Origin of the sequence: Sodaliphilus sp. (assembly GCF_045598405.1) — a bacterium.
GTDB lineage: Bacteria > Bacteroidota > Bacteroidia > Bacteroidales > Muribaculaceae > Sodaliphilus > Sodaliphilus limicaballi.
In genome coordinates, this window is sequence record NZ_JAZLLZ010000049.1 from 1 (window position 1) to 44,980 (window position 44,980).

General features: G+C 53.9%; 47 protein-coding genes. 37 read left to right on the forward strand and 10 right to left on the reverse strand.

Features of this window, described 5'->3' with window-relative positions; translation table 11 throughout:
- Positions 1–129 precede the first annotated feature (129 nt).
- The 3 genes from ACKI3C_RS04345 (at position 130) to ACKI3C_RS04355 (ending at position 2,724) form a co-directional block, all read left to right on the forward strand.
- Positions 130–1,104 (forward strand): hypothetical protein, encoded by a 975-nt coding sequence (locus ACKI3C_RS04345; protein ID WP_407402419.1) that lies wholly within the window; start codon positions 130–132, stop codon positions 1,102–1,104.
- Positions 1,105–1,799: 695 nt separating this feature from the next.
- Complete coding sequence (locus ACKI3C_RS04350; protein ID WP_407402421.1) at positions 1,800–2,159, forward strand: hypothetical protein; 360 nt, start codon at positions 1,800–1,802, stop codon at positions 2,157–2,159.
- 340 nt (positions 2,160–2,499) lie between these two features.
- Complete coding sequence (locus ACKI3C_RS04355) at positions 2,500–2,724, forward strand: hypothetical protein (RefSeq protein WP_407402423.1); 225 nt, start codon at positions 2,500–2,502, stop codon at positions 2,722–2,724.
- Between the two features lie 435 nt (positions 2,725–3,159).
- Here the strand turns inward: ACKI3C_RS04355 and ACKI3C_RS04360 are convergent, their stop codons facing one another.
- Positions 3,160–3,552 carry a hypothetical protein gene (locus ACKI3C_RS04360; RefSeq protein WP_407402425.1) on the reverse strand — a complete coding sequence of 131 codons (393 nt, stop codon included), beginning with the start codon at positions 3,550–3,552 and terminating at the stop codon, positions 3,160–3,162.
- 142 nt (positions 3,553–3,694) lie between these two features.
- Between ACKI3C_RS04360 and ACKI3C_RS04365 the strand changes: the two genes are divergently transcribed.
- The 19 genes from ACKI3C_RS04365 to ACKI3C_RS04455 all read left to right on the forward strand — a co-directional run bounded on the left by ACKI3C_RS04365 (position 3,695) and on the right by ACKI3C_RS04455 (position 15,841).
- Positions 3,695–3,943: a hypothetical protein gene (locus tag ACKI3C_RS04365; protein ID WP_407402427.1), complete on the forward strand. Its 249-nt coding sequence runs from the start codon at positions 3,695–3,697 to the stop codon at positions 3,941–3,943.
- Complete coding sequence (locus ACKI3C_RS04370) at positions 3,936–4,313, forward strand: hypothetical protein (RefSeq protein ID WP_407402429.1); 378 nt, start codon at positions 3,936–3,938, stop codon at positions 4,311–4,313. The genes ACKI3C_RS04365 and ACKI3C_RS04370 overlap by 8 nt, the downstream gene beginning before the upstream one ends.
- Position 4,314: 1 nt before the next feature.
- Positions 4,315–6,429 carry a hypothetical protein gene (locus ACKI3C_RS04375; protein ID WP_407402431.1) on the forward strand — a complete coding sequence of 705 codons (2,115 nt, stop codon included), beginning with the start codon at positions 4,315–4,317 and terminating at the stop codon, positions 6,427–6,429.
- A 37-nt stretch (positions 6,430–6,466) separates the two neighbouring features.
- Positions 6,467–7,348 carry an AAA family ATPase gene (locus tag ACKI3C_RS04380; RefSeq protein WP_407402433.1) on the forward strand — a complete coding sequence of 294 codons (882 nt, stop codon included), beginning with the start codon at positions 6,467–6,469 and terminating at the stop codon, positions 7,346–7,348.
- The gene (locus ACKI3C_RS04385; protein ID WP_407402435.1) at positions 7,345–8,034 is read left to right on the forward strand and encodes a hypothetical protein; all 690 of its coding nucleotides are present in this window, start codon (positions 7,345–7,347) and stop codon (positions 8,032–8,034) included. The genes ACKI3C_RS04380 and ACKI3C_RS04385 overlap by 4 nt, the downstream gene beginning before the upstream one ends.
- A complete protein-coding gene (locus ACKI3C_RS04390) occupies positions 8,009–8,257 on the forward strand; it encodes a hypothetical protein (RefSeq protein WP_407402437.1) in 249 nt (82 codons plus the stop codon). Before ACKI3C_RS04385 ends, ACKI3C_RS04390 begins: the two co-directional genes overlap by 26 nt.
- Before the next feature lie 152 nt (positions 8,258–8,409).
- Positions 8,410–8,676: a hypothetical protein gene (locus ACKI3C_RS04395; RefSeq protein ID WP_407402439.1), complete on the forward strand. Its 267-nt coding sequence runs from the start codon at positions 8,410–8,412 to the stop codon at positions 8,674–8,676.
- Entirely contained in the window at positions 8,673–9,080 is a 408-nt protein-coding gene (locus ACKI3C_RS04400; protein ID WP_407402441.1) for a hypothetical protein, read from the forward strand. The genes ACKI3C_RS04395 and ACKI3C_RS04400 overlap by 4 nt, the downstream gene beginning before the upstream one ends.
- Positions 9,081–9,097: 17 nt before the next feature.
- Complete coding sequence (locus ACKI3C_RS04405; protein WP_407402443.1) at positions 9,098–9,256, forward strand: hypothetical protein; 159 nt, start codon at positions 9,098–9,100, stop codon at positions 9,254–9,256.
- A gap of 24 nt (positions 9,257–9,280) precedes the next feature.
- Entirely contained in the window at positions 9,281–9,799 is a 519-nt protein-coding gene (locus tag ACKI3C_RS04410) for a host-nuclease inhibitor Gam family protein (RefSeq protein ID WP_407402445.1), read from the forward strand.
- 99 nt (positions 9,800–9,898) lie between these two features.
- Complete coding sequence (locus tag ACKI3C_RS04415; protein WP_407402447.1) at positions 9,899–10,123, forward strand: hypothetical protein; 225 nt, start codon at positions 9,899–9,901, stop codon at positions 10,121–10,123.
- 2 nt (positions 10,124–10,125) lie between these two features.
- The gene (locus tag ACKI3C_RS04420; RefSeq protein ID WP_407402449.1) at positions 10,126–10,677 is read left to right on the forward strand and encodes a phage virion morphogenesis protein; all 552 of its coding nucleotides are present in this window, start codon (positions 10,126–10,128) and stop codon (positions 10,675–10,677) included.
- Positions 10,674–11,093 carry a hypothetical protein gene (locus ACKI3C_RS04425; protein ID WP_407402451.1) on the forward strand — a complete coding sequence of 140 codons (420 nt, stop codon included), beginning with the start codon at positions 10,674–10,676 and terminating at the stop codon, positions 11,091–11,093. The genes ACKI3C_RS04420 and ACKI3C_RS04425 overlap by 4 nt, the downstream gene beginning before the upstream one ends.
- A 248-nt stretch (positions 11,094–11,341) precedes the next feature.
- Complete coding sequence (locus ACKI3C_RS04430; protein ID WP_407402453.1) at positions 11,342–11,617, forward strand: hypothetical protein; 276 nt, start codon at positions 11,342–11,344, stop codon at positions 11,615–11,617.
- A 27-nt stretch (positions 11,618–11,644) separates the two neighbouring features.
- Positions 11,645–13,276, forward strand: coding sequence for a reverse transcriptase domain-containing protein (locus ACKI3C_RS04435; protein WP_407402455.1), 1,632 nt, complete (start codon positions 11,645–11,647; stop codon positions 13,274–13,276).
- The gene (locus ACKI3C_RS04440; protein ID WP_407402457.1) at positions 13,248–13,880 is read left to right on the forward strand and encodes a hypothetical protein; all 633 of its coding nucleotides are present in this window, start codon (positions 13,248–13,250) and stop codon (positions 13,878–13,880) included. Before ACKI3C_RS04435 ends, ACKI3C_RS04440 begins: the two co-directional genes overlap by 29 nt.
- Before the next feature lie 167 nt (positions 13,881–14,047).
- Positions 14,048–14,290: a hypothetical protein gene (locus tag ACKI3C_RS04445; RefSeq protein WP_407402459.1), complete on the forward strand. Its 243-nt coding sequence runs from the start codon at positions 14,048–14,050 to the stop codon at positions 14,288–14,290.
- Between the two features lie 50 nt (positions 14,291–14,340).
- Positions 14,341–15,177 carry a DNA adenine methylase gene (locus ACKI3C_RS04450; protein WP_407402461.1) on the forward strand — a complete coding sequence of 279 codons (837 nt, stop codon included), beginning with the start codon at positions 14,341–14,343 and terminating at the stop codon, positions 15,175–15,177.
- A 25-nt stretch (positions 15,178–15,202) separates the two neighbouring features.
- On the forward strand, positions 15,203–15,841 hold the full coding sequence (locus ACKI3C_RS04455) for a thymidylate synthase (RefSeq protein ID WP_407402463.1): 639 nt from the start codon (positions 15,203–15,205) through the stop codon (positions 15,839–15,841).
- Positions 15,842–15,843: 2 nt separating this feature from the next.
- Here ACKI3C_RS04455 and ACKI3C_RS04460 read toward each other — a convergent pair whose 3' ends face one another.
- From ACKI3C_RS04460 to ACKI3C_RS04495, 8 genes are all read right to left on the reverse strand, one after another.
- Complete coding sequence (locus ACKI3C_RS04460) at positions 15,844–16,581, reverse strand: chromosome partitioning protein ParB (RefSeq protein ID WP_407402465.1); 738 nt, start codon at positions 16,579–16,581, stop codon at positions 15,844–15,846.
- Positions 16,582–16,606: 25 nt separating this feature from the next.
- Entirely contained in the window at positions 16,607–16,813 is a 207-nt protein-coding gene (locus tag ACKI3C_RS04465) for a hypothetical protein (RefSeq protein ID WP_407402467.1), read from the reverse strand.
- Positions 16,814–17,109: 296 nt separating this feature from the next.
- Positions 17,110–18,345: a phage minor head protein gene (locus ACKI3C_RS04470; protein ID WP_407402511.1), complete on the reverse strand. Its 1,236-nt coding sequence runs from the start codon at positions 18,343–18,345 to the stop codon at positions 17,110–17,112.
- Positions 18,346–18,470: 125 nt separating this feature from the next.
- Positions 18,471–19,802, reverse strand: coding sequence for a DUF935 family protein (locus ACKI3C_RS04475; protein WP_407402469.1), 1,332 nt, complete (start codon positions 19,800–19,802; stop codon positions 18,471–18,473).
- A gap of 4 nt (positions 19,803–19,806) precedes the next feature.
- Positions 19,807–20,226 (reverse strand): phage protein Gp36 family protein, encoded by a 420-nt coding sequence (locus ACKI3C_RS04480; RefSeq protein WP_407402471.1) that lies wholly within the window; start codon positions 20,224–20,226, stop codon positions 19,807–19,809.
- Between the two features lie 12 nt (positions 20,227–20,238).
- Complete coding sequence (locus ACKI3C_RS04485; protein WP_407402473.1) at positions 20,239–20,469, reverse strand: hypothetical protein; 231 nt, start codon at positions 20,467–20,469, stop codon at positions 20,239–20,241.
- 1 nt (position 20,470) lies between these two features.
- Positions 20,471–22,036: a hypothetical protein gene (locus ACKI3C_RS04490; RefSeq protein ID WP_407402475.1), complete on the reverse strand. Its 1,566-nt coding sequence runs from the start codon at positions 22,034–22,036 to the stop codon at positions 20,471–20,473.
- Positions 22,037–22,039: 3 nt separating this feature from the next.
- On the reverse strand, positions 22,040–22,522 hold the full coding sequence (locus ACKI3C_RS04495) for a terminase gpP N-terminus-related DNA-binding protein (protein ID WP_407402477.1): 483 nt from the start codon (positions 22,520–22,522) through the stop codon (positions 22,040–22,042).
- Between the two features lie 210 nt (positions 22,523–22,732).
- Between ACKI3C_RS04495 and ACKI3C_RS04500 the strand changes: the two genes are divergently transcribed.
- From ACKI3C_RS04500 to ACKI3C_RS04570, 15 genes are all read left to right on the forward strand, one after another.
- On the forward strand, positions 22,733–23,677 hold the full coding sequence (locus ACKI3C_RS04500; RefSeq protein ID WP_407402479.1) for an HK97 family phage prohead protease: 945 nt from the start codon (positions 22,733–22,735) through the stop codon (positions 23,675–23,677).
- Positions 23,678–23,705: 28 nt separating this feature from the next.
- Positions 23,706–24,773 (forward strand): hypothetical protein, encoded by a 1,068-nt coding sequence (locus ACKI3C_RS04505; RefSeq protein ID WP_407402481.1) that lies wholly within the window; start codon positions 23,706–23,708, stop codon positions 24,771–24,773.
- Between the two features lie 2 nt (positions 24,774–24,775).
- Positions 24,776–25,249: an N-acetylmuramoyl-L-alanine amidase gene (locus ACKI3C_RS04510; RefSeq protein ID WP_407402483.1), complete on the forward strand. Its 474-nt coding sequence runs from the start codon at positions 24,776–24,778 to the stop codon at positions 25,247–25,249.
- A 300-nt stretch (positions 25,250–25,549) separates the two neighbouring features.
- Positions 25,550–26,119 (forward strand): hypothetical protein, encoded by a 570-nt coding sequence (locus ACKI3C_RS04515; protein WP_407402485.1) that lies wholly within the window; start codon positions 25,550–25,552, stop codon positions 26,117–26,119.
- A 6-nt stretch (positions 26,120–26,125) separates the two neighbouring features.
- Positions 26,126–26,572, forward strand: a complete 447-nt coding sequence (locus tag ACKI3C_RS04520) for a phage tail tube protein (protein WP_407402487.1) — start codon at positions 26,126–26,128, stop codon at positions 26,570–26,572.
- Between the two features lie 5 nt (positions 26,573–26,577).
- Complete coding sequence (locus tag ACKI3C_RS04525) at positions 26,578–26,877, forward strand: hypothetical protein (protein ID WP_407402489.1); 300 nt, start codon at positions 26,578–26,580, stop codon at positions 26,875–26,877.
- Between the two features lie 44 nt (positions 26,878–26,921).
- The gene (locus ACKI3C_RS04530; protein WP_407402491.1) at positions 26,922–27,203 is read left to right on the forward strand and encodes a hypothetical protein; all 282 of its coding nucleotides are present in this window, start codon (positions 26,922–26,924) and stop codon (positions 27,201–27,203) included.
- 179 nt (positions 27,204–27,382) lie between these two features.
- A complete protein-coding gene (locus ACKI3C_RS04535; RefSeq protein ID WP_407402493.1) occupies positions 27,383–31,207 on the forward strand; it encodes a phage tail tape measure protein in 3,825 nt (1,274 codons plus the stop codon).
- A gap of 30 nt (positions 31,208–31,237) precedes the next feature.
- Positions 31,238–33,367, forward strand: coding sequence for a hypothetical protein (locus ACKI3C_RS04540; RefSeq protein ID WP_407402495.1), 2,130 nt, complete (start codon positions 31,238–31,240; stop codon positions 33,365–33,367).
- Between the two features lie 12 nt (positions 33,368–33,379).
- The gene (locus ACKI3C_RS04545; RefSeq protein ID WP_407402497.1) at positions 33,380–35,890 is read left to right on the forward strand and encodes a hypothetical protein; all 2,511 of its coding nucleotides are present in this window, start codon (positions 33,380–33,382) and stop codon (positions 35,888–35,890) included.
- A complete protein-coding gene (locus tag ACKI3C_RS04550; protein WP_407402499.1) occupies positions 35,887–36,093 on the forward strand; it encodes a hypothetical protein in 207 nt (68 codons plus the stop codon). The genes ACKI3C_RS04545 and ACKI3C_RS04550 overlap by 4 nt, the downstream gene beginning before the upstream one ends.
- Positions 36,094–36,097: 4 nt before the next feature.
- A complete protein-coding gene (locus ACKI3C_RS04555) occupies positions 36,098–36,463 on the forward strand; it encodes a hypothetical protein (RefSeq protein WP_407402501.1) in 366 nt (121 codons plus the stop codon).
- Between the two features lie 32 nt (positions 36,464–36,495).
- Positions 36,496–42,108, forward strand: a complete 5,613-nt coding sequence (locus ACKI3C_RS04560; protein WP_407402503.1) for a hypothetical protein — start codon at positions 36,496–36,498, stop codon at positions 42,106–42,108.
- A gap of 290 nt (positions 42,109–42,398) precedes the next feature.
- A complete protein-coding gene (locus ACKI3C_RS04565; RefSeq protein ID WP_407402505.1) occupies positions 42,399–43,601 on the forward strand; it encodes a hypothetical protein in 1,203 nt (400 codons plus the stop codon).
- A gap of 157 nt (positions 43,602–43,758) precedes the next feature.
- Positions 43,759–44,508 carry a hypothetical protein gene (locus ACKI3C_RS04570; protein ID WP_407402507.1) on the forward strand — a complete coding sequence of 250 codons (750 nt, stop codon included), beginning with the start codon at positions 43,759–43,761 and terminating at the stop codon, positions 44,506–44,508.
- 280 nt (positions 44,509–44,788) lie between these two features.
- On the opposite strand, the gene ACKI3C_RS04575 is transcribed toward ACKI3C_RS04570, so the two are convergent.
- The coding region (locus ACKI3C_RS04575) for a hypothetical protein (RefSeq protein WP_407402509.1) at positions 44,789–44,980 on the reverse strand (192 nt) is incomplete at its 5' end.

Genomic DNA, 44,980 nt, shown 5'->3' on the forward strand with positions numbered 1-44,980 from the left:
TAATAGATCCCCACCTTTAATAATCACAAAACTTGGACTGCCAGCCGATAAAGGTTTGGCAGTCTTGTTTTTTTTATTTATCTTTGCAAGCGATAAGTAATAGTTTGACACACTAAAATTTATAAACCTATGCTTACGGTAGCCAATCCCATATATGATGCAGTGTTCAAGTACCTGCTTGAAGACGAGCGTGTTGCCCGCACACTGCTGTCGGCACTCCTTCAGCGCGAAGTGGTTGAGGTGCATGTGCGCAAGCACGAATACACCAATGGCACACGCGACAAGATTTCTATGTTCCGCATTGACTTTGGCGCGCAGGTGAGGCAAGACGACGGCTCGCTGAAGCTCATTCTCATAGAGTTGCAGAAGACGTGGCTTGAGACCGAGACACTACGCTTCCGCCAGTACCTTGGGACACAGTATGCCGACCCCGACAACATCATAAAGGAAGAGAATCCAGAAGGATATGGCCTGCCGATGATAACCGTTTACCTCCTGGGGCACCGGGTGGGTGACATCGAGGAGTCAGTGATCTATGTGCGCCACAAGTCTTATGACTACAATGGCCAGGAGGTTACAAAGGGCATCCCCGACCCATTTGTTGAAAGCCTTGTGCATGATAGCATTATCGTCCAGATACCATTGCTGCGCGGTCGTGTCAACAATAGGTTGGAGCAAGTTTTGAGTGTGTTTGACCAGACCCGCAAAGACAAAAAGAATCGTCAGGTGTTGAATCTTGACGAGACAACTTATGCAGGCGATGAGGAAATGAATCGCATCCTCACACGACTTCTTTCAGCTGCCTCCGACGCCAAGGTGCGTCAAGACATGAACGTGGAGGAGGAATATTTCCAAGCGATAGAGAATCGTGACACAGCCATCATGATGCGCGATGAGAAAATCAAAGAGCAGGATTCAATGATTGCCGAGCAGAGCAACCAAATCGCCGAGCAAAGCAACCAGATTGCCGAACAAAGCAACCAGATTGCCGAGCAGAAGAATGCTCTACTGCTTACTGCCAAAGCATTGAAAAGTGCAGGTTTCTCAATCGAGACTCTTTCATCCATGACAGGTCTGCCTATTGAAGAAATCAAAGAATTATAACCAAAATGCTAGCAAAAACGACTCTATACAGACTCGTTTTGCTCATTTGCGCCATAGCGGCGGGACTTAATGCTTGGAGCGACAATAGTTTTCTCTTCGGAGATTTAGCTACCACGCCCCCACAGGACTTAACAAGGTTTATTTTGTGCATAGAGAAAAGATAGAGTAGCGCTACGATTACGATCAGGCAGTCATCGAAAACTGCCTTGAACGCTCCGCCACAAGCATATTGAAATTCCCCGTCATCAACACGCAAATAAAAGATTATAGTACAAAACAGTTTGATTTGTGTTCGCGGGACTTGTTCTCGTGGATGATTTTTGTTATTGTCTCATTGTCTAGACAAAGTCTATAAATATTGTGATGTGTGGCGAATTTTTGGGGAGTGACGCAAAAGAAATTTTAATAATCATTTTCTTTGTATTATATGAATTGTTTTATTAATTTTGCAGTTGTAATCAAAAACAAATGATATAAGAATAAATTTAGATATATAACATAACATAGGAAAGAAGCGTTTGCTTTTTGTTGGAATTCTCGAAATCGCCAAAATTATCAGGAATCATTACCAACAGCAAGAGCGAATGCTCACACCACTTTTGGTGTGGGCTCACTTGTTGGTAATGAAGGTGTTTGGCGATACCCGAGAATCCAAGTAGAGACTCGCACCTTTTTTATGTGCCATAAACACAATTATGATGAACAATAGTTTAAAACAATTGTTGCTAGGCCTATACAAAATGGCTTTATGCGACAATCAGTTTGCCGCTGAGGAAATGGCAATGCTTTATCAAGTGGGCAGAGAGTATGGTGTAAGCGATGAAGAAGTTAACCAGGCTGTTATGGACGATACGTTTACGCTATATCTGCCAGAAACGATTGAAGGAAAGGTGCAACTGTTGTACCGTTTCACACAAATGGCTTGGGCCGATGGTGTGATTGTTGACGAAGAAAAAGAATTGCTTAAACAGACTGCGATTCGTTATGGTTTCTTAAAGGAGAATACCGATGCAATAGTGGAATTTTTAATTGAAAAAGTTAAAAACAAAATATAAGGGGCGTAAAACGAAATGGGTTTGAGGGTGGAGCCACGTCGAGGGCTTAATTTGTTTGTTGGTCAGCGAGTTAGAGGGGTGGGGGGAGAAGTGAGTCAGAAAAACGAAACGGTTTACATCGGCTTACGTTTGCTTTACGTTTGGGGCATCCTATGGGCTTGGAAGTTTACGTTTAACTAACATGGGACCGCTCGGATCTTTACGCGGTGAGGTAGGGGAGAAGTGGTGCTCCATCAGCGGCAACGTGCCGCATTTTTTTGGCAGCAACAAAATTATAATATCGCTGAAACATTCCATATAATAATTATTTAGTATATTTGCACCATAAAATGACACGACTATGGCAAAAGTTATCCATGTACATTTGATTGGCAAGCGCCGCGACTTCTATTTTTCCAGTATTACAGCCGTTTACACACGCTTAACGGCTGAGCAAGTTGGTGCAACTAAGAACTATCTGCTGCATGCCGGCTTGAGCGGAAACGGCACAGTAATAACGCGTAAGGCCATCATAAAGCAGTCTACGCTTATATCAAGTCCGAGGCGTGGCCGAGGTTTAGAATGAGGATATAACGCCGTTAGAAGGTGATTCTGGCGGCGTTGTTTTGAATGTCGTTCGGGGAGGTCGAGAGGCTTCCCCATTTTTGTGCCCAAATGGGTCGATTTTCGGAGAGGGGTTACACTTGGGGTTACAGAGAGGGGTTACATTTTTGGCGAGAGAGGGGTTACACTTGGGGTTACATTTTCAAGATTTTGAGACCGCTTAAAAAATAGGAAACAAGCCGAGCAACCCCCGAAATATTGCGATTTTGCGATTTTCAAGGGTGGAAAATACCACCAAATAACCGCCTTACACCTTATATATAATATGCGCGAGTCGCCCTATTTTCAGCGTTTTGCGTCGGTTCTGCCCAGCGAAACCGGTCAAAAAGTGTGCGTGTGGCTGTTGTGCGTGCCGGTGCGGGTTACGGGTGCGTCCGTGTGGTGCGCATTTCCGGCATCACCCTGCATGGGCAGAACGAGCGGAGTCCACATCGTGCGCACTTGAGCCACCGGCAGCCTTTTCCCTTTCAAGTTGGGCGATCCGCTCCTTCAGTTGTCCTATTTCTTCCGCTTGCTCTCGAATTATATCAATGAGTTCACTATTGCCTTTTACAACAACACCATTCTCATTAATTGGTCGTAGCATATCTCCCTTGTCAAGGAGCAACCAATCAGGTGATAATTCGGGGTACATGGTCAAAACTATGACCACCTGGGCAACATTGAGGTCACGACTATAGAGAGCCTCACCTTTGAAGTTCGAAGGTGCGACATTGGCTTCTCTATAAAATTGGGCTTTTGGAATGCCCTTAAATTCGAGAAATTGAAGAATTTTTTGCTTTGTGGTCATAAAAATGTCTTATAAAATTTTTGTAGGTCAGAAAAATGACCTATCTTTGCAGCGTCTTAACAATGTTAATGACTGCCAAAGGTACGAAAATTTGGCGAGATAAGCGAAAATTGGCAAATAAAAGTAACTAAATAACGAGAATATGAGCGAGAAGAAGATTATCAGCTTCCTTGACAAGGAGACCCTTGCTGCGCAGGGGTTGAAGATGACGGCCTCCATTCAGGCGGCTCGTCATGAGATTGAACAGTACCTTGACATCGCTGACGTGGTATTGAACGACTACGATGCGACTGTTGACCCTTACTACACCGGTGCGTGTGTGCTGCTTGCCCGCATCGACGCCCTTCAAGACAAGATTATCAACCAACCAAAAGACGAGAACAATGGATAAGCGAATTTATGTGACCGAGGATGCCAAGAAGCACTTGTGCGAGCTGTTCAAGTGCAGCCGTGTGACCGTTTGGAACGCATTGACGTTCAAGTTCAACAGTGACCGTGCCCGCAAGATCCGTTATGTTGCCTTGACCCAGTTGCACGGTGTAGCCAACTGGCAGGGAGACGAAATGGAGACCACCCATGAGACTTCAGACGGCACCATGACTCAGACCTTCGGCAAGCGTGTGAAGCTGGTGGTGAGTCTCCATGGCGGTCTTGCTACGGTGTATGTTGACGGTGCTCAGCACACCCAGGAGCGAGTTAACACTATTCCCGACCTCATGCGTCTGCAGTCGCGTGTGAGCAGCATGGCAATGAGTTTGTGACATGGAGTATTACGGCAAGATATTGTGTATATCGGTCAATGACCTGACCTATGACGACCGTCCGGTTGTCGTGGACGGTGTCGCCGACTGGAGTCACAGTCGCGTGCTGAATGGCCGTGCCCCCCAGGACTTGCCGGTTGAGACCCTCGCACCTATTATGAGTGTACCCAATTACAAACAGTTGAGCGCGCGCAAGAAGATCAACGTCGTGCGCCGTGGCGGCGGCATGGGCGAGTATGCCCTTATCGAGGTCGCCACCTTACCCCGCCGCTTCCGTGAGCGCGTCACCGCCAAGTATGGTGAGATGGAGCAGAACGTGCTGCGTGACTGGTTTGAGCGTCACTACCGAGTTGATGCCGAGGCTAGGTCATGGTTCACCCGGTTTCGTTTTGCCGACGGCAGCCCTTTGCCACCCGACAAGATCAACGAGTACACCGTCAATGCCTCGGTGCTGCAGGCTGTGGTGGCTGTGATGGCCGACACCAACATCATGCGCAAGGCCATGCAGGGCGCCACCAACAACTGGGGTGAGATGACGGGTGTTATCAGTTACTTCCAGGCCGAGTTCGGCCACACGTTGCCCCTGTCGCCTCACCGTTTCCGTGAACGTGTCACCACATTCCAAAAACAGGGCTACGAGTCTCTCATCAGCAAGAAGTTCAAGAACCAGAGCGCGCGCAAGGTCAACTATGGCATTGAGCGGCTGATCCTGAGCCTTGACAGTCGGCCTGAGCGTCCCTATAACACGACGGTCGCCGAGATGTACAACATGTTTGTGCGCGGTGAGCTCACCGTCGCCGACCCTGAGACCGGCGAGTGGTATGACCCCGCCAATTACACCGACAAGAACGGTGACCCGCTGGTGCTGAGTGAGGCCACCATCGCCAACTATCTCAACACCGCCAAGAACAAAGCACTGCGCAGCAAGTTGCACGACACCCAGTGGGACTTCAACAACCGCTACCGTCCCTACCATGTGCGCCGCAATGGCGTGTATGCCCTCAGCAAGATCTCGCTTGACGACCGTGACCTGCCTCGCCCCATGAGCAACGGCCAGCGCGTGAAGGCTTACTATGCCTATGATGTGGTGAGTGGCTGCGTGGTAGGTCGCGCATACAGCCGGCTCAAGACCACCGACCTATTCCTGGACTGCATGCGTGACATGTTCCAGACCCTTGACCGCAACGGCTGGTATATGCCCGCCGAGCTCGAGGTCGAGCACCACCTGGTGCAGAACTTCGCCGACGGCCTTATGAAAGCCGGTGTGGTGTTCCCCCTGATCAGATGGTGCAACCCCGGCAACTCGCGCGAGAAACGTGCCGAGCACCTGAACCGCGCCAAAAAATACGGTGTGGAGAAAAGGATGCAGGTGGGCATAGGCCGGTGGTACGCCTCGCTGGAGGCCAACCGCCCCAAGGTCGAGAAGGTGTATGACGAACTTAACAACACCTACAAGGAGGCCACCTATACCTTTGAGCAACTCGTTGCCGACGATCTCGCCGCCATTGATGCCTTCAACCATCAGTTGCACCCCAACCAGAAGATGTACCCCGGCATGAGCCGCTGGGACGTGCTGGCCAGCCGCCAGAACCCCGACCTGAAGCCTTGGGACAAGCCCTACCTGTACCGCTATATTGGCAACTGCACGGCCACGACCATCAAGCAAAACATGTTCTGCACTGTGCAATACCAGCAGTTCCGCTTGCCCAGTCCCCGCGACATTGAGAAACTTGAGCCGAGGAACAACAAGGTAGAGGCCTACTGGCTTGCCGATGCCGCCGGCAATATCGGCGAGGTGTACCTGTGGCAGGGTGAAAAGTATATCGCCACCTGCAAATTGCTGGAGCGCTACAACGAGGCCACAGCCGAGCAGACACAGGCCGACCGTGATGCCTACACCGAGCAGTCGAAGTATGTCAGCCAGTTCGACAAGATGATGCGCGAGGAGAAGATTGACCGTGTGGCAGTGCTGCCCTCTGAGACCACCGCTGCCATCGCCCAGGCCGCCGCGAATGCCATGGCCGTGCCAATGACCATCGAGCAGCCCGAAGACGAGGACTACAGCGAATACATGAACACCGCCGCCGTGGCGCAAGCCGCTGTGGCCAGCGTATAGAACGAAATTATAACGACATTCAAAACAGATTAGAACAATGGAGATAACCGTAGAAATCAAAAGCCGTATAGCGTCGGCCATAGCCGCCGACCGCGAGAATTACCCCAGCGACGCGAAGCATGCCGTCGCCCTGGGCATTGCCCCCAGCGTTTACAACGCCATCAAGAAGGGCAACTACGAGAGACAAGTGAGTGACGCCAACTGGGTGGGCATAGCCCGCCGCCTCGGTGTGGTGCTGCGTCAGGAAATGGCGTGGGCCGCCGCACAGACCCCTACCTGGGTATTCATCACCACCCAACTCGAGACCTGCCAGCAGGGAAGCCTGAGCGCGATCATGTGCGACATTCCCAACATCGGCAAGACCTTCACCGCCCGCGCATACGTCAAGACCCACAGGCACGCCGTGTATATCGACTGCAGCCAGGTCAAGACCAAACTCAAACTCGTGCGCAAGATTGCCAAGGAGTTCGGCGTGAGCAGCAATGGTCGGTATGGTGACGTGTATGAAGACCTTGTCGCCTACCTTCGCACCATTGACACCCCGATAGTGATACTGGACGAGGCCGGCGACCTGCAGTATGAGGCCTTCCTTGAATTGAAAGCCTTGTGGAACGCCACCGAGCACGCTTGCGGTTGGTACATGATGGGAGCAGATGGCCTGCAGGAGAAGATAGTCCGTGCCATAGAGGGCAAGAAAGTGGGCTATACCGAGATGCTGAGCCGCTTCGGTGACACATTCAGCAAAGTCACCCCTGCAGATGCCAAAGAGCGCCAGAAGTTCCTCAAGGCCCAGGCTGCCATGGTTGCCCAGGTCAACGCTCCTGCAGGAGTGAACATCAACCAACTTGTGACGTTGAGCGGTGGAGGCCTGCGCCGCGTGTACACTGAGATTGAGAAACTCAAAAAGACCGCGCCATGAGCAAGAGGAAACGCGCCTACAGCCCCACCGAGATATTGAACATGCGAATACCTCGGATAGAGTTCGACGGAGCCTGGGAGGCCTCGATGGGCAAGCCCGCCAAGAGCGGCACATGGCTCATCTGGGGCAACCCCGGCAACGGCAAGACCAGTTTTGTCATGCAACTCGCCAAGTACCTGTGCCGGTTTGAGCGTGTGGTGTATGACAGCCTTGAGGAGAGCACCAGCCTGAGTGTGCAGATGTCGATGCGTCGGCACCGCATGGAAGAGGTCAACCGCCGCTTTCTGGTTCTGGATCGTGAAAGCATGGAACAGTTGGCAGAGCGGTTGCGCAAGCGCAAAAGCCCCGGCATCGCCATTATCGACAGTTTCCAGTACAGCGGTCTCACCTACAAGGGGTACCAGTCCTTGAAAGAAGCCCTGCCCGGCAAACTGCTCATCTTTGTGAGCCATGCCGAGGGCATGCGTCCGGCAGGCCGTGCCGCCAAGAAGGTCGAGTATGATGCCGATATCAAGATCCTGGTCGAGGGCTTCCGTGCCTCATGCAAGAGCCGCTACATGGACCGCCCCGGCGTTCCGTTCACCGTGTGGGAAGAAGGTTCCGCCAAATATTGGCTTGGCAAAGAGAACACAGATATTCACCAACAAAAAACAGAGAACAATGAGCAAAACGACGAGAACGATTGAACTGCGTCACCCCGACCATTACCATCCCGGCAGCAAGGAGCGTCTTGTGAGCCGTGGCCTGTTATGCAACTATTGCAGCGGTAACGGTTTCTTTTGGGGCAGTGACGAGTATGGGCACCACACCAAGTGCGAGTGTCCCGTGTGCAAAGGCAGTGGTGAGGTTGATGCCCTCATCACCATTGAATGGACTCCCGGCAGAAAGGAGGGTAGCAATGGCGCATGAGTTCAAGTGCTGCATTTGCGACCAGAAGGTAAGCGGCCGGGGTAACAATCCGTGGCCGGTCAAAGCCAGCGGCGAGTGCTGCCTGGTATGTGATATGGGGGTTGTGGTCCCGGCAAGAATCAGATTAAGTGAAACCAGAAACAACAAGAACAATGAGAACAATGATTCTACAACTGAAGCAATGGCTGAGCGACCGATGGCTGGCTCGCAAACGTGCGCGTCTTGAACGCCTCGGGCGGGAGATCGATGCAGATGCCGAGCGCAAGGTTCAGGTTGCCGAGTACAACGGTGGCCTGTATGTGACCTACAACGGAGTGCCCCTCGTGTACAGCGACGGCGCTACCATCCTTGAAACCCTTGAGGACAGCCGCGAGGTTTACCGCGATTATTGCACCAACCAGCATCGCGCGCAGTTATGAGCAGAGGGTACCGACGGTTTTATGCCGTGTTCAACAAGATGCACCACGATTGTGATCCCGATGGCTACAAGTGCCAACTCGTGAGCCAATGGACATGGGGCAGGACTGAGCACCTGCACGAGATGACCGAGCGTGAGTACGTTGAGATGTGCGAGGCCCTTGAGCGCATCGTTGACCCACGAGGTCGAGAGAAGTGGCAAGCCGAGCAGAAACGCCTACGATCGAGTGCCCTGCACCAGTTGCAGAAGTATGGTGTTGACACCACTGACTGGAACCGTGTGAACCAGTTTTGCCAAGATCCTCGCATAGCAGGCAAGCCTTTCCGCGACCTTGACTTTGAAGAATTGGCCGCATTGACGCGCAAGATGCGAGCCATCAACCACAAGCGCGAGAACGAAAGTTAAACATCAAACACAACGAAATGAGACCAACAGATGAAGAAATCGACAACGTGCTCAACCAGTGCGTAGAGAGCGAGGAAGTGGGAGCCAGCCGATGGCCCGGCATGACATTTGAGCAAGGCGTCAAAGCAGCCTTGGAATGGATGCAAGGCTATGGCCCCACCCCCCTTGAAGATTAGTAACAAACTTAATTATCAATTACAATGGCAACAAGAAAGAAAAAGACCATCATCAGCGGCGTGACCCGTGAGGCCGCCGATTCAGCCTTTGGCCAGTATGCCAAGGCCGATGCCCAGATCAACAAGATTAACGCCGAGATTGAGTTGGCATGTGCCAAGATCCGCGAGAAGCACGCCGACCGTCTCTCCAGTCTCGCCGAGGAACGAGACCAGGCCTTTGACACCCTTCAGGCGTTCGCCACCGAGAACCAGGCAGAACTGTTCACCAAGAAGAAGAGCCTCGACATGACCCACGGCACCATCGGTTTCCGCACCGGCACCCCCAAGTTGAAGACCCTTAAAGGCTTCACGTGGGCCAGCGCGGTAAACCTGGTGAAGGAGTTCCTGCCCTCGTTCATCCGTACCAGCGAGGAGGTCGCCAAGGACAAACTGCTCGCTGACCGTGACGAGGAAGACATGACGGAGAAGATGGCCAAGTGTGGCATCCAGGTAGTCCAGGACGAGACCTTCTATGTTGATCCCAAGAAGGAAGAGACCGAATAAGGGCGTAAACCTTTAACTGTGTTAAGTAATGGGCGGTAAATCAGCAGTTTGCCACCCATTTTTCATTGTGGTTACGTCAAAAAACATTATCTTTGCAGTATGGCAGTGAGACGAGGTGTGAGTTATCAGAAGCGCGTGGCGGACATCAACCGGATATATGATGAGCACGTCAAGGACGGGTTGCCCAACAGGGAGATCTGGCGGCGTTTCATCTATCCCATCTACGCCATCAGCGAGCGCACCTTCTACAATCTGCTCAAGGCGAGTGCCGACCCCAAGAACGACTTGCCCGAGGACACCCAGTTATATATTCAATTTGAATAGCCATGAGCGGCGGTATTGACATCATCATCAAGCGCATCCTGCGTGACATCCAGGTTGAACTTGGCGACGAGTTTGACAAGAACTTCGAGCGGCAGGGCTTCTTTTCGCAGTCGTGGCAGCGCCGCAAGTCACCGACCCGTCCAGGCGGTCACATCCTGGTTGACACCGGCGGCTTGCGCCGCAGCATCAGCAGCAAGGCCGACAGCACCGGCATCGTGTTCCAGAGCACGCTGCCAGACGCTGCCATCCATAACGAGGGCGGAGAGATCAAGGTGACCCGCAAGATGAAGCGTTACTTCTGGCACAAATACTACGAGGCCACCGGCTCTTTCGGCCGCAAGAAAAACGGCCAGCGCCGCAATGACAAGCGAACCGTTCAACTGAGCACCGAGACCGAGTTCTGGAAGTGGATGGCCCTGATGAAAGAAGGCAAGAGCATCAAGATCCCCAAGCGCCAGTTCCTGGGTGCCAGTCCCGAGGTCGAGAAAGCCGTGCGTGACATCATCGAAGAGAACCTGACAGAATATTTCGAGCACGAATACAATTTACAATGAGAAAAGAGATTTACAGAGCCATCTGCGCCGCGTTGCTGGGCATCGACGGCGCCCCGGTCAAGCATGTTGACCTATGGAACCACAATGTCGAGTTCATCGAGCAGGAAGAGGCCTGGGACCGCCCGGCTGTGTTTGTCGAGTTCGCCCCCATTGAGTGGCGTGCCGACAAAGGCGGGTATCACACCCAGGGGACGCTCCGGCTGCACATTGTCACCGATTGGGTGGGACCGCTGAGCCAGGGCGACGAGTCGCTTGACGTGTTTGACCTGTGCGAGACCGTGTGCCGCGCTGTGGTCGGCTTGAGCGGTGAGCACTTCGGCGCGTTGCGCCTTGTGGGCAGTGACACCAACCACAACCACGAGGACATCGTTGAGAGCATCGAGCACTTCGCCTACAGTGGCGAGTGGAGTGTGTGAAGTTTGCAGTTAGCGATAAAATCCGTAACTTTGCAGCCATGAAACCAAACCAGGCATCTATTTACAGGGAAATCGAGCGGTTGCTGGAGTGGACCATTCCGGTGGCCGACCGTTTGCCCAAGTCCGTATCGTGGAGGGAGCTTGGCGGGCTGCTTGTCCGCGACTTGAAAGAGTCGCTGGATTTTGTTGTTCTCGCCTTCCAGACTGAGGACAGGCTGGAGCGTCTCGAGTGTCTCAACGGTCTGGTGATGCGCATGACGTCGGTCAAGACCACGTTCAGGCTCATGCACCGTGTCCGTCGTGACATTTTGAGCCACGGCCAGCATGCCCAGATGCTGGACATGATGAATTCCATATCTGACCAGGCTGGAAAATGGCTTCGCAAGACCAAGTACCTCATCGCCGAGGAGCGCCAGGCTGCCGAGCAACCGGCTGCCGTGTTGCCCGAGCAAAAGCCGGAGCCCCAGGCTCAGGCCGAGCCCAGGCAGCGCACCCTCTTTGACGATGTGGAAGGGTCGCGGTAACAGACATTCATAGCGATTACGGTTGTTATGAATCCTCTTTCATTATTAAACGGGCGTGCTACTGCGCAAGGCGTAGTTAGGAAACGAGTAACGCACGCATCATCGCTCAGTGCTTCCAACGCGTACAACATTAATGCAGGGAGCGGCGCCGTCAACAACAACAATAAGAACAATTCCAACGGTGTGCGAGCGGTGGTCGCACTTGGTAATGAAGAGAAATCGGGGTGGATAGATGCCTATTTTGACTGTATCAGGCACAAGCTGACAGCGAAGCAGTGCAACGAGTACCGCATAGAGTTCGAGCGCGACCTGTGGCGGTTGGTGCTGGAGGTGCATGAGCGCACCTACAAGCCCAGCGAGTCGTTCTGTTTCGTGGTGACGAGGCTCAAACTGCGCGAGATTTTCGCCGCCTCGTTCCGTGACCGCATTGTGCAACATTGGATAACGCTGCGGCTGGAACCGCTGCTCGAGTGGCGGTTCCGCAGCCAAGGCGATGTATCGTTCAATTGTCGAAAAGGCTATGGCACACTGCGTGCCGTGCAGACCGCCAAATCTCACATCGAGCGCGTGAGCGAGCGTTACACGCGTGAGGCGTGGGTTGGCAAGATAGACATCAGCAGTTTCTTCATGAGCATCGACAAAGAGGTGCTGCTGCGTCTGCTGCTGCCATGGCTGCGCGAGAACTACAAAGGTGATGATCTCGAGACCCTGCTGTGGCTCACCGAGGTCACTGTCAGGCACCAGCCCCAACTGCTGTGTGAGCGTCGCTCGAGCGAGCGGCTGTGGGAAGCCCTGCCGGCCAGCAAGAGCCTGTTCAACATGCCTCCCAATGTGGGCATGCCCATCGGCAACATCACCAGCCAGTTGCTCGCCAATTTCTATCTCTCGTATTTTGATGGCTTCATGCTCGAGGAGTGTGCATGGAAGGATGCCGGCTATGTGCGTTTCGTCGATGACGCCGTAGTCATCTGCCACGACAAGCAGTTCATCCTTGACCTTCGCAAGAAGGCCACCATGTGGCTCAAGAAGCACCTGAGGCTGACCCTGCACAAAGACAAGTTCTATCTGCAGGAGGTTCGCAAAGGTGTGAAGTTTGTCGGCAGCGTGATCAAGCCCGGTCGGTTATACACCAGCAATCGCACCATCGGCAACATGACCAATGAGGTCGCACGCGCCGAGCGCTTGTGCAAGCACATTCTGGAGGAGGGTCCCACCACTGAGTCGCTTGCCGCGCTGAAGCACCATGTGTGCAGCCTAAACTCCTACATGGGTTTCTGCGTGCACGCCTATAGTTACCGCCAACGTCGGAAGATGTTCCGCAACGTGCCCAACTTCTGGCAATGTTGCTACGTCAAACGCCGTTTTACGTTGGTGAAGATTCGCAAGAGATACAGTTATGAACGATATTTAATCAAAAAAGACTTAGAAGAATATGAGAAGTCAAGGAGAGACCTGCCCCCCGTTGGTGGAAACCCGGAGAGAGATGGGGCAAAACATAAGAACCGTAAACGTGGGCGCAATCGCGACCGCCGATGGCTGGGAGTGGATCAGCGTGACCCTGCCTCCGGCAGTGTGGAGTTACAGCGCGATAGTCGATGCACTGGTGACCGAGTGCTACCCGCCGGACCGGATGCAGGCGGTGATCAACAACTGCCTTAACAACTTCTTTGACCCTGAGCACCTGTCGGAGTACCAGGCATTACAAGAATGGCGCAAGACCGCCAAGCAGTACGCCCGTGAGGCTATGACTTGGGCAGCCGAGCAAGGCATTGAGCTTGTCGGCTTGCCTGATGAAGAAGGCTCCCATGACAATGGCGAGCTCACGCCCGACGGTATGTTGATGCTACAGCAGGCTGTGAAGCTGCTGAAAGGTCAGACTGCAGCCCTGCCCGATGAGCAAGCCATCGAGGTTCCCGCATTGTTCCCTACATGGGCGAGCAAGATGGGTCAGACGGTTGCTGTGGACGAGCGCCTCTATTATGACGGTAGGTTATGGAAAGTGCTGCAGGCTCACACCGTGCAAGCCGACTGGACACCGACGGCAGCAGCCGCATTATTTACCGAGGTCGTTGCCCAGAGCGAAGGCGAGCCCGAGCTTGGCACGCTTGACAATCCCATTCCTTACAGTGGCAACATGGCCCTTGAGCAGGGCAAGTATTACTCACAGGGCGGGGTGACCTACCTGTGCATCAGAGACACCGGCAATCCCGTGTACCATGACCTGAGTGCCCTGGTTGGGCTATATGTGCAGGTTATAGAATAGCAAAGGAGGGGGCAAATAAAAAGCCCCCAGCCCTGCAATCTGTCGTTCTACTTACAAAATTACACCCACATCGGGAGAGGCTGGAGGCATAAGCCTTCTTCCTCCCGAAATGGGTGTAATTTTATTTTTGTAAGTAGAACACCGCAAAGGTACAAAATATTTTTGAAATGACACTATTTGAAGCCCTATCAATCAACAAAGAGATGCTCAACCGGCTGCATGAGTTTGGAGCCAAGCCTGATGATTGCCGATACATCGACCTCTACCGCGACTATCAGTCGATGCGCGAGGGGGGGGAGAAAGTGACCTATATCGTCACCGTGCTGAGTGAGCGGTATCATGTGAGTGAACGCAAGGTCTATAGCCTGGTGAAGCGCTTCGGCCAGCACTGCACGCTGGGTGCAGTGTGATTGCTTTTTTCTGTGTGGCACGGTTGGCAAGAAAAACCGACCTTTGCTGCATGGAAACGAAAAAACTATACCTTTCGGCACCGCTTCCTTTCGTGGGTCAGAAGCGGAACTTTGCCAAGCCGTTCATGCAGGTGCTCGAGCAGTACCCAGACGGCACCACCTTTGTTGACCTGTTCGGCGGCAGCGGTTTGCTGTCGCACATCGCCAAGCACCAGAAGCCCAACAGCAAGGTCGTGTATAACGACTACGACAACTACCGCGAGCGACTGGAGCGCATTCCCGAGACTAATGAGTTGCTTGCCCGGCTGCGTGACATTACAGCCGGCATTGAGAGGAGGTCGCCCATCAAGGACGAGGCGCGATTGCGCGTGATAGATGCCATCGCCGCTCATGAGGCGAGATATGGCAGTGTGGACTACATCAGCTTGTCGCCCTCTATCCTGTTCTCAATGAAATACAAACTGAGCCTCGAGGAACTGAAAAAAGAGGTGTTTTATAACAAAATCCGCACCACCGACTTTGTCCCTGCAGGTGATTATCTGGACGGGCTGACCATCACCAGTGCCGACTATCATGAGGTGTTTGAGCGATACAAGGACGAGCCTGGTGTGGTGTTCCTGGTTGACCCTCCCTACCTGAGTACCGAAGCCGGAACCTACAAGATGTATTGGAGACTGAGTGACTACCTTGATGTGCTGAACGTGCTGCGTGACCACCGCTTCATCTACTTCACCAGCAACAAGTCGAGCATCGTTGAGTTATGCTCCTGGCTGGGCAAGAACCGTGACCTGGGCAATCCCTTTGCCGGCTGTCATGTGGTGAAGTTCCATGCCCAGATGAACTACAACTCGAGTTATACTGACATGATGATTTATAACGCCGCTTGAACGGCATTAAAACCACATTAGAGCCATGAATAAGTATCACCAAATCCTTAGCAAAGTATTGGACCAGGGCAAGACCCAGACCAACAAAAAGGGCAGCATCCGCTACCTGTTGAATGAGCCGCTTCACCTGACACCCGCCGACCTGCTCGATATATTCGAGAGCCATGGCATCGCCCGCAAGAAGTTGAAGAGCGAGTTGCGCCTGTTCATGCAGGGCGAGCGCCAGGTGGAAAAATACCGAGATGTTGGCATCAACTGGTGGGACTACTGCGGATCGATCCTGGTCAACAGTTACCCGACCTATCTGGAGAAGCTGCCGCCCTTGCTTGCCAGGATCAACCGTGAGAAGCGCAACAGCAAGAACTACGTCCTGTTCCTGGGCGAGACCAATGCCGAAAGCAACCAGGCTCCATGCCTGAGCCTGGTGCAGTTCCAGATTGATGACGGTGAGCTTGTGCTGAGTGCCTACCAGCGAAGCAGCGACGCCAACCTAGGGCTTCCGGCTGACATCTACCACCTGTACCTGATGGCGCGTCAGATAGAGTTTCCGTTGAAGTCAATCACGCTGTTCCTGGGCAATGTTCACATCTATGAGAACAACATCGAGCGGACGCGCGAGCTGCTTGCCGGCAACGAGGACGTGCGGTTCGACTTGAATGTGTGAGACTATGGGATCATGGCGAGCTCGTCGCGCGTGAGCGTCAGTTTAAGACGCTCACGCGCGGCAGCGCGTTCCGCGGCAGCGCGTTCGCTGAGCAAGAAACCGCCACCAAATAATGATTTCTTGACACGGCGGAGCGCATCGATATTGGTCACCTCTGCGCACTCGTCTTTACGCACTGAGAAGTCGATGCCTCGCTGATTGAGTTTGCCCAGCAGCGCAAGAGTGATAAGGTTATCGGGATATTCATATATGATAGGCTGGCCTCGTGTCGGTTTTTTTGATGCCTTGCGGATGTCCTCGGCCAACTTGGGCGCAGTCATCAGGCGATAGTCTTTAATGATGTTAGTCGTGAATGAGGTGCGCACCAGTGCACCATTGTCATAGGTGACGTCTGCCATCGTGGCAACATAGCACACGTCCGCACCTGCGACGCGCTGGGTAAGTCCCGGTGCGAATATAAAGAAGTCTATATCATGTGCAAGGAACCAGCGCACAATCTTGCTGTATATTGAGAACGGAGGGTTGTCAATGACAATGCAACCGTCTGGATAATCGCACTCAGTGAAGTCGGCACCTGGCCAAAATGGGCGGACGATGTGTCGCCCATCAAGCGATGTGATGCCATTGACGTACTCGAGTACGACATCATAGACCGCTTTGGGTGTATAGCAATCGTCGGTGGTCTTTTTCGGTTTGAACTTCTCAACAAATTCGTCGTAATCTTGAAATAATGATGCCATAGTTGTTGCTTTTTATTGAGTGATGTCAGAGGGCTTTGTACATGGCAATGCCTACAATTGCGATTAACAGACCGAGTCGGGCTTCTTTGTCATCAATATCACCCATGCTGAGGTTTACAGGTTTCTCTGTGACCTTGTCCCATACTTCCTGGTCCAGTTCTACACCTGCGAGAGTTGCCACTGTTGCCACCTGGTCGCGGGTAAATTCGATGTTGACGGTTAACTTGTCCATGATTATTGATTATTTAGTGATACAGAAAATTGAGCTGATGATAAACACGAGAAAACAGACTGCGGCAACCAAGGTGGCAGATAGGAAAAGGATGATGCCTGTCTTAGTCCTCATCCTGGCGCGGCGTACCTGCCGGTTGATTTTCTCGTCAATGCAGTAGCGTTTTTTATTTTTTTGTCCATGATAGTTGCTAATTGAAAAATAAGTATTACCTTTGCAATGTCTTCAGCGATGAAGATAGGGACAAGGCCGCAAGGCTGTTGTACCGCCTGAGGCCGATTTATCGGCCTTTCTTTTTAGAATTCCATCACTATATTCTCATTTTCGTAGTAATAGAATATTCTGCCACCATATTTTCTTTTGGCTTCTGATAATCGCTTGAATAATTCCGTTGAGCCATGCGGAAAACGGAAAAGAACAGCTTCTGCACCTTGATGCTTCCTTGCATAACTATAATAACCGACGATGTTACCTGTGCCAATAGTGGCTTTTAATTCTGTAGGTATTCCATCAAATCGAATATCGAAAGTTTGTCCCTCTGCTCGGTTGTTTTCGCTCAAAAACTCAACCTTATGACCATTATCAGCCGCAACCTTACACATGCCAAACTCTTTGTTGTATTTGGCTATATCATTGTTGTCTGCTGATTCGTCTGGTATTCTATCCCGCTCTGTCATCACATAACCGTCATTATTTTTCCCGGTATAATTGTGAACCCATACTTGAGGATCATAGCCATGAATTTCTTCACGAAGAGAACGAATGAGACGGCAGGCTGCACAAAGGTCGTTGTCGGGGATGTGAGCCAGGTTGGTCTTGCCCTGGGCGATGTCGCAGTCTCGGCATCGTCGTATGGTGTAGGGGTTGTAGTCTGGCATGGCCTTGCCCTGCTTGCCCGAGTTGAAGCGGAAGATGCCCTTCGTGTCACGCTGCAGGGCTTCCTCTCCGCGTGCGTATGCTTCGGCGGGGTCGGTGGTCGGGTACTTTGATTTGCGCACCTGTGCCACAGTGCAGCGGCAGTTCCAACCATTGGGCGGGTAGTAAGACTCCCAGAACGGGTCGCTGGGCGGCAGCGTGACCCCATCAAGGGCCGCATGTTCCGGACGCACCTTGTCATCGCCGACGGTTCGGTACTGCAGGTTGTATCGGTCGCCGTCGGCCTGTATCTGTTCCCACTTGGCCGCCATGTCGGCTGATGCCTGGACGAAGTTGTACTCCGCCCGCAGGTAGTGGGTGTTGTAGGTTTCGTCGATGGCGTGCACCTCATTCAGGAACGTCTCGAACGGTTTGCGCTCGCCGTTCTCGCCGATGAGCGATGGGAACGCCTCGTTCAGTTCGTGGAACGCCTTGAAGCCCGAGAAGATGAAGTTGGAGCGCTCCAGCCTCTGTCGCATAGCGTCGGACAGCGGAGCCTGCTGCATTGACGAGTTCAGCGCGTCGGCGTGCGTGCTGATGAAGTCGGTCACCTCCGGCTCCTGCATGACCTCCACGCGCAGCATCGCCCCCTCCTGTCGGTAGAGCGCGTGCATCATTCCCTCGAAGGCCTTGCCCACCCGGTCACGGATGCGCTTCTCAATTTCCTCGCGAGGTGAGGCGAAGGTGGCGGTACCCAGGATTTCGGCGTAACGCTGGTGCAGCCCCGCGTAGTCCACGGGGCTCAGTCGAAAAAAGGGCGAACAGTCGCCGCCTGTCGGCTTGTGTTCGTTTCCTCGCTTTCGGTTTTTTTATCGTCCTGTGGCGGCTCTGTGGGCGCGACGGGGGCATTGCTCCGGCGCTCGCCCACCGGCATGCCGTACTTCTCCTCGAAGTATGAGGGGTCAACCTCGTAGTTTTTCAGCACCATCGTCTCGTAGGCCACCTGCTGCTCGGGTGTGTAGTCGATGGAGTAGTCCCAGTCGAAGCGCAGCCCCTTGAGCGGGAAGCCCATGATGATGAGACGCGGGATGAGCTGGCTGTTCACCAAGTCACGTAGCAGGTCGCAGTCAGCCTCTACCAGGTTCTCGAACACCTTGAGGTGTGTTTCCGACTGGCTGAGCGAGCTGCCGTCCTCGATGGTCATTGTCTGCCCGATGATGAGCTTCGACAGTTCCGAGTTGGCTCGGTCGATTCGTCGGTCATAGACATTGAATGCGTCGCCCTTGGAGGACTCGACAATCTCAATCTCGGTTCCCTCGGGCATCACGCCCGACTGGGTGCTACCCATGAGGTCGAGCACCTTCTGGAGCCGGCTGATGTCCTTCTCGTCGCGTGAGGTGGTCTTTGCGATGCGCATGGGCATGCCGAATATCTCAGTGAACGTGTCCCAGAAGCCCATGGCGTTCTTTTTGGGGATGGTCTGCTGTGCCGCCTTGAGGTAGAGGCCGAGGTCGTGCGGTTGCCCGGCTTCGATGACCTGGTTGGCAAACGGTGCCTCATGGTAGTCGATGCCCGACTTCCAGTCATCGCCCATGTTGCGGACCACACGGTGGTATTCGGGAATCACGTGGCGGCGGTCGATGAGCGTCACGCCGTCGAGAGAGAGCAGCCCGTTCTCGGTGCTGACCACATCGCCCAGTTCGATGAGTGAGTGTCCCCAGTAGATACTGTCGAGGGCGAAACGCATGAGTTGCTTGAACCAGGCCTGATCGAAGTAGTCCATTGCCTCTTCGTTCTCGTCGCCGTCGGGTGTGACCAGTTTGAACGAGCGCGAGAGCACGAAGCCCTTGCGCTGCTCTACGCAGCCCGAGAGGTGCGCGTCAATCTCCACGTCGCGGTACACCTGATAGAGGCGCAGTCGGTCGGGGCTGTCCACATTGATGGCCATCTGCCAGGCCCTGCGCCAGTCGCCCAGATCCTGGCGCGTGAGGCTGTCGGTGGTTCGCTGAATGTCCACCATGATCTTGTGCAACTTCTTGCGGTCGGAGTTTCGTGCCAGGTTAAAATCACCGTGCGGCGTGTGCAGCACATACTTGCCGCTGAGGCGGTCTATGATGTCTTGAAAAAGTCCCATGATCTTACCAGTTATTAGTCAGTTTCGGTTCGCTATGAAAGGAGAAACCCTGGAGCGTGTCGCCGGTTTCCTCGTCGGTGGCCAGAGGCAGGTCGGGCACAATCTTGCCTGCCTGCACCCCCTCGAGCCACTTGATGGCGCGGTCGTACCGCTCCTTGCGCACCTCGGTGCCCATCTTCTGCGGCAGCGATGCCGAGAGGTGGTAGAGCGCGATGTCGCAGGCAATCATCACAATGTAGGAGTTGCGCTGCTCGCCGATGGCGTTGAAGATGGCCACGGCGTCATATTTCGGTCGCAGGTAAGAAGCGATTTCCTCGGCGGCCTCATCCTCAGCCTGCCGGCGGTTGGTCTCGCTCACCTGTGAGATGGTCTTCAGCGCATTCTCGCCGATGACCACGCGGTAGTCTTCATCGGTTATAAACATGGCGAGTCGTTGTTAAATGGTTGTGTAAAGTGCAATCTTCTCGACATCGGCAACGGTGGTCCCTTTCTTGAGGAGGCGTTTACGGATGAAGGTTTTGATGTCCTGCTTGGCGATGACGTGCAACTTGCCGCCCAGGAGGATGACCATGTGCTTGCGGTGGGTGATGTGACGGAAGTAGTCGGCCCGCTTCACCGCCCTCTTGTACTTGAATGCGAATATGAGTCGCTTGATGAGATTGAACATATTACCAGGAGTTTTTAGGAATGTGGCTGCGCGGAGTCAGCCTGGGTTGATAAATCTGTTGTCTTGTGTTTCGCTGGAGGAACCAGATGGCTCCCTCGTCGGCATCAGGCGCATCGTCATGGACCCGGCTGCCCCGTTCCAGTGCCAGTGTCTGCTCAATGCCCACCTGCATGTCGGGGCTGTCCTTGAGTGCCTCGTTATAGAACACGAAGCCTCGCTCCCATAGCGGGCTGACCGCCTCGATGCGCTGCACCTTCTCCGGTTTCTTGCGCGTGTCGGGCATTATGGGCAGCTGGTAGCCGCGAATCTCACCCTCGGTGGTGAACTCGTCGAGGATGATGTCCTGCATGAAGTTGGCCTCCATGTAGAACAAAGCCGCCGCTCCCGCCTCGGTGATGCGCTCGTGCAGCTCATAGAGCCACCGCACCATTCCCGAGACCGTGTCCTGCCGGACGTAGGTGTCAATCAGATGAAGTTCATTGCCGAGTTTGCCCCACAGGCGGCACGCCTTGTAGTCGTTGGCCGTGGTCGATTTGAACGACGGGTCGGTGTAGCAGATGAGCTGCTCATACTTGCGCAGCGGTGCCACCTTTTTATATCTAATCCACTCATGCTTGAAGATGCCCCCTGTGCTGATGGGGTTGTGCATCATCTCCTTCTGCCAGGCGCGGTAGCCCACGAAGTCGGCATACTCCTGTGCCTCCTGCTTGGTCCATTTCTCCTTCCACACCGGATTGCCCTTGGCATCGACGGCGCAGATCTTCGAGACATGCACCCCGCGAGTGGCGGCGATGTTGGCCAGCACAGAGGTCTTGCTGATGAGGTTTCCCACCATGATGAAGCGGCCACGGCCCACGTCAAGAGCACCGAAAAGAGCCTCCTTGACCCATTCGGTGAGCTCACGGACACGGCGCTCGTTGCGGCAGAGCTCGTCGTCATCCAGGTCATCGATCACGATGTAGTCAGGTCGTGCCTCACGCTCACGCAGACCGCGTGGCGACTGACCCCGCCCCACAGCCAGGAACTTCACGCCCTGCTTTGTCGAGAACTCGCCCTCCATCCAGTTGCCGAGCGACATCTGCTCGCCGAAGTCGGTGATGATGCGCTTGTTGTACTGGAGCTCCGCCTGAATGTCACCCAGGAGCCGGTCGGCGCTGTCCTCGGACTTGCCGACAATCACCATGAAGTTGATGAGCCGTTGCGGCTGGAACATGAGCCATAATGGCATGAAAATGTCGAAATGGGTTGACTTGGCGTGTCCACGCGGCCACATGAAGACCGCCTTGAGGTTCTGCGTGCTTTTCACCTTGCGTGCCGCCTGGTTGTGGAACGGCGCATTGTGGATGGTACGTATCGCCTTACCTGTGGACTTGTCCCGGAGGATGAGGAAGTGCGGGAAGTAATACTCGCAGAACGCCGCATAGTCACGCAGGAGGCGGCGAATGCGCTGCTCCTTCTGTGTGGCGTCCTCGCGCACCAGGCTTGCCGTGTCGGTCATGCTCTGGATTTGGCGGCAGTGTTCCTCCCAGCGTTCCTGAGCCCGTTTTATCTCGGTGATGGCAGCCATGGTTTAGAGCTCGTTGGCGGTGGTCATGCTGGTCATCTTCTCCTTGAGGAACAAGTTCTGGTACTTGTTGATGGCCTTGATGAGTTCCGGTGTTATCTCCGGATCATAGCAAGCCTGGTCTTGTATCCAGCGGTTGAAAGCCATGAATACCTCGATGGCGTCAACGACGTTGGCCTTCTTGTCGAGTTTCTCGATGACCGATGAGAGTTTTGCCAGACGGTCGCCGAGTCCCGCAATGAGTGTCGGGTCGTCGGACTCGTTGACCGAAGTGATGAGTTTGTCAATCGTCAGGAGGAGTTTGTTCACCAGTTCCGGACGTGTGATGTTCTTGGCGGCGCGTGCCTCCTTCCATCCCTCGCCATTGGCCCACTTCGAGACCGTCTGACGGCTGACCGATATGCGCTCGGCAATTTCGGTCAGTTCCATGCCTGAGAGGAACAGGGTTCGCCCCAGTGCCTTCTTGTTTTCTAATTCTGCCTTATTCATTTCGCGAAAGTCGTTAGCGTTAGTAAAATGTCTTAAAACACGGTGCAAAATTGGGCAAAATGGGGGCGACTGCAAAAGAAGTGTGAAGCGGTTTCATAGAAGTGTGCAAGCGTTTCACACTTATTTGTTCGGTTGGTTTGAAACACCCAATTTTGCGGTGCATTTTAATCATACAGTCGCGATGCAATCGCGACAAAGAACACGAAGATAATGGCAAAAAACAAGAGAGTAAGAATCACCAACGAGCGGTTGAACAGTTACGGTACACGTGTTCTGACCGCCGGCATGGACGTGTCGCAGTATGAGCGGAACCCGGTGCTGCTCTACATGCACGAGCGTGGCCAGGTCATAGGCTATGTGAAAGACCTGAAAGTCGAGGGTGACGAAGTGACCGGCGAACTGATGTTTGACGAGGCCAGCGAGTTGAGCCAGCGTTGCAAAAAGCAATGGGAGTTCGGCTCCTTGAAGATGGTGAGTGTGGGCATCGACGTGCTTGAGTTGAGCGAGGACAAGAAGCACCTCGTCGAGGGGCAGACAAGCCCGACCATCACCCGGAGCAAACTGTTTGAGGTCAGTGTCGTCGACATTGGTGCAAACGATGACGCCATTGTGCTGATGCGAGACGGCAAGCGATTAGAGATGGGCAAGGACGGCGAAAGCCCCCTGCCGAAGTTGAACCATAATAAAAAACAAGACAAGAAGATGAACAAAGAAGAATTTGCCCTGCTGCTGGGTCTGCCGGCAGACGCGAGCGAGGAGGCCATCAAGGCCAAGGTCGCCGAGTTGAAGGCCGCTGCCGCCGAGCGCGAGACACTGGCCAAGGAGAATGACGCGCTGCAGTTGTCGCGCATCGAGTCCGCTGTGGAAGGTGCCATCGCCGAGAAGAAGATCAGCGCCGACAAGAAGGCCCATTTTATTGAGCTCGGTAAAAAGGTCGGCATTGAGAGCCTGAGTGCCACCTTTGACGCCATGAGTGCCCAGGTGAAACTGAGCCAGGTGGTGGGACACCAGGGTGCTACACCTCAGAATAAGACCTGGCAGAAACTGAGCGAAGTGCCCAGCGACAAGATCATGGAGCTGCGCAAGAGCCAGCCCGATGAGTACAAGCGCCTGTTCAAGGCCGAGTACGGCTACGAATGTGAGATTGATGATTAAGTTACAAACCATTTAAGAATATTGAAACATGAAGTTGAAAATGATTTTCACGCTCCTGAGTGCATTGGTGTTCAATGCCGTGATGGGAGCCACCATGGGCGGTGCCGTGGGCATCAATCCCATGACCGGCGCGATTGGCGCCAATGCCGTTGCCGCAGTGTGCGGCATGTTCAATTTGGCTCCCGCAGGATCCTTGCGTGCCGGCGTGCTGACCGAGGTGTGGACCGGTGAGTTGGTCAAGTACCTGCGCCGTGGCCTCGAGGCCACCTTCCTTGACGGCATCCCCGATGCCTCGTCGCTTGCCGAGAACGATGTTATCCACCTCGTTGATGTGGGCGTTGACCCCGATGTGCTGGTTAACAATACCACCTATCCCATCCCCTTGCAGGCACTCAACGACACAGACATCACCATCAGCCTCGACAAGTTCCAGAGCAAGGTGACGCCCATCACCGACGATGAGTTGTACGCTCTGAGTTATGATAAGATGGCTCGCGTCAAGGAGAGTCATGGCAACGCCATCAATGATGCCAAGTTTGCCAAGTCCGCCCATGCGCTGTGTGCCACACAGGACAGTGCGACAACTCCCGTGCTCGTCACCACCGGCGAGCGTGATGCCGACACCGGTCGTCTGAAACTCACAGTGCTGGATGTCATCAACATGAAACGCTCGCTCGACAAGTTGAAGGTACCCTCGCAGAACCGCCGTCTGGTGCTGTGTACCGACCATGTGAATGACTTGCTCGAGACCAGCCAGGCATTCAAGGAGCAATACAACATCAATCGCGCCGACGGCACTGTTGGCCGCCTGTTCGGCTTCGACATCTACGAGTTTGCCAATAACCCGCTGTACACCACTGCAGGCAAAAAGAAAGATGTGGGTGCCGCCGCCAGTACTGGCGAGTTCCAGTGCTCGTTTGCCTTCTACACCCCCCGCGTGTTCAAGTGCACCGGCTCGACCAAGATGTACTACAGCGAGGCCTCGACCGATCCCGAGTACCAGCGTAACAAGATTAACTTCCGCCACTACTTCATCTGCATGCCCAAAAAGGCCGATGCCGGTGTGGTGATGTGCAGCGGTTACCAAGCCTCCTAATCATGCCACGTAAACAGTTGCTATACCTTGTGCTTCATTGCACCGCCACTCCCGAAGGGCGCGAGGTCACTTCCAGTGAGATCCGTCACTGGCACACTGACCCCGAGCCCAAGGGGCGGGGGTGGAAGCAGGTAGGTTACACCGACATGATTCACCTTGACGGCAAGGTTGAGCGCCTGGTGAACAACAACGAGGATGCCTGGGTTGACCCATGGGAGATCACCAACGGAGCCAAAGGCTACAATGCGGTGAGCCGCCATGTGGTGTATGTGGGCGGTGTGGATGCCAATAACAGAAAGAAAGCCAAGGACACCCGCACTGCAGCCCAAAAGGAGGCCCTCAAGAAGTATGTGCTGGACTTCCACAAGAAGTTCCCGCAAGTGAAGATCATCGGCCACTACCAGGTGGCCAACAAGGCGTGTCCGAGTTTCGATGTGCCCAAGTGGCTCAAAGAGATAGGCATCGACCAGAAGTGAAACCGAATAAAAACCGATAAACGATGGACTGGAGCGAAGTGTTGAATGTCATTCTTGGGGGCGGTCTTGCCGCCACCATCATCGCCATCGTGACCCTGCGCAGCACCATGCGCAAGGCCAAGGCTGAGGCCGAGAAAGCCAAGGCTGAGGCCAACACGGTGAACATCACCAACACCGAGCAGGCCACGAGCATATTGGTGAAGAACATTGTTGAACCATTAAGACAGGAACTAGATGCGACCCGCAGAGACCTCGGCGAGACGAAGCGCGAGATGGCTCGTCTTCGCAAGGCGATTGACGATGCCAACAGTTGCAAGTATAGTGATAACTGCCCTGTGCTTAGGCGCATGCAGTACCAGCAAAAAGGCCCAGAGCGCAAGCCAGACCGTAGAGACCCGCCAAAAGGTGGAACGCACGGTGATGGACAGCACAAGGGAGGTGACCGTGGTGCGTCAGCAAGCCGTGACCGTTCCCGAGAGCAAGGTGACGGTGACGATAGTGAAGGACAGCCTCCTGCGGTTGCCCGAGGGCGCGAGTTGGACGGGCCGCAGCGGTCAAGCCAACGTGAACGTGCAGCGCAGGGCTGCCACCGACGGCAAGCCAGAGGTGATAGTCGTGGAGGCTACGTGTGACAGCCTTCAGCTGCAGTGCGAGCGTTATGAGCAGACCATTGCGACCCAGCAGCGAGCGATTGACGCACTGGCCGATGCCAGCTACCGGCTTTATGCCGAGCAGAGCGAGGAAGTGAAAGAGAAGCCTCCCAACGGCATTAAAACGGCGTTAAAATGGCTTTTCACCGGTATTATAATCGGCCTGTTGCTGGGCCGCATCAAAGCGATAAACAAATTTGTTGAACGAATAAAACAGTAAATAATTATGGCATACAGAGATGGAACCGACCTGATTTTGGGCTTTGTCATTGACGAGACGTTCTGGCCCTTAGGCCACTCTACCGGTTGCAAGATCAGCGACTCGAGCGAGACTGGCGAGCGCGTGACCAAAGAAGCGTCAAGCGGCAAGTGGAAAGAGAAATATATCAAGAGCCTTGCCGAGAGCATCCAGGCCGACGGCTTTGTGTACGATGGTGACGATGCAGCGCAGAAGGTGGGCTTGCCCACCCTGAAAGAGGCCTGGCTTGCCGCCAAGCCCGTCAAGGCCCGCTACGCGTACCGCGGCGAGGAGAACACCAAGTATTACGAGGGCGACTATGTCATCACCTCATTGGAGAACGACGGCCAGGCCGGCGACGACGAGAAGTACAGCATCACGCTCGAGAACAGTGGAGCCATCACGCCTCATGTGCCCGCTGGCAATAACGGTTAATGACGATGAAGACCAAGATCATCATAGGAGGCAAGGAATATCCGTGCCGCGTGACCATGGGTGCGCTGCTCCGCTTCAAGCGCGAGACCGGCCATGATGTGAGTACCCTGAACGAGGGCGACGTGGAGGAACTGCTGACGCTGCTGTACCTGTGCGTGCTGAGCGCATGCAAGGCCGACGGCGTGGAGTTCGGGCTGACTCTTGAGGAGTTTGCCGACTCGCTGGATGCCCAGGAGATGAACTCCTTCTATGCCAGCATGGCTTCGGGTGCTGAAAAAAAAACGGTGAAGAAGGCGGCGAAGTAGCCGACATCGAGGAACTGTTAGGACTTGCGCTGGGGTGCATCGGGATGAGCATTGATGACTTTGCCCGGTGCACCCCGGCTGAGTTTTGGCAGGTTGCCGAACAGTGGCGCAAGCGTGCTGAGACTGTCGAGCGTGGCGAGTGGGAGCGCAGCCGCTGGTTGGCGATGTGCATGTTGCAGCCGTGGAGCAAGAAACAACTCAAGGCAGAGGACGTGTGCGTGTTCCCATGGGAGAAGAAACAAGAAACGCCGCCCGAGCGGCAACTGAGTGCCGAGGAGCAGCGTGTGCGTTATGAGGCAGCGAAGAGGCGATACGGCATCGGTTAACGGTGCTCTTTGCCGTGACGTTTCCCGTGTTCAGCCTCATCCCATTGGCCTTTGAAAATGAAATAGCCAAGGATACCGCCAACAATCATACATAATATGGCAATATATGGCCCCATGTCGAAAATGCTTTACATTGTTTTGACTGGTGCAAATATACAAAGTTTAATTGAAATGACAAAATGGACAAGACGGTAAAATTCAAGATTGAACTTGAAACCAATGGTCAGAAGGTGCTTCATGATGTGACTGTAAGTACAGGTGAACTTCGTGACGCGCTTGTTGAGGTTGGCAAAGAGGCGAAGCTGAGTGCGGAGAAGATGACCTCATTGGCATCTACCAGCATGATGGTTGATGCGCTTACCAATGTGGTCGATCGTCTATGCTCGTCCGTAAATGGCCTTGCCGATGACTGGAACTCATTTGACAAAGGAATGCGAGCCGTGAACACGATGGCCGGCAAGAATGCTGAGGACTTGGGCAAACTTAAAGACCAGGTTGCCGCACTTGGCAATGAGATACCCAAGACCAAAGAGGAGTTGTCTGCCGGTTTGTACCAGGTCATCAGTAACGGAGTCCCTGAAAATAACTGGATAGCATTTCTTGAGCAGAGTGCTAAAGCCAGTGTGGGTGGTATCGCCGACCTTGGTCAAACTGTTACCGTCACCAGCACCATCATTAAGAACTATGGTCTCGAGTGGGATAAAGCAGGAGAGATTCAGGATAAGATACAGATGACCGCCAAGAACGGTGTGACCAGTTTCGAGCAGTTGGCGGCTGCCTTGCCTCGTGTGAGCGGTAACGCTGCCACGCTTGGCGTGAGTATCGATGAATTGATGGCCACTTTTGCAACCCTTACTGGTGTATCTGGTAACACCGCCGAAGTCAGCACCCAACTTGCCGCTGTTTTCACCGCTCTTGTCAAACCATCGAGTGAAGCGACCAAGATGGCGCAGGAGATGGGCATCCAGTTTGATGCAGCCGCCATCCGTGCACAAGGTGGTATGCGCAACTTCTTGACCCAGTTGGATGCCGACATCACCAAGTATGCCAGTGCCCACAACATGCTCAAGGAGGAAATATACGGCAAGTTGTTCGGTAGTGCTGAGTCGTTGCGTGCTCTCACCCCGTTGACCGGTGAGCTCGCCAGCAAGTTCAGCGAGAACGTTGACGCGATGGCTGGCAGCGAGGGCACCATTGAGCAAGCCTTCGAGAATATGGCTGGCAGTGGTGAGAGCGTCACCCAGATGCTGCGTAACCAGCTCAGCACGATGTTTGACTGGGCGGGTAGTATTGCCAGCACCATACAGCCGTACCTTACATTTATAGCCATCGGTGGGCAGGCAATAACCGGCATCATGTTGCTCGGCAAAGCCCTCGGAACCGCGACGGCAGCTATTAGATCCTTTGCAGTGGCTCAACGTTCAGGTGCAGCGGCTACCGCCTTGGCAACCCTGCATGAGCGCATCTCCACCGTTGCCCGTAACATGCTGACCGCTGCCACAGGTTCCGCTACCGTATCTACCACAGCGTTGACCGTGGCCACCATAGCACTCTATGCCGCCCTCACCATGGGACTCTCGGCAGTTATCACCGGCTTGGTGGCGTTATTCTCCAGCCTTGGCGATGAGACGGACGAACTGGATGACAAGACCCGCAGCCTCATAGATGCCGAGGAACGAGCCAAGCGTGAGAGTGAGGCCGCCGACCAAATGCGCGATCAAGAGAAGAAGACCCTCGAGAACCTCCGCGCAGAACTGGAGATGAATATAGCCAAGACCAAGGACTTCAAAGGTTCTAAAGCCGACGAGAAGAAGATTGTCGATGAACTGAACAACACCTATGGCGCAACCATGGGCTATTTCTCCAGTGTTGCCGATTGGTACAAGGCTCTTGTCGCCAACAGTGAGGCTTACTGCAAGCAGATGATCATCGAGGCTCGCACCCGAATGCTCGCCAATCAGATTGCACAAGCTGAGCAGGCAAACTATGACATCACCCATAATGAGGATGGCTCCACGCGGTATTATAGCACCACCAGAAAAAGCCACACAGAGGTTGATTGGGATAATGGTTACACCGATGCTGATGGCAAGTGGTATCCTGGTTCTAAAACGGTGTACGATAAATCAGACCAACAGAAGGCCCAAGAGGCATATAACGCCAATATCAAGCGCATTAACAACCTCAAAGGTCAGATGCAAGCCCTTGTTAAGGAGAGTGGCAACATTAAGATGCCAGTCATGGGCAACCCTAATCGTCCGGCTCCGCCGACAGGTGGCGGCGCAGGATCAGGCGGTAGCTCCAAGGGCGATAAGAACAAAAACAACACCAACACCGATAAGGAGAAGACGCGCCAGCAGGAACTCAACAAGCTCATCAGTGATGCGCAAAACGAGTATGTCGATGCCAGCGAGACCGAGCGTGCAGAGATAGCCAAGAAGATTGTCGCTTACCGTGCCGAACTCGACCTGATAGAGACCCTGCAGAAGAAGGCGATGGTTCCCGAGGAACTTAAAACCATCCAGGACATCGACGATGCCCTCGCATACCAGCAAGCCCTGCGCAAGCACGCCAACAAAGAGAATATTGCCGACATTGATGCCGAGATTGACAAGCTGGAACAGCAACGCGCCGAGATGCAGCGTCCCGCCCAACTCAAATCATTGGAGGACATCGACGCTGAGATCACCTACCAGCAGAGCCTACGCAAACGTGCCACCGCCGAGACGATAGGCGGAATAGATGCCGAGATTGAGAGGCTGGAAAGATTGCGTAAGACCTTGGAGCGTTCTGGCCATAAGGAGTTGGCCATAAAAGAGATTGCAACCTACGAGCAACTTGACAAGGAACTCGCATATTATACTGACCTGCTCAACACCTCGAGTGAGAAAGACCGTGCCAGCATACAGCAACGCATCAATGCGCTGAATGAGTTGCGCCAGACTTGGGATGAGGCTCTTGCCGAGTTGAAGAAGCCAGGCGAGATTGCCACGCTTGACACGACGGAGAAACTTGATGAAGCCGTCACTTACTATCAGGCCAAGCAGAAAAAAGCCACTGGCGAGGAGGTTGACAACATAGGCAAGACGATTGCGGCATTAGAGCGCAAGCGTGCCGCTATGCTGCGAGGAACTGACCTGCAGGAACAGTTGCGCGATGCCAATGCGACGAATGCTTTGAGCGGTCGCGAGTATCGTGTGAAGGTTAGCGGCATGGGCTTCGACGCTTTGACGGAGAAGATCCGTGACCTGCAGATGATGTTGAGCGACACCGAGAACCCCGTGACCGGTGCTCAGCGGAAGGACATCGAGGAACTGATCAAGATATATGAGAAGTGGCGCAAAGAGAGCGTGAAGTCGATGGACACAGTGAAGAAAGGCTGGTCGAGTCTGAAAGGCGTGGGAGACAGCGTTGAAGGCATCACAGACGCATTGAAAGGCAACGGCGATGCCTGGCAGAAGGTGACGGCTGTGATAGACGGTGTGCTGCAGTTGTATGACTCCTTTTCCGGCATCATCGAGATAATCCAGATGCTGACCATGGCAACACAAGGCCACACAGCCGCTAAGGCTGTTGAGGCAGCAACTGTCACTGAAGGGGCGGCCATGGAGGTGGGTGCCACCACCAGTGTAGCCGAAGCCAACATCGTTGAAGCCAACAGTGCTGTTGCCGCCGCTGCCGCCGAGACCATGAAAGCCCATGCAAGCATACCATGGGTGGGTATCGCCATCGGTGCCGGCATGGTGGCCACGATGCTTGGTCTGCTTTTCGCCTTGCCGAAGTTTGCCGACGGCGGTCTGGCCTACGGTCCGACTTTGGGTTTGTTCGGTGAGTATGCCGGAGCGAGCAATAACCCCGAGGTAGTTGCCCCGTTGAGCAAGTTGAAAGGAATGCTTGCCGATGTGGGCGGTTTAGGTGGAGGCCGCGTTGTGTTCAAGATTGAGGGGCGCACCCTGGTGGGCATCTTGAAGAAAGAGACCACCCATCAAGCCCGCACCAAATAACAACTAAACAGAGAGACCATGGCAAGAACAATGCAAACGATATACAGCGCCAGGATCAGGAGCGAGCGCGAGACCGTGTGGGACATCCATGTGAAGAGCAGCCTCGGTGACATGCTGGACAAACGCCGCGACGTGGCCCTGCTTCGCGAGGGTGCCGCGGTGATAGAATGGGGTGAGGTGGGCAAGCTCGACCCGGTTGCTGGCAGTTCCTTGACTTTGACCCTGCTGAGCGAGAGGGACAGGGAGTTCCTGTGGCTGTGGCAGGTGGAGGTGGGGACGGTGCGCTGTGACGTGTACCGCAACGGCTCGTTGTACTGGAGCGGCGTGCTTGACACCGAGCTCTATGAGGAACCTTACACCTGGGTGAGCGACTATGAGGTTGCCGTGACCTTCAGCGACCTCGCTGTGCTTGACCGCTTGAAATGGAGCGGCGAGGGCCTGTGGACCGTGCGAGGTGTGATAGACCACTGCATCAGTGAGTGCGGTGTGAACGTGAGCGGCTTGCAGCTGCAGCACTCCCTGTGCTCCTACAGCAGTGGCAACGATGACACCCCGATAGACCTCTCCACCCTGAAAGTCAATGCCGCCAACTTCTATGACGAGGACGGCGAGGCGATGACCTTGCGCGAGGTTCTTGAAGCCGTGCTTCAACCTCTCGCCTTGCGGATTACCCAGAAAGGCGGCAGGCTGTGGCTCCAGGACCTCCACTCATTGGCCACCAAGGCACCCACCCGCCAGGTCGAGTGGCTTGCCGATGACGGCGTGCTTGGCGTTGACAAAGTATATAACAATATGAAGGTGACCTTCTCGCCATACGGTGACAGCAAGCTGATCGACGGCAGCGTGGACCATGACGATGTGCTGAAAGGCAGCGTAGCCTCCACCACATTCATGACCGGCAACAACTGGAATGAGGCCGCCGAGGGTTTCAAGCTGACCTATGGCGAGCAGGACGGCCTTGGCCTTACCCTGCAGAACGGCGCCAAGTGGTACAGGATAGACAGCGTGTGGAGCGGCAGCGACGAGGCTGGTGTGTTGTGGGCGTACCGCGGCAGCACAGCCTATGGCTATAACACGCTGCACTGCAACAACAGCATGCCCAGGGCGATGCAGAACGGCCAATGTGTGGCCGTGCCAATCATCACCAGCGGCAGAGTGTGGGTGGGTCAAGGCAACAGCATCTATCATCAGTTGAAGGTGACGCTGAGCGTCCTCGCCGACGTGAGATACAACCCCTTCGAGAGCGAGGCCAAGGAGAACGAGGAAGGCAACTGGCAGCGCCTGAAAGACTGGGTGAACTTCGCCTACGTCCCCGTGATGCTCCGCCTTCGTGATGCCAACGGCACGGTGCTTTACCACTACGAGAACAACGGCGTGCAGGAGAGCAACGGCTGGGAGCATACGGCACAGAACAGCGGCTGGGTTGCCGGTGACGGCGCTTGGGGCTGCATGTGGCTGTGCTACTATGACCAGGAAGACCGCAAGAGCGCGAGCGGCCTGGGCGGCTGGAAAAAGAACCGCCCGATTATCGGCTACTATCGTGGTGGCCTGCCCAAACGGTTCACCGCGATGGGCGAGGGCGAGTACATCAAACTGCCGCCTGTGGCCGGCTGGCTTGAACTTGAGGTGGGCCGCGGTCTGTACCAGTTCGACTACAAGCGTGAGGAGAAGGACATCTACTCGCGTCTGCGCTGGCTGATGTATAAAGCCCCGACCATCGAGATTGTGAAAGCCGACGGCACCAAGACCGAGCAGAACGATGTGGAGGACAGCGCATGGCTGTTGCGTGCCGCTCAGGAGACCCTCGAGATTGACACAAGCGTGGGCACTACAGGAACCCGCCGTTTCCTGCCCAACTGCAAGGGCGTGCTGCTTGACAGCAACGCCTCACCTGTGCGCACCCTGGGCCGTGCCGGAGTGAACGACCGCGTGGAGCGTCTGCTGATAGGGACCGCCTACAGCCAGTACGGCAGCCGACACCAGACTCTGGGCGGCAGTGTGCGTCTGCTGCATGAGATGCGCGCCTTGACCGATGCCACCAGTGAGGGTCGCTACATGGTGCTTAGCGAGGTTCAGACCCTTGTGGAGGACAAGAGCGAGGTGCTGCTGTGTGAGGTGAGCGAGGACAACTACGAGGGCATAGAATGGGAAAACAACTAACGACAAGGGACAATGAGCAAGAAACAATATACAGTTACAACCGTTGAGCGCACAGCCCAACCGAGAAGCAAACGCCGTCAGGGGACATCCGGTTCCGGCGGTGGCGGCAGTGTGACCGTTGGCGGCCAAAGTGAGAGCGGCGCAACAGAGAGTGCCGAACTTGCGGCCCAAGCGCACAGCCATGCCAACAAGCCCCTGCTTGACTCGCTGAGCGAAGTGGATGGCTACCTGCTGCTGCGCCAGAAAGCCGAGGATGCCGATGAGAGCGAGCAGGGCAAGGTCAAGGCCGGCTATGCCGACGGGGCCGGCGTGGCCGATGAGGCCAAGTCGTTGAGTGCCGACAGCGATGCGTGGGACAAATTCCTGCGCAAGGACGTAGAAGACACGGCACAAGCCAGGCTACACCTCCCCGAGGGCATCGACAGCGGCGACTATGAGGCCGGCGGTACCGGCTTCGGTCTCACGAAAGACGCTGATGGCAACTGGCAGCTGGAGGTTGACCAGTTGCATGTGCGGCAGAAGTTGAGTGCCGTGGAACTGGAGATCCAGAAGATGAGCCATGTGGGCGGTGTGATTGTTGCCAGTGCCGCATTGATGGTCGTGAGCCGTGTGGAGCCAGGAGAAGGTGTGCTTGTGGACGGCGTGAGCGTCGTTCCCTGGTATAAATGCTACTTCAACCGCGAGGACGCTGCCGGCAATCAGGTGGTGCGCACCTTTGAGGTTGGCGACCTTGCCCGTTGCCAGACGTTTCATTACCGTCAGAGCAAGAACACGCAGAACAAATACTACTGGCGCAAGGTGGTTGCCGTTGGTGACGACTGGGTGTCGCTGGGCAATCTGCCTGGAGAGTATGCCAGTGAGAGCGACTGGCCCGAAGCCGGTGACCATGTGGTGCTGCTTGGCAATGAGAACGACAGCAGCCGCCAGAACGCCATTGTGATAGCCGGTGCCGGAACGGGCAATCCCTATGTGCGCATATATACCGGCATCAACAGTTTCACACTACCCACTGCCGAGGCCCAGTTAAGCCCTTATGGCTCCTGGATCACAGTGACCGACCGCAACGGCAATAGGGTGCGCCTTGATGAACTGGTGAGCAGCCTTGAGGGCATGGTCACCGCAGCCCAAGACCAGGCCGACCAGATGATAGAGATGTGGTTCGGCGACGTTGCCCCCACGTTGCAGAACGCTCCAGCCGTGGACTGGACAGATGCTGACACCAAGGTCTTGCATGAAGGCGACCTGTACTACAATCGTGGAGCCCTGTCGAGCGGTGGTGGCAGAGCGTGGGTGTGGCAGCAGGTGGAGAATGTCTGGACCTGGAATGAACTTACCGACCGCGACGTGCTTGCCTCGCTGGAAGCGGCAGCCAGAGCGCAGGACACCGCCGACGGCAAGCGGAGGGTGTTCGTCGGGCAGCCCCGCGCCCCGTATGATGAGGGTGACCTGTGGGTGAATGCCACCTATCCCGCCATTGTTGACACCGGCAATGACAGCATACAAACGCAGTGGTATGACACCGTCACCGACAAAGCCTATAGCGGTGGCGAGATATTCAACAACGATATTGTGCGTTGCAAGACCGCCAAGGCCAGCGGGTCGTCGTTCAGCGTGTGGGACTGGGAACCGGTGCAGGAGATGACCACGAGCAAGATCACGCAGACGGCCAACAGCATCGCCCTTGAGGTTATCAATACAAACGTGCTTGCCGGCTTGCGCAAGATTGGCATCTATATTAACGGCGAGGACGACAAAATCCTGCTTAGTGCCGCGACTACCGAGGTGAGCGATGATCTTGTGGTCAAAAGGCTTGAGACCCGTCCTACCGAAGGACAGGCTCGTGTCGTGATAGCCGGCAGTACGATGGACGTTTACGGTCAGGGCGGTCAGCGCAACATTCAGTTCGGTGTTGATGCCAATGGCTATGCTGTGCTCAAGTATTTCAACAACAATGGGCAGATGCTCTATGACCTTGGCCCTAATGGCATGAACTGGAACAATGTGACCGAAGAGCGGTTTGACTCAAGTAGTGTGGTGTTCATTTCACTTGACACAACGTCAGACGGAGACCATAGTGAGGCCACGACAAACGCGGTCAATATATACCGCTATCAAGCGAAAAGCATCAACGGCGTGATATCCGGCGGTTCTTACAGCAACCACGATGCCAGTCTCGCATCTGCCGCGAACGGCTTGTATTTCATTAGCCAGAGCATAGTCAACAACGGAGAGCTTGACACGACCCAACTTGTGAACGGGCTTTATCGACCTGTTGCCAGCAGGATAACCACATTCGACAATATAGAGAAATTCGGCACAATCGACGAAGCCAAGGACGAGTTGCGTCAAAACTATGGTCTTACGCAAGCAGAGATAGATGCTTTCGACTGGTCGTTGGATGAAACAGCGGCAGTGATGACCATGAAATACCCAATATATTGGCAGATATACTGGTCATTCACGAATGGCTGCCTTACTGCGCAAGTGACACAATTCTGGCAAAACATAGAAGTTGAGAAATGAGTGTAAAGAACATCAAGATAAGGTTGAGTGCCGACAATCGCAGTAACGGCGGCTTGGTGCGCGTGCGTGTGGTGGGCGGCAGTGCCGTGCAGGACGGAGCTTACAGCAAGTACATTCCCGAGATAGTCGCCCATGCGTTGACGATGATCGGTCCCGTTACCGACGAGTGTTTCACCTATACCTTACCTTTCAAACTATCATAGCGACATGGCACAGAACGAGAACCAGAATATTGACCGCTTGTATATCGCCGAGAAGCAGACCGGCGAGCGGGTTACAGCCGGCGAGTTCAACAGTCTTCCCGAGAAAATAAACGAGATTGTTGACCGCCTCAACGGCATCCCCGAGGAAACCAAGCAGCAGATCAGCGCGGCATTGACCACCTTGAACAATGTGCGACCGATGAGCACCGCCGAGTACCTGGCACTGGGCTCATGGGACACGCGGGTGTGGTACGTGTGCATCGACGACGGTGAGATCCAGAGCCTGAATCTGGGTCTGTTCACCGTGGCAAGCAGGGAGGGCACGCCCTTGATCAAGGGCTTCCCACTGACCTTCCCCATCATTTTCTAATGACATTATAACAGCATTAAAACGATAAAGCAATGGCTATAGACATCAGTGACCTTGCCGGCAAGGTCGAGAACGAGGGCAAGACCCCTCAAGGGCGGGTTGCCGCCGACGAGTGGAACCGCCTGATTGCCGCGATAATAGGCAATCAGGGTGGTGTGAAGAGTGTGCGGCTGAACGGCAGCACCTTCATGCCCGATGAGAACGGCATGATAGACCTGGTGGTGAGCGAGAGCAACTACCTGCTCAACCTCACGACCACGGTGGCGGGCAGTGCGCCCTACAGGATTGCGCTCGGCACCTCATTCATGGTGTCGCTGGGCGTGAGCAACAAGTACCAGAACGGCGACGAGCAGATCAGCGTGACCACCCGCTGCACGGCCCGCGTGCTTGTGAATGACGTGGAGGTTGAGACCCTCGATGTGTATGACGGCAACACCTACGACATAGATGTGGGTCGTTACCTGAGCGAGGGAACCAACCGCTTCTACATTGAGGTTGACAACGGCTATGGCGTTAGGAAGCAGACACTGGCCTATGAGGTGACCGCCGTGAACATCGGCGTGTCGTTGCCGTACTGGGCGGATGCCGCCGTGATGAGCGGTGACTGGGCTGTCGATGTGCGCCTGAGCGGTTCCGTGACAGGCAATGTCCATGTTGCCATCGACGGCGAGGAGGTGGTGAGCGGAACGCAGAGTGCGGGATCGGTGAAGAGTTACCCCATCACGACCGGCAAGAGTTACGGCATTCACCGCGTCACGGTCTGGGCGGAATATGCCGAAGACGCGGACATCCGCACCGACGTGATAGAGAAGGAATATATCTATCAGCCAGCCGGTGCGAGCGGTGTGGTCATAGGCTGCGACCTGAAAGCGGGGACGCGCCTTGCCATGTACAACACCCTGACGCTGGGCTACTGGATTGTCAACCCCGGTGCAAGTGGCGATGTGGAGGTGAGCCTTTCCATCATCGGCGAGAACAATGCCGTGCTTGCCGGCAGCGTGCAGACCGTGACGCTGGATGCCGGTCTGAGCGCCTTGCAGACCTGGAGCGTGGCACTCTTTGGCGAGACAATGCCCGGCGACCGCACCGTGCGCATTGAGTGCGGTGGTGTGCGCCGCAACATTGCCGTGACCATTGTTGCCGGCGAAGTCGTGCTGAGCGAGGTGGCCGGTGCCGATGTGGTGCTGCGCAGTTCCGGCAAGAGCAACAACGACCAGGACCGCGCCGTGTGGAACGGCGGCGGCGTGAGCGTGGACCTTAGCGCCCTCGACTTCATCGCCGGCGGAAGTGGCTGGGCTGCCGATAGTGACGGCAACGTCGCCCTGCACCTGAAGAAAGGCCAGTACCTGACCATTCCCGTGACCCCTTTCGACGAGAACCCCGCGATGGGTAACGGAAGCGACGTGGCTGGCACCCGCAGGGGCTTGACGGTGAGCATTGAGCTTGCGACGCGTAACTGTGTGCGTGCCGATGCCGTTGTTGCCGAGTGCATGTACAGCGGCATCGGCTTCCAGTTCAAGGCCAACGGCATGACATTTTCGAGTGACTCCGAGAGCCTGAGTTGTGACTATAAAGAAGATACCCGTGTGCGCATCGACATGGTGATAGAAGGGACGCAGACCGAATATACCTGGACCGATGACCAAGGCGCAGAGCAGCACAGTCTCGAGGCGCTGATGCTTGTATATATCGACGGCGTGTATCAAGGCATGTGTCTGATCACTCCCAGCACCTCATTCAAGCAGGGAGTGGCCCAGCCCATCACTGTGGGCAGTGCCGAGTGTGACGTTGACCTGTACTGCGTGCGCATGTACCGCAGCACCCTTGACCGCAGAGGCATCGTGCAGAACTATGCCTACGACACGCCCAAAGTGGCCGACAAGATAGCCATCGCCAAGCGCAATGACGTGCTCGACAGCAACCTCGAGGTGAGCTATCCCAAACTGATCGCCGCCCGTCCCGAACTTCCAGTGCTTGTGCTGCAGGCCGAGGCCATGCCGACGAGCAAGACCGCCATCCCGCTGCAGACCAGCAACTACACCAACCCCCTGAATCCCGATGACTTTGAAGCCGGCAACGCCTCGTTCACGTCCAGCGGTGACACCTTCAAATGCCAAGGCACTAGTTCGATGAACTACCCGGTTCCATTCAGGAACCTCGACATGAGTTTTAACAACGTTACCGTCGGCGGTGCGAGCCGTGCCGGCTGGCGCATGTATGCCGGCGAACCGTTGAGCAACGACTGGACCGCTAAGAAAGACTATGCCAGCAGCGAAATGGCCAATAACGCGATCATGTCGATGCTGTACAACAAGATGTGCGTTGCGCTGGGTGCAGACTTCGACACGCTGACCGAGGCTCAGCGGGTCCAATACCAGGTGCGCCAGCAGTTGAGCGACGTGACCTACCGCCAGAGCCTTATGGCCGTGCCGATATTCGTGTTCCGCTACTGGGACAACACCTATTACCCGATTGGGATGTTCAACCTGATCACAAGCAAGAACAACGAGAAGGTGCTGGGATTTGAGGGCGCATATACCTGGGAGCGCAGCGGTGCCCAGGCGTGGGAAATCCGCGACAACAACGTGATGTGGGACACCGTGTTCAACGCCATGAGCTGGGACAGCGAGCGAAATGCCGAGGTCAATGACATCTACAACTACTATGAGGCCCGCTACCCGAAGAGTATAAAAGAGAACGGCGCGAAGCGCGACTTTGGCCATGCTGAGAACGCGGGTCAGACCGAGACCGTTCAAGCCGAGACTGCCGGACTGTTGCGTCTTCACAACTGGCTGGTGAGCACCAACCAGAAACTCGCCACCGGCGGCTTGCTTGCCACCCTTTACACTGACAGCAAGGGTGTGACCTATGCCTACGACACAGCAGCCTACCGCCTTGCTAAGTTTATCAGCGAGGCCAGTGACTATATCAGTGTTGACCACTGGTGCGTGTATCTGATATGGATGCTTGTGAACCACATGATGGACAACGGGAGTAAGAACCTGGGCTTGTGCACCTATAACGGCAGCCTGTGGCGTCCGTTGGCGCGTGACACAGACAGTGGCCTGGGCATCGGCAACACGGGCCGCATCGAGTTCCCATTCTGGCTTGGTTTGTCAGATTACATTGTGAACGGTAGGTTCGTATATGACCAACCGAGCCAGCCTGCAGGCTCGAGCACCGTGTTCAACGGCCAGCGCGGCACCATCTGGGTCAATCTCAAGGATGGCTTTGACGACCGCATTCAGGCGATTGCCAAGATGCTGTATGACAAGAGCAAGGAGAGCGGTTTCAGCGCCCCGGATTTAATAGCCTGGTTTGAGCGTCACCAGGGTGCATGGTGCGAGGCACTCTATAACTACGGCATGAAGCAGTACCAAGGCGGCACCCCCTACAGCCGCTGGATCGAGAGTGGCCTTGGCGACAAGAAGAACCAGCGCCGCTACTGGTTGGGCAACTCGTTCAGGTACTGGGGCAGCCGCTGGGCGCTGGGCAGTGAGGGTCGCCGTATTACGTGGCGCACCTGGGGCTACGGTTGCGACCTGGTGATTAAGCCCTATATGCCGATGTGGGTGTGCCTGGGACTTGGCAACTACCAGTATAGTGACACAGTTCGCTACCGCTGCCTTGACCCCGAGCAGGGTGTGACAGTGGTCAATAGCGAGGTGCAGCATGGCATGGTCATAGAGCGCAACGACAATGTGACATATCTGTTTGACGGCGACCTGCTGACCGACATCGGCGACCTGTACAAATATGGCGACATCGGCGACATCGACCTTGGCGTAGCCGTGAAACTACGCTCGCTGCGACTGGGCAGCAACACCGACCGGCAGACGCGCCAGTGGGTGAACACCAAACTCACGGAACTCAATGTCACCAATGCCGTGAGCCTTGAGGTGATTGACTTGACCAACTGCGAGGGCTTGGGCAGCAAGAGCAACGGCGTGTTCACCCTTGACTTGAGCAAGCAGGAGCAACTGCGCGAGTTGTACTTGTGGGGAAGCGGTGTGACCGGTGTTACATTGCCCAAGACCACGACGTTGACCACGCTTGTGTTCGGCAGACACCACAAGACCTTGCGCCTGATAGACTGTACCAGCGTCTCAACCCTGGAGATGGAGGGTTACGGCTCACTGGAGAGCATCATCGTGCAGAACACCCCGATTGTTGACACCCTCGCGGTCGTGCGTGGTGTGCATGCCAGCGCACCCGGTCAGTTGCGCGAGGTGAGGATTGACAACGTGAACTGGCGACTGAATGGTTCGGATGGCCTCGGTCTGCTTGACGCGCTCGCTGCCCTCGGGAGCAACTGCCGCCTGAGCGGCACCATCACCCTGACCGGTGCCAGTGTGAGCTTTGAGCGCAAGCGCAGATGGGTAGAGACGTGGGGTGACGTTGACCACGGCAGTCAGGGACTGACCATCGTATATAACCGCCAGACCGTCGAGAATGTGGCCATCACCACGAGCAAGTATATGCCCACGGTGGGCGATTACCCGCTTGAGATTACCAGCGAGGGCAACAACTTCACCGCCATCACGTGGAGCATGCCGAGCAACGAGTGGGCGAGCGTGAATGCCCAGACCGGAGTCGTGACCGTGAACCGCGTGGGTACAGAAGCCAACCCGCCCATTGCCCTGGTGACCGTCACCTTGACGCTGCATGACGGCAGCACAGTTACAGCCAGCAAAGAGTTGCATTTCCATGAGCACAGTTGCAAGGAGGGCGACCTTGTGTATGCCGACGGCTCGTTCAGTGACGAATATCTGCCAGGCAAGACCGTTGTGGGCGTGTGCATGTACATCAACCCCGATGATCCTACTGACCGCCTGGCTTATGGCCTTGCAAACCTTGTCAGTGACCAGTGGGGCCTTCATCCCGACAGGGTGAGTGGCGTGACGCTGGACAGTGGCGAGGACTATAACTGCTATGATGTGCCAGCCATCAGCAATATCACCGCAGTCGGCACGAATACCATTAACGATGTTAACTACCGCGACGAGGCCGCCGGCGATGCCCAGGGCTTCAAGATATTCTCGCGCACGACTGCCGTGGGTGACATGGGTATGGTGCAGTTGGAAGAGAACCTCGGTCCCTATAAAGCCGGCGACTTCATTCATGTGGGCCAGTTCAAGACGCTGCACATCATCCGCCACAGGAACAAGATTCTGAACGGCGTAACCCTTGACGGCTATGACCTGAGTGCTCCGATTGAAGCCAACGCGATGCAGAGCGAGACCGAGGTGCTGCAGGCGCGTATCGACGCGATAGTAGCTGCCAAAGGCAACAATTATCGCGAGTTCTATTTCCCTGCAGCGAGTCGCTGCTATGCGTATGAGCCCAAGGTGAAGGCCGGCGAGGTGCTGAGTGACAAGTTCAAGGCTCACCGCTGGTGGCTGCCGAGTGCTGGAGAGCTGGCCCGCATGGTGTGGTGGCACCTGCAGGGCTATGATACAGCCAACGAAAAGGCCATATTTGCCAAGGCATTCGCTCTGGGCTTATGGGTGAAGCCGACCGATTGGCAGTGGTCAACCACCGAATACAGTGCTTCCTACGCGTACAACATTAATGCAGGGAGCGGCGCCGTCCACACCTACAATAAGAACAATTCCTACGGTGTGCGAGCGGTGGTCGCGTTTTAAGATTGGAGGTTTGGGGCTTCGGCGCCCCAAGCCGGTGACCGCAACGGGGAGCGACAACGAAAGCGCGGCGCAAGCCGCGCACCCGACAAAAAAGACGGGCGTGATGGTAGTCACACCCGTCTTTTTAATGGCGTTATAATGTCATTCAAATTGTGCGATTGGCGACCATTTCGTTTTTTGGAAATGCCCCGACCACCGACCGTTTCGTTTTAGAGGCCGCGCACGATTCGTTTTGCGGATTATAAATACCAGTTGAAGAAGTAATTAGTCAAATAAAATAACACACAATCATGGATAAGTCAATTTTTACAACAACTCTGCAATCTGCCAATACATCAACAACAAGTATGGGTGGTTTGAGCAAACAATCAGATGAAACTTATGCAAGTTGGGGGTCTCGCTATGCCGGTGCAACTAATGCTGATAAAGAAGCCTTGCGTCCCGCACTAGACCAGGTCATATTAACCAACAAGCAAGAACAAATTGGAAACGAAACTGAACAACAGAATAGAAAGTTGGCAATAAGTGCAGATATAGAAACCAGGAAAAACAATATCTCGGCACTAGAACAACAGAAAAACAACCTATTGGATGACAAGAATAGTCTTAATGAACAGATAATAGGTAAAAAGAATGACATTGCTAACATTAAAGAGGGTAATACTCATAGGGGAATGGCAAAGGTGTATTTTTATATAGGTACCATTGTAACATTAGCACTAGCCATATATCTTTTTATCTTTTATAGTTCTGCTGCATTTTCTGCATTTTTTCGAGATGGAACAGACGATGTAGGAGAGGCTATTTTCTATCCTTACGCTTTTCAAGATGCATTGGCAATGTCATTAGGTAATTTTTTGCTGATTCTTTTCCTGCCTATGATTTTCTTAGCGTTAGGCGTTTTGTTACACAAATTCTCTAATGGAAAAGGATTCGGGAAATATGTAAAAATCACTTTATTGTACTTTATAACATTCTGTTTCGATGCTCTTCTTGCATTCGAGATTTCTCAAAAAATGTTTATTCCTACTCCTACGGAACCAGTATATACTATGGAAATGGCAATAAACAGTCCTAATTTTTGGGTAATTATTTTTGCTGGTTTCATTGCCTATATAATTTGGGGGTTAGTGTTTGATTTCACTATGGAAAGTTATGAGGAGATGACAAACGGGGCAACTACAATCAAGCGACTTGAACAAGAAATCACAGCACTACAGAATCAGACAAGACAGATTGACGTGAAGATTGGAGAGAAAAATGCAGCCATAACGTCTTTACAAAATGAAATTGCAAAATTTGAACATTCGTTACGATCATCATCATGGTATGACATAACAATAATCAAAAATTGCTTGAATCAGTTTTTCGGAGGATGGTTAGGCTACATGACATTGGTAGGTAAAACGGAATCTGAAAAGAATGAAGCAACAACAATTTTAAATACAAGATTAACAAGTTTAACACAAAATTCTATATCTAATGAGAAGTAAAACAATTATAGCTATTATAGCTTGTGCTATCGCAGGATGTGCTTATTTTTTGATCTCATGTTCTACATGTTCATGTCATCCATGTTCGTGCCCGCAACCTTGCGAATGTGATTCTAAAGATTGCAGGGAAGGGAAATGTAAAACACCGACGTGTGGGGTGGATTCAGCCAAATTACCTTTAAACTTAACAGTGTTTATTGACCTGTCAAACAGGGTTATACAAGATGGCGATGGCACGTCCCAAGTAGATAAAGACACGGTACTTGTCAACCATTTGGCAGGCATAGTGTCAAAAAAGGCATGGGATTCCAATATAAAACATGCTAAAGATTGTTTTAAGGTGTTCTTTTATCCAGCTCCTGCTGATCCTACAATTAATGGACTTGCACAAAGTATGGATATTGACCTCGGGTCATACCAGAAAAATCAAATACAGAAAAAAATGGATGTGGCAAAAGACATGACGACAACTGTTGATAAAAATCTTAAAGTCATTTATCAAAGTACAGTAGAGCAACACGATTTTATTGGCAGTGATATATGGGGTTTTTTTAATACAAAAGCAAAATCGTATTGTGTAAAAGATGGGTACAGAAACGTTTTGATTGTATTGACTGATGGATATATTTATCATAAGGACAATTTGGTTGACGATGGCAATGGTCATATAACATATATAACAGCAAGGACTTTGCGAGAAAACAAAGAATTGTTGCCATGCAAACAAGACTTAAGCGACCTTGAAGTACTGTTTATTGAAGTTGATGCTCGGCCCAAAAATGATTTCGAGAAAATTCAAACAACTATTGGCAAATGGTTGGCCGGAATGAAAGTGAAAAAATATGGTGTTATAGAAACAGATTTGCCCAATAACACAAAAACAATTATAGATAATTTTATAAAATAAAGTCGTGATTAAAAGATTAAGTTGTATTTTATTTCTTTCATTCATTTTAGGGGCGTGTTCAACAGACTCGTCCCAAGGTTACTCTAAACTGGACAATCAGGATGCTAGGCAATTGTCGGATCCTGTTTATATTACAAAATATGGTAAACGTTATCATCGCAGGAACTGTGTGACAATCAAATTCCATGAAATGAAAGTCGTGGAACGGGCTGACGCAGCATCTATTGGACGAACAGCGTGTGCCAAGTGTCACCCTTGATTAGGGGAAGATTAAAATTAATTAGAAAGCCTGTTTTTTGTGAATGAGTGTGGGGAGGCATTTCTGCCTTGTTAATAGATCCCCACCTTTAATAATCACAAAACTTGGACTGCCAGCCGATAAAGGTTTGGCAGTCTTGTTTTTTTTATTTATCTTTGCAAGCGATAAGTAATAGTTTGACACACTAAAATTTATAAACCTATGCTTACGGTA

Coding starts and splice junctions, on each gene's coding strand:
- ACKI3C_RS04345 (WP_407402419.1), top strand. CDS start 130: ATGCTTACGGTAGCCAATCCCATATATGATGCAGTGTTCAAGTACCTG.
- ACKI3C_RS04350 (WP_407402421.1), top strand. CDS start 1,800: ATGATGAACAATAGTTTAAAACAATTGTTGCTAGGCCTATACAAAATG.
- ACKI3C_RS04355 (WP_407402423.1), top strand. CDS start 2,500: ATGGCAAAAGTTATCCATGTACATTTGATTGGCAAGCGCCGCGACTTC.
- ACKI3C_RS04360 (WP_407402425.1), bottom strand. CDS start 3,552: ATGACCACAAAGCAAAAAATTCTTCAATTTCTCGAATTTAAGGGCATT.
- ACKI3C_RS04365 (WP_407402427.1), top strand. CDS start 3,695: ATGAGCGAGAAGAAGATTATCAGCTTCCTTGACAAGGAGACCCTTGCT.
- ACKI3C_RS04370 (WP_407402429.1), top strand. CDS start 3,936: ATGGATAAGCGAATTTATGTGACCGAGGATGCCAAGAAGCACTTGTGC.
- ACKI3C_RS04375 (WP_407402431.1), top strand. CDS start 4,315: ATGGAGTATTACGGCAAGATATTGTGTATATCGGTCAATGACCTGACC.
- ACKI3C_RS04380 (WP_407402433.1), top strand. CDS start 6,467: ATGGAGATAACCGTAGAAATCAAAAGCCGTATAGCGTCGGCCATAGCC.
- ACKI3C_RS04385 (WP_407402435.1), top strand. CDS start 7,345: ATGAGCAAGAGGAAACGCGCCTACAGCCCCACCGAGATATTGAACATG.
- ACKI3C_RS04390 (WP_407402437.1), top strand. CDS start 8,009: ATGAGCAAAACGACGAGAACGATTGAACTGCGTCACCCCGACCATTAC.
- ACKI3C_RS04395 (WP_407402439.1), top strand. CDS start 8,410: ATGAGAACAATGATTCTACAACTGAAGCAATGGCTGAGCGACCGATGG.
- ACKI3C_RS04400 (WP_407402441.1), top strand. CDS start 8,673: ATGAGCAGAGGGTACCGACGGTTTTATGCCGTGTTCAACAAGATGCAC.
- ACKI3C_RS04405 (WP_407402443.1), top strand. CDS start 9,098: ATGAGACCAACAGATGAAGAAATCGACAACGTGCTCAACCAGTGCGTA.
- ACKI3C_RS04410 (WP_407402445.1), top strand. CDS start 9,281: ATGGCAACAAGAAAGAAAAAGACCATCATCAGCGGCGTGACCCGTGAG.
- ACKI3C_RS04415 (WP_407402447.1), top strand. CDS start 9,899: ATGGCAGTGAGACGAGGTGTGAGTTATCAGAAGCGCGTGGCGGACATC.
- ACKI3C_RS04420 (WP_407402449.1), top strand. CDS start 10,126: ATGAGCGGCGGTATTGACATCATCATCAAGCGCATCCTGCGTGACATC.
- ACKI3C_RS04425 (WP_407402451.1), top strand. CDS start 10,674: ATGAGAAAAGAGATTTACAGAGCCATCTGCGCCGCGTTGCTGGGCATC.
- ACKI3C_RS04430 (WP_407402453.1), top strand. CDS start 11,342: ATGCGCATGACGTCGGTCAAGACCACGTTCAGGCTCATGCACCGTGTC.
- ACKI3C_RS04435 (WP_407402455.1), top strand. CDS start 11,645: ATGAATCCTCTTTCATTATTAAACGGGCGTGCTACTGCGCAAGGCGTA.
- ACKI3C_RS04440 (WP_407402457.1), top strand. CDS start 13,248: ATGCAGGCGGTGATCAACAACTGCCTTAACAACTTCTTTGACCCTGAG.
- ACKI3C_RS04445 (WP_407402459.1), top strand. CDS start 14,048: ATGACACTATTTGAAGCCCTATCAATCAACAAAGAGATGCTCAACCGG.
- ACKI3C_RS04450 (WP_407402461.1), top strand. CDS start 14,341: ATGGAAACGAAAAAACTATACCTTTCGGCACCGCTTCCTTTCGTGGGT.
- ACKI3C_RS04455 (WP_407402463.1), top strand. CDS start 15,203: ATGAATAAGTATCACCAAATCCTTAGCAAAGTATTGGACCAGGGCAAG.
- ACKI3C_RS04460 (WP_407402465.1), bottom strand. CDS start 16,581: ATGGCATCATTATTTCAAGATTACGACGAATTTGTTGAGAAGTTCAAA.
- ACKI3C_RS04465 (WP_407402467.1), bottom strand. CDS start 16,813: ATGGACAAGTTAACCGTCAACATCGAATTTACCCGCGACCAGGTGGCA.
- ACKI3C_RS04470 (WP_407402511.1), bottom strand. CDS start 18,345: ATGATGCACGCGCTCTACCGACAGGAGGGGGCGATGCTGCGCGTGGAG.
- ACKI3C_RS04475 (WP_407402469.1), bottom strand. CDS start 19,802: ATGGGACTTTTTCAAGACATCATAGACCGCCTCAGCGGCAAGTATGTG.
- ACKI3C_RS04480 (WP_407402471.1), bottom strand. CDS start 20,226: ATGTTTATAACCGATGAAGACTACCGCGTGGTCATCGGCGAGAATGCG.
- ACKI3C_RS04485 (WP_407402473.1), bottom strand. CDS start 20,469: ATGTTCAATCTCATCAAGCGACTCATATTCGCATTCAAGTACAAGAGG.
- ACKI3C_RS04490 (WP_407402475.1), bottom strand. CDS start 22,036: ATGGCTGCCATCACCGAGATAAAACGGGCTCAGGAACGCTGGGAGGAA.
- ACKI3C_RS04495 (WP_407402477.1), bottom strand. CDS start 22,522: ATGAATAAGGCAGAATTAGAAAACAAGAAGGCACTGGGGCGAACCCTG.
- ACKI3C_RS04500 (WP_407402479.1), top strand. CDS start 22,733: ATGGCAAAAAACAAGAGAGTAAGAATCACCAACGAGCGGTTGAACAGT.
- ACKI3C_RS04505 (WP_407402481.1), top strand. CDS start 23,706: ATGAAGTTGAAAATGATTTTCACGCTCCTGAGTGCATTGGTGTTCAAT.
- ACKI3C_RS04510 (WP_407402483.1), top strand. CDS start 24,776: ATGCCACGTAAACAGTTGCTATACCTTGTGCTTCATTGCACCGCCACT.
- ACKI3C_RS04515 (WP_407402485.1), top strand. CDS start 25,550: ATGCCAACAGTTGCAAGTATAGTGATAACTGCCCTGTGCTTAGGCGCA.
- ACKI3C_RS04520 (WP_407402487.1), top strand. CDS start 26,126: ATGGCATACAGAGATGGAACCGACCTGATTTTGGGCTTTGTCATTGAC.
- ACKI3C_RS04525 (WP_407402489.1), top strand. CDS start 26,578: ATGAAGACCAAGATCATCATAGGAGGCAAGGAATATCCGTGCCGCGTG.
- ACKI3C_RS04530 (WP_407402491.1), top strand. CDS start 26,922: ATGAGCATTGATGACTTTGCCCGGTGCACCCCGGCTGAGTTTTGGCAG.
- ACKI3C_RS04535 (WP_407402493.1), top strand. CDS start 27,383: ATGGACAAGACGGTAAAATTCAAGATTGAACTTGAAACCAATGGTCAG.
- ACKI3C_RS04540 (WP_407402495.1), top strand. CDS start 31,238: ATGCAAACGATATACAGCGCCAGGATCAGGAGCGAGCGCGAGACCGTG.
- ACKI3C_RS04545 (WP_407402497.1), top strand. CDS start 33,380: ATGAGCAAGAAACAATATACAGTTACAACCGTTGAGCGCACAGCCCAA.
- ACKI3C_RS04550 (WP_407402499.1), top strand. CDS start 35,887: ATGAGTGTAAAGAACATCAAGATAAGGTTGAGTGCCGACAATCGCAGT.
- ACKI3C_RS04555 (WP_407402501.1), top strand. CDS start 36,098: ATGGCACAGAACGAGAACCAGAATATTGACCGCTTGTATATCGCCGAG.
- ACKI3C_RS04560 (WP_407402503.1), top strand. CDS start 36,496: ATGGCTATAGACATCAGTGACCTTGCCGGCAAGGTCGAGAACGAGGGC.
- ACKI3C_RS04565 (WP_407402505.1), top strand. CDS start 42,399: ATGGATAAGTCAATTTTTACAACAACTCTGCAATCTGCCAATACATCA.